The following is a 57671-nucleotide window of genomic DNA, read 5'->3' on the forward strand; positions in this document are numbered from 1 at the left end:
TGGATTACGATCGGTGAAATCGGTAATGACGGCTTTTGAGGTATAGATTAAATCAAACACGTCCTGAATAAGAATACTATTATCCCAAATATCGTCGGCTCGCCTACATTCAATGCCCAGTCTGGCGCATACATTTCGAATGGCGGTATACGTTCCGGTAAATCGAGCTTCAAATGGCATCATTACGGATAGTACCGTTGACTCAACGGGTTTGTCGGGTATTCGGAAAACGTCGGGCGCAAACGTAATTACACGTTCGGGAGCAACGACCTGAACGGTAGAAATATACTCCGGTATTACGCGAACCGAGCGGCTCATTGTTGCTTTTTTAGCCTCCACAAATCGCTCAATTTCGTATAGATTACTGCTACTTTCGCTGAGCAACTTCGACAAGACCTGCAAGCTATTCCCCTCATAATCATCATCTTTGAAGTCAAGGCTGCGCAACAGCCGGGGATGATCCTCAATCAGTTCCAAGCTGTCAGTCAGGTACGCTACCTTGATCCAATCGGATTTTGTAAAGTGATCCTGAATAAATTCATGCAGCGCAAATAGCCGAAGCGTTCGCTGCTTATTTTGTCTTGTCATGTTGTTGACAGAAGTTCAATTATAATACAACTATTATATAATGATGCAATTATATCTAAAATCTATATCACAATAACTAGTTACTCGATATTTTAATATCGCTAGTCCTTCATTTTCATTCACTCAGAAGTAAATCGGTATATTGTATGGTTGCTGCATTGGACCATTCAACTTGTAAGGCTTGTCTCTGGTATGGGGTCGTGTGGTGCCGGTTTCTCAAAACCGACAGTTGGCGTCATCAACCCGTGTCGGTTTTGAGAAACCGACACCACGTAGAGTCTCTATAGCAAGCATAAAAAAGCCCCGTATGAAACGTTTCATACGGGGCAAAAAACTATTGCTATTGTTCTTAATATTTCCAGCGGACGAAAGCTTCCATTGCTTCGTATTCGGCCAGACCAAGACGGTTATACAATTCAGCCGTACCCCGGTTGCGTTCTTCGGCACGTTGCCAGAACTCCCGCGAGTCGGTTCCCTGGTATACCACGCCGTCTTTCTGCGACTGGTGCTTGAAAATACCAAACCGTTTTTTCGTTACCTGGTCAGGCGACATAGGAACAGCCATTTCAATTTCGTGAATGTCCCACTCGGCCCAGGCACCGCGATATAGCCATACCCAGCATTCTTTCATGAAGTCGGCTCCTTTCAGGCGACGAACAGCTTCGAGAACGGCATCCAGACAAACTTTATGCGTACCGTGCGGATCGGCCAGATCACCAGCTGCGTAGATCTGATGCGGCTTAACTTCTTCGATCAGCGCCATCGTAATCTTGATATCTTCCTCGCTGAGCGGTTTCTTGGCGACTTTCCCCGTTTCGTAGAAAGGCATGTTCATGAAGTGAGCCTGCTCGACCGGAACACCAACAAACCGGCAGGTTGCTTTCGCTTCACCCATCCGAATAAGTCCTTTCACGTAGCGCACCTCAATCGTATCCATCTCGCTATCCTTCTTCTCCCGCAGCGATGCAGCCGCATCCTGGAAAATCCGGGTAGCTTCGGGGCTATTGATGCCAAACTTACTGTTGAAATCCACAACGTAATCAGCAAAGCGCAGGGCTTCGTCATCTGCCACAGCGATGTTGCCCGATGTCTGGTAGCCAACGTGTACTTCGTGACCCTGATCAACTAACCGCTGGAACGTGCCCCCCATCGAGATAATGTCATCATCCGGGTGTGGGCTAAAGATCAGGCAGCGTTTTTTGGCAGGTTGCGCCCGTTCGGGACGGTTCGTGTCATCAGCGTTTGGTTTACCACCCGGCCAACCTGTGATTGTGTGCTGAAGCTGGTTGAAAACGTCAATGTTGATATCGTACGACTGACCGTATTGGGCCAGCAGATCGCTCATTCCATTGTCGTTATAATCCCGGTCCGTTAATTTCAGGATCGGTTTATCAAGCGCCAGCGACAGGTACGTGACCGCCTTCTTCTTCATGTTGTTGTCCCACACAACCGAATCCACCAACCAGGGTGTTTTCATGCGGGTCAGCTCAGAAGCAGCCGCCGTGTCAATCACAAACAGCGCGTTCCGATGCGTTTGCAGGTAAGAAGCCGGGTTCAATTCTGTTACTAACCCTTCAACGGCTCCGCGAATAACCGGCGCTTTGCGTTCACCCCAGGCCAGCAGCACAACACGGCGCGCATTCAGGATGCTGGATACCCCCATCGTAATTGCCTTCCGGGGTGTTTTGGGCAGTCCGCCAAAATCAGCCGCTGCGGCAGCACGCGTCGAATTATCGAGCATCATCAGGCGGGTGTGCGAGTTGATGAGCGAACCCGGCTCGTTGAAGCCAATGTGACCGTTACCACCAATACCGAGCAGCTGAAAATCAAGGCCGCCAGCGGCTTCGATCTGGGCTTCGTACTGCTTCGAAAACTCAGCTACTTTATCAACCGACAGTGTTCCATCCGGCACGTGATAGTTTCCCTGTGGAATATCGACGTGATCGAACAGTTGCTCCCGCATAAACCGCCAGTAACTCTGCAACGAATTTGGCTCCATCGGGTAATACTCGTCCAAGTTGAACGAAACGACGTTGCGGAAACTAAGCCCTTCTTCGCGGTGCATCCGAATCAGTTCGGCGTAAACCGTTTTGGGAGACGAGCCGGTTGCCAGCCCAAGAATGCAGGGCTTGCCTTCACTCTGTTTCTGCCGAATCAGGTCAGCAATTTCCTGCGCCACCGCCAACGACGCAGCTTTCGCATCGGCGTAGATGTGGGTAGGAATTTTTTCGTACGTAATAGCCGATTGGATAGGGCCACCGGTAGGTAATACACCCGGCAATTGCCCGTCCAGGTTGTCGAGTAGTTGAGACTCCGAGATCATGCGCTATGCGGAGAGATTAGATAAGATACGGCAAATGTCGCAAAAAATCAGGGAGTTCGTATGACTACTCGGGTTCACGCGGGTATATTTTTAAATTTTTTTATTAATTGTAGCTATTCGTGACTGAACGGTCGTCTACTGACGTGCTAACTGATCCGCTCCAGCCGCTGTTTGCAGTGAATTTAGTCCGTTTTCTTCCCGAATGATGCGGTGCGTTTCCGGATAGTGAATAGCAGAAACCTGATCGCGGAACATCAACCGAAGTAGTTCACTGTAGAGATGCTGCTTCTCCGTCTCGAAGCCGTATCGAATCTCGATTTGCTGGTAGGCGTTGAATTCTTTGTGCCGTCCACGCAGTGGTAAATCCTTACCACCGATGTTGCCCGTTACATTGAGCTGGGCACCGGGAAACAGATCCATCAGCGCGCGTGTCGTTTCTTCGTCAGCCACGCACCGTAGTACGATGCGCGTTGGCACCCACTCAAAAAGCGTAATATCACCCCGTTCGAACAACAACCGCATTTCCTGCCGGTCCATCCGACCCGTCTGCGTAAAGCCGTGGTAAAAGTTGACCAGTTTGCGGCCCGTCTCGTCATCACCGTACTCCACCGTTGCCTGTACCTGATCTTCGATATCGTTGCTATTAGGCCGCTTCACGATCTGGGCCGATTTTACGGTTCCCTCACCGAGCCAACCCGAAAACATATCGAAGAAGTGAACGCCATGCTCGATGAAAATACCACCGCTTTTGCTTCGATCCCAGAACCAGTGTTCGGGTGAAAGCCCTTCATCACCGGCGTAGTTTTCGAAATAACCGTGCAGAAATTCACCCAGCAGCTTTTTATCGATCAGGTGCTTTATCCGGGCAAACATGGGATTGTACCGCTGCATGAGGTTCGTTACCATGAGCAGCCCTTTTTCCCTGGCCTTTTCGATCATTTCACGGCCTTGTTCTGGATTCATGGCCAACGGTTTCTCACAAATGACGTGTTTACCCGCGTTCAGCGCCAGCATGGCTTGCTCGTAGTGCAAAAACGGTGGTGTAGCGATGTAGACAACATCAACCTCCGGGTGGTTTACCAGTTCCTCCAGACTTTCGAGTTGCTCAGCACCGAAACGCTTAGCCGTTCGGATAGCTTCCTCCCGTTTTGATCCGGCAATTGCCACCAGTTTCGTGTGCGGAGTCTGAAGAAACTGCTGAACGGCAAACAAGCCAAAGCCACCCATACCGATCACTCCAATTCCAATTTCGCGGTTTTCCGACGTATTTGTTTCCATAGTAACACGAGTTGTATTCACGGAAACAACCGCCAGCATAAGCTTAATGTTGGATTAAGCTTACTTACCTAACTGATAAACAGCTGCTTTTAAGTAGCTTATTTCAAGCTAGACGAAGCTCAGATTACCATTGCCAAGCGCTTTCTGATAGTTTTCCCGGTCGAACCGGTATAGGAAAGGCGATTTATGCGCTTTACCCGTTCGACGCTCATCAAGCCGGGTCAGGATATGCAGACCCATAATTTTCTTGTGAAAATTGCGAGCGTCCAACGGTTTATCGAGCACAGCCTCGTACAGTCGCTGCAGTTCCGGAATGGTGAATTTTTCAGCCATCAAATTCAGACCGATGGGCTGCCAGTTGAGTTGCGACCGGAGCGTCTGTAAGGCAACGGTTACAATCTGGCGGTGATCGTATAGCAAGGAGGGTAAGTCACTTATATCCCACCAGCGGCACTCGTCCGTCATAAAGTCGGGTGTAGGCGTTACCTGCGTATGATCTACCAACGCGTAATAACCAACGGATAAGGTTCGTTCGGGCCAGCGTTCGCTAAACGACATGGGCATCTTCTGTCTACGCCACATTTCCTCGCGGTCATACCGAACGGCATCGCCAAACAAATGAAATTGCTGTAGAAACAGCTTGTCTAAACCCGTTCGCTCGTACAACACCCGTTCGGCTGCCCGATCAACAGACTCAGTTTTGTAGATGAATCCACCCGGCAAACACCACTCGCTGGTATCTTTCCAGCGCAGTAGCAGGACTTTTAGCCGCGTGTCGTGAAAGCCAAATATTGCACAGTCAAGCGACACGCCGGGTATGCATTCATCAGCTATGAAATTGTGAAAGGAGATTATCTGCTCCGTGTAATCCATTAATCAGTATAAATTTTCTTCTATGTATTTATGACATACTAAGTTTATACCGTATAATTAGTAGCAAATTCTTTATTTATCAACAAACACCAGTTATTCTGTTCGCAATTCGCTGCTGACAGGGGCGAAATCAATCGTCAGACGGCTACTACGCTTTGGCTAATGATACTGTTTTATCAGTAATGCTTACATATTTATAAGATCTGGCTACAACCTGCGTTTATACTATCTTCTTCATTTTTCGCCCGCTGAATCGTTCAGTAAAGGATTCCGGCTGGTTTTGTCTCGAAACCTTGTTCATTAGCGCATAATTTTAAAAAGGACGCAGCGGATAATGTGGGGCTAATTCGTTAATTTTAGTTGCGATTTTCTGTAGTAAAGCAACGTCTTTGTGATTGATTGCTTTTCATTTATCCGTCTAGGCTATGTCTTCCTTGAAATTAACCATTAACAATCAACCACATACCGTTGATGTCGATGCTGATATGCCGCTGTTGTGGGTCATCCGCGATGTCGTTGGGTTAACCGGTACCAAATTTGGCTGCGGCATTGCCCAGTGTGGTGCCTGCACGGTTCACCTCGATGGTACCCCCATTCGTTCCTGTAGCTTCCCGGCATCGGCTGCGGCAGGGCATAAGATTACGACGATTGAAGGTATCTCTAAAAACGGCGACCATCCGATTCAAAAAGCGTGGATCGAGCATCAGGTGCCCCAATGCGGCTACTGTCAGTCGGGGCAGATTATGTCGGCGGTAGCCTTGCTCAAGGAAACACCTAAACCTACCGATGCCGATATTGACGCGGCTATGCAGGGAAATATCTGCCGTTGTGGTACGTACAACCGGATTCGGCAGGCGATTCACACGGCTTCATCCGAGATGGCAGTCGTCCCACCCAAAGCACCCAAGTCTACACCCAAAATCGGCAAACGATGAGCGCAAAACCAAACCAAACTTCCATTGACCGCCGAAGTTTTCTGAAAGCGGCCGGTTTGACCAGCGCGGCATTTGCCTTGGGTCTTTCGGCCACTGAACCCCTCGCCGGTCCTGTACTAAATCTAAGCGACCAAACCGGATTGGCCCTACCCGAATCGGTCGAGTTGACGCCTTTTGTTCTCATCGAAAAATCAGGCCGAATTACACTGATGAACCCCCGACCCGAAATCGGTCAGGGGACGTACCAGTCGGTTCCGGCGCTGATTGCCGAGGAGCTGGAAGTTTCGCTGGACAACGTTACTATCCTGCAAACCGGGGGCGAAAGCAAGTTCGGCGGCTTATGGTCGCAGGCCGTTGGCGGCAGCGGTTCCATCCGGGGCGGCTACACGCAGATGCGGAAAGTGGGGGCATCGGCCCGCGATATGCTTATCAAGGCAGCTAGCCAGCAGTGGAACGTCCCTGCTCAGGAGTGTTACGCCGAAAACGCAAAAATCGTACACCGGCCATCGGGCAGAAAACTGTCTTACGGTGAATTGGCAGAGGTAGCTTCCAAGCTGGACGTTCCGAAAGAGCCTACCTTAAAAGACCCCAACGATTTCAAAATTCTGGGTAAACCCGCCCCTCGCCCCGACACCCCTCTCAAAGCAACGGGGAAAGCGCAGTTCGGCATTGACGCGAAAGTACCCGGTATGTTGTATGCATCAGTCGAGCGGTGCCCGGTGTTGGGCAGTAAGCTGGTGAGCTTTGACGCGACGCAGTCCTTGAAAGTCAAAGGTGTTCGGCAGGTGGTTAAAGTAGAGCGCGTGGTTGGCTACAATCGCTACGAAGGTGTAGCCGTCGTAGCAGACAACTATTGGGCTGCTTTGAAAGGCCGTAAAGCCTTAACCGTAAAATGGGATAACCAGAACCATGAGACGTTCAATACGGTAAGCTTTGAAAATTCGCTGCGTGAACTGGCAAAAACCGATGGTGTTGTCGGCCATAACGCGGGCGAATTCGACAAGGCATTCACCGACGCTCCTGTTAAACTCGAAGCCTTTTACGAAACGCCCATCATAAGCCATTCGACGATGGAGCCGATGAACGCATTGGCTCATTATCAACCCGGCAACAAACTGGAACTGTGGGTTTCGTCGCAGGGTGGCGATTTGGTACGGGACGAAGTAGCTAAAGTACTAGCCATCCCAGCCGACAATATCAAGGTAAATATTCTGTTTAACGGTGGCGGATTTGGCCGACGACTCACGCAAGATTTTGCCACCGAAGCGGCCCTGTTGTCGAAAACGGTTGGTAAACCGATTAAGGTTGTCTGGACGCGCGAGGATGATACGGCACTTGGTCCTTTCCGCCCGATGACGTTTTCGGCCATGCGTGGTGCTTTGTCGAACGAAGGCCAAGCCGTCGCTTTGCAGCATAAAGTCATTTCGCCCTCTATCGACGCGACGATGGGCGAAAAGGGGAAATACGACAAAACGAAGCCCGACGGCACCATGCTGGAAGGCACGAATGAGCAGCAATACGAAATTCCGAATGTAAACACACGCTACGTCCACGCCGAAACGCACATTCCGCTGACGTACTGGCGCTCGGTGACGAGTTCGACGCTGGCCTTCTCGCACGAGTGTTTTCTGGACGAGATGGCCCACAAAGCGGGCCAAGATCCAATGGCGTTCCGCCTGGCGATGCTGACAAAAGAATCGGATACCAAGCGCGTGCTGACAAAACTGAAAGAAGTGTCGGGCTGGGATAAGCCGTTACCTGCTGGAAAAGGCCGGGGTGTTGCGCAATGGAATTTCTTCGCCGGACTGGCGGGTCAGGTTGTCGAGGTTTCCAAAACGGAAAGTGGCGGTGTAAAAGTTGACAAGGTGTACTGCGTAATCGATCTGGGAACGGTTGTCAATCCCGATACCGTCAAAGCACAGGTCGAAGGAGCAATTGCGATGGCGCTGACAGCCGCCACCAAAGACGGCATCACGTTCGAGCAGGGTCGTGCAGTTCAGGACAACTTCGATAAAAACCGGATGCTCCGTATCAACGAGATGCCTCCCGTCGAGGTACACATTTTGGCCGAAGGGGGGCCGACGATCAAAGGCGTTGGCGAACCCGGTTTACCGCCGTTAGCGCCCGCACTGGCTAATGCGGTATTCGCGGCTACGGGCAAACGCATCCGTCGGTTGCCGTTCGATCTGGAGAAAGTTTCCTGATCGCGTTCGGTTGATCTGTTTACGCTCCGAACACAAAACAGATTTTTCTGGCTACCGTTATAGTTTATATAGTCCTTCTGTCAGAAGGACTATGACAGTCAAAACGCAGCATCGTCCATGAAAGAAATAGCCCGCATCGTTGAGGTTTTTGAACAGATAGATTTTTCGAAACGCAAGGCGGCTCTGGCAACCGTTGTCTGGGTGGAAGGTTCTTCGTACCGTCGGCCGGGAGCGCGGATGCTTATCACCGACGATGGCCGCTGGGAAGGAGCGATCAGCGGGGGCTGTCTGGAAGGCGACGCGCTTCGGAAAGCACGTCAGGTAATGCTTGATGGCGATCCCATTGTCGTTACGTACGATACAATGGATGATGGAGCCAACAGCTTTGGTGTTGGTCTGGGCTGTAACGGCATCATCGACATTCTGATCGAACCCATCGACCCGACCGATTCGCATAATCCGGTCGAACTCCTGCGTGAGTTTACTCAGAAACGCGATGTTCGGGTGTTAGCTACCGTCCTTAAAAGCGATGCAACGACTGGCTTGATGCCCAGTAACCGCTTTGTGCTGACCGATCAGTCGGCGAGCCTGATTCCAGATTGGTTGCAAGCCGATATGCAGAACGTGTTTGTTACAGGTAAGCCCTTAACGCAAACCTACGCGGTTGAATCAGGAAGCGCGGAGTTGTTTATCGAGCGAATTGACCCAGGCATCGAGCTAGTAATCTTCGGGGCCGGTTACGATGTTATCCCGGTAGCGAAGCTTGCCCGCGATCTTGGCTGGCAGGTTACGGTAACCGACGACTGCGTGGCCCATTTAGCCCCTAAACGCTTTCCGGTAGCAACCTGTGTTTTGTTTGCCGATCGGCAAGCCGTTCTTGATAAGATTACCATTACCGACCGAACGGCAGCCGTGTTGATGTCGCACAACTTCAATTACGACCGCGCCGTGTTGGAATCGCTGTTAGCCACCGATGTGCCGTATATCGGTATGTTGGGGCCTCGGAAACGGTTTGACAAGATGCAGGACGAGTTTGCCAAATACGGTCTTCATTTTTCTGAAACCACCCTGGAACGCGTTCACGCTCCCATTGGTCTGGACTTAGGGGCCGAAACACCGGACGAAATTGCTTTGTCGATCCTGGCTGAGATCAAAGCGTTCTTCACCAAACGGTCGGGGGCTTTTCTCCGAGACAAATCGGGCCCTATTCACGAACGTTTATCCGGTAATCAGAAAGGACAGAACCAACGGATACCGTTCGACGGTTCAGCAACCGAAGCCATTTGAGGAAGTCAATATTACGTTAAAGGCCATCTTCGGATGGCTTTTTTCATTTGCGAATTAACGGACCTCAAACCTCAATGTTGTACCTTTGCCCCTGTTATGGCGCGACTCTTAGCGATTGATTACGGTGCAAAACGAACTGGCCTTGCCGTTACGGACCCGTTGCAACTTATTGCTTCGGCGCTGGAAACGGTACCGTCTCACGAGCTGTTGAAATTTTTAAAGAGCTATGTCGAACGGGAGCCAGTAGAAGCGTTTGTCGTTGGATTACCCAAACGATTAGACGGAACGGACACCGATAATACGCCCCGTGTCCGGAAGTTTGTGACTCATTTACAGAACGCTTTGCCCGATATTCCCGTTTATTGGCATGACGAACGCTTCACGTCAGTTATGGCATTGCAGGCTATGCTGGCCAATGGAAGCACGAAAAAAGATCGGCGGGAGAAAGGCAACATCGACAAGGTCAGTGCGGCCATCATTCTTCAGTCATACATGGAAAGCTTAAAAAAATAGTTTTTGGAATAGAAAACCCGTTCAACATACAGGGATTTTCGACCGACAACGGACCAATAAAACAATGATTCTCCCAATAATTGCCTACGGCGATCCAGTGCTGAGAAAACGGGCCAAAGATATCGAACCCGGTAGCATCGACGTCAAAACATTAAGCGAAAACATGTTCGAAACCATGTACGCGGCTTCCGGGGTTGGCCTGGCAGCACCGCAGATTGGACAGAGCATTCGCATGTTTGTGGTAGATGGTCAGCCTCTGAACGAGGACGAACCCGAAGAAGATGTTGACCAGAGTGTGGTTGACTTTAAAAAGGTATTTATCAATCCGGAAATTATTGAAGAAGCCGGCGAAGACTGGGGCTTTGAAGAAGGCTGCCTAAGCATTCCTGGCATCCGGGGGGAAGTGTTCAGACCCGAAATTATTGTGATTCGCTACTTCGATACGGACTGGAACGAGCACGAAGAAGAATTCGATGGTATGGCCGCCCGTATCATTCAGCACGAATACGACCACCTGGAAGGCAAACTTTTCACGGATTATCTGCCAACCATTCGTCGTCAGCTTATCAAGAAAAAACTGGCCGACATCACGAAAGGCCGGACGGATGCCGAATACAAAATGAAATTTTCGCGGTAGTCCCGCTTACCGATGCTTAATGTCACGCTCCTTCAGACAAGTCTATACTGGCACGACCCTGTCGCCAACCGGGCTATGCTGGAGGAGCGTGTCTTTTCCCTGCCGGAACCGACCGATCTGATTGTTCTGCCCGAAATGTTTACGACGGGTTTTACGATGAACGCATCGTCCGTGGCTGAGCCAATGAATCTGACGACCTTTCGGTGGATGAAGCAGATGGCGGCTCAAACCAAAGCGGTCGTTACAGGCAGCTATGTCGTGCAGGAAAAAGGCAATTATTTTAACCGGCTGGTCTGGATGCAGCCCGACGGTCAGTTCGATACGTACGACAAACGCCATTTATTTCGTATGGCGGGCGAAGACACCATTTACACCGCCGGTACCCGCCGTATTGTCAAAGAATGGAAAGGCTGGCGAATCTGTCCGCTGATCTGCTATGATCTGCGCTTCCCCGTCTGGAGCCGCAACCAAAGCGAAACCTCCGCTGATTTCGAGTACGATCTGTTGCTTTACGTAGCCAACTGGCCCGCTCCCCGGCGTAATGCCTGGAATACGCTACTGCAAGCCAGGGCCATTGAAAACCTGAGTTATGTCGTCGGCGTCAATCGGGTTGGCGAAGACGGGAATAATCACCCCTACACGGGCGACTCCGCCGTGATTGACTTTAAAGGCGATATCCTGTTTCGGCAAACTGATTCTGAAATCGCCCACCAACAAAATCTTTCGCTGGACGAGCTACAGACGTTTCGCAACAGGTTTCCGGCGAATCTGGACGCTGACCATTTCACGCTACTTCTTTAGCACCCATAATCAGTTCGACCAGCCCACGCGCGCTTTCCAGCGTGACGAATGACTTACCGGCTAACTGCTCCTCTGCCACTCGCTCGTGCTCCCAGGTAATCGCATATGGTATGTGAACCGCTTTCGCACCAATGTGAACGACTGGCAATATATCAGACTTCAGGGAATTGCCGATCATCAGAAATTCGCTCGGCTGCACGTTATACCTTTTAAGGATTGCCTGATACGACTGTTCGTTCTTTTCACTGACAATCTCGATGTGCTTGAAATAATGGCCCAAACCGGAGCGGGCAATTTTACTTTCCTGGTCAAACAGATCGCCCTTGGTCAGCACCATCAAATCGAACTGTTGCGACAGCACATCCAGTACTTCAGGGATTCCGTCGAGCACATCAATCGGAAAGTCTAACAGTTCACGACCAACGTCAATAATTTGCTGAATCTCCGTTCCTGTCACCGCACCGTTCGTCAGCTCGATAACGGTTTCGATCATCGCCAGAATAAAACTCTTCGCACCATAGCCAAACAACCGCAAATTGCGTATCTGTGCCTCATAAAACCGTTGGGACAAGGTTGTCTGATCTACGTGATGGGAAAGCAGCTTACACAATTTCTCTTTAACATTGACGTAGTTTGGCTCGTTTACCCAAAGCGTGTCGTCGGCATCGAAGGCAATTAGTTTCATGTTCATTAACCGTTTTTTTCAAAAGTATTTTGGTAATAAGCTACTTGGCTAAATTCACTGAATAGTCGATAATTTGTCACCAGCCACTCCAGACATTGTTGAATCGACTCTTCATCGTGTTTCCTTAGTCGAGCGCTTTTAAAACAAATAACACTAACATAAAATTGATTTGCGTCACATCAGCTATTTAGCCAATTTGCCGCCCTTTCCTAACGCTATTATTCCGTTCACCTTATGCAATTTACTGAGCAAGATCAGGACCAGATTGTGGCACAGGGTATTTCTCCTGAGCAGATCGATAAGCAAATAAACTATTTCGTCAACGGATTCCCTTATCTCAACGTCATCAAAGCGGCAACCGTTGGTGACGGGATCGTCCGTGTTGACGAGGATCAGCTAGCCGCTTACATTCATCGCTTCGACCAGGCGGCTCACGAACGTCAGTTGGTTAAGTTCGTACCCGCTTCGGGAGCGGCTACCCGTATGTTCAAGTCGTTGTTTGCCGCGCTGGATGGTAAGTCAGACAAAGCAACGGATGAGGTTTTTGCCCGCATGACCGACTTTGCCTTCTACGAAGATCTAAAAGCCGCCATGGCTGCTCAAGGGCAGGATCTGGACAAAGCCGTGGCTGAAAACGACCGCCAGACGGTTTTGAGCTTTTTGCTGACGGACAAAGGTCTGGAATATGGCAACCTGCCGAAGGGCTTGCTGAAGTTTCATAACTATCCGGACGGCCCACGCACGCCTGTCGAAGAACACCTGGTAGAAGGAGCGGCTTACGCTAATTCCGATGGGTTGGTAAAAATTCATTTTACGGTATCGCCCGAACACCGCGACCGCTTTGAGCAGTTGATCGACGCGCAAAGAGCCGATTACGAAGCTTGGTTGGGCGTTACGTTCGACATCAGCTTTTCTGAGCAGAAAAAATCGACCGATACCATTTCGGTTAACCCGGACAATTCGCCGTTCCGCAACCCGGACGGCTCGTTGCTGTTCCGCCCGGCGGGTCACGGTGCACTGATTGAAAACCTCAACGATATCGACGCTGATATTGTGTTCATCAAGAACATCGACAATGTTGTACCCGACGAGATTAAGGAGCCAACAATCACCTACAAGAAAGTGTTGGCATCGGTACTTCTTGACGCGCAGCAGCAAATCGCCCGATTGCAGGGCCTGCTAGAGTCTGACGAAGTAAGCGACGGTTATGTGGCGGAAGCCGACGAACTCCTGCGCCGGACGTTATTTACGCTTCCGCCCGACGGATTTGAGAGCTTAGCGAAGGAAGAAAAACTAGCCTACTTACGCAAAAAACTAAACCGACCGGTTCGTGCCTGCGGTATGGTGAAGAACGTAGGCGAACCCGGTGGAGGACCGTTCTGGGCCAGAAATCAGGATGGCTCAACCTCACTTCAAATTGTCGAGTCGGCCCAGATTGACCTGTCGAACCAAGAACAGAAATCGATTTTCGATGAGGCAACGCACTTCAACCCGGTCGATTTGGTTTGCGGTGTCAAAGATCACAAGGGCAATAAGTTTAACCTGACCGATTACCGCGATCCACAAACCGGATTTATTACGGCTAAATCAAAAGATGGTAAGGACCTGAAAGCACAGGAGTTGCCGGGCCTCTGGAACGGCGCCATGGCCGACTGGAATACTATTTTTGTGGAAGTACCGCTGATTACGTTCAACCCGGTTAAAACGGTAAACGATCTGTTGCGGAAGGAGCACCAGCCTAGCTAACAAAAATCGGGGCGTAGGCCTACAACGTAAGCCTACGCCCCAATACTTTTATAGATCTGCCGGATTAAGCTAATAACCGGTCAGCAGACGATTCCGTCAATTCAGGCGCATTGGCCCCAATTGCAATTTCTTTCGTTTCAATCGAGTCCAGATTCTGGAACGTCAGTAAGGTTGTGTTTTCATAGACGCCTAAATTGGCATCCCGCACCCGCTCCATAATCGGTTTCAGCGCGCACGTCACCTCATCGTTGCAATCGTCGCACTTTACGTAGAAGTTAAAAGACACGCACGGTGTTGGCGCAATAGGCCCGTCAATAACCCGTAGTACTTGTGCCAGATTAACTCGAGCCGGATCTACACGTAACAGATACCCTCCTCCTTTTCCTTTCTGGCTTTGGAGGATTCCGTGGTTACGTAGCTCCAGCAGAATCGCTTCTAAAAACTTTTTAGGAATGTTTTCTTTGGCTGAGATATAGGAAATCAGGACAGGGCCTTTTCCAAACTCTTCAGTCAAAACTTTGAGGGCCTTAATCGCGTACTTGGCTTTTTTTGAAATCATCTGTTACGGTAACTTAGGAGTTGAACAACACTATATACTGAGGCAAAATCGGTCCACAAACTTGCAGCAGCTTGTAAGGAAATAGAAGCTATTGAGCTAGTCGTTACGCTTTTCGAGGCTTAAACAAACGTTATACTGCCTGCACTTCTGTCCCAATGCCAAGCCCTTCTTATAACGCTCAATAAACTTAATTGGGTGTTAGACGCGCTTTTGACCCCTAGGTAACGAAATATGTAGATTATCTATAACTATTCGTCACCTTTTGCCTGCAATGTGCAAAATCTTACTATCATATGAGTATTCCACCCACTAGAAATAGTTGATTAATTTATTTTCCGCGTGATAACCCACTATTTATCAGCAGTATTACCCACTCAACTGATCCGTAACAAGAAAAAAGCCGGTGCAAAGCCCCGGCCCTTTCATGCGACACCAATATGAAATTATATAATGAAGGCTATTGATCGTAGTTCGTATTCTGCGGATCGAAGTTGGTCCAACCCGTCAGCCAGTTCTCGGTGTTGAACGCACCCCGGTAGGGAGCAGAGACGAAGAACGAGTCGGATAGTTTACCACCGGTAATTGCGTTGGCCGATGTCAGCAATGGAGAACCTGAACCAGGAACGAAGTTTGGCGAGGTCAGGCTAAAGCTATTCGCATTGAGTAGTAGCGAAGCCAGATCCGTAGATGCGATAACGTTATTTTTACGAGCGGCTAGTGAGAAATAAGCGCTAGCCTGATCATTGGTGATGTTACCAGCACCCCGAACTGCCGTTAGCGAGTTAGCAACCGTAATTCCCTGTACTTCCAGGCTACCGTTGTTAGCGTTGTTGAGCGTACCGGTTGTGGTTCCGTCCAGACGAAGTCCCTCAGGCCAGCCAACAAACACCGAATTGATAACGCTGATAGCCGTGTTGCGACGCAGGTGCATAGCTGACTGGTATGGACCGCTACCGCCCGAACTCGATGTCGATGCATTGCTTGGCGTACCGCTCGTTACGAAGCTGCTGAAGTTAGCAAAAATAGGCTGTGTAAGCGGCAGACCATTATTTGCTGATAAGGCAACACCACCCGCGTTTTCGCCAGAGTTGAAGTTGTCCGACTCAAAGCAGTTTGAACCCGATTGGTCAGCTACCTGCGGATTGCGCAACGACACGCCAAACTGTACTTTACCGGTGTAACCCCAGTCCGTATCGAAATCATCGTCGAAACCACGGTAAGCAACCAGATATTTTGCGTTAACCGTACCACCGAACCACTCGTAAGAGTCGTCACCACTGTAAGAAACCTGTACGTGATCGATGGTCGTACCTGATCCTACGCCGTACATGGTTAATCCGTTGATCTCGCTGTTTGCTTCATTTGTCAGAGCTATACCACCGAATTCGATACGCACGTACCGGAGCGTACCCGAGTTGTCAGTCGGCTCGTTGAACGCACCTAGCTGAATACCGATACCACCTTCTGCTGCCTGGCTGGCTGGACGGTTGTGTGGCGCTCTACCGATAAGAACGATACCACCCCAGTCACCGTAGTTGCGTGATCCAGCCGCGCGGTTGGATGTGAAAACGATAGGTTGCTGTGCCGTACCCGACGCTTCTACACGGCCACCCTGCTCAACGATGAGCGTACCACCTTTTTTGGAACCGGTTGGATCTTCGTCAACGGTACCGCCTTTAATAATCGTACCGGGCTGGATCGTTACGACCACACCCGATTTTATGTTAACAAAACCTCTGAGCAGATACACATTACCAGCTGTCCAGGTTTCACTGGCCGTGATGCTTCCGGCCTTCGTCACAACGGGTTTTGAGCTAATCGTGAACGCAGGTCCCTGTGCTGATTGACCATTGGCTGTAACCGAAACTGGCGAACCGGCGCTGGCGGGTACAACAACCGATAACTGCGTTGATGAAGCGGCAACAACCGAAGCCGAAACAGCGCCAAACGTTACCGTGTTGCTGGCCGGAGTTGCGTTGAAATTGGTACCGGTAAGTACAACGGTTGTTCCGACAGGTGCCGACGTTGGGCTGATAGACGTAATGCTGAGCACCGGAGCGGGGGAATCGTCGTTCTTACAGGACGAAATAAAGACGATCAGTCCTGCTACTAACGTCAACAGGCTTCCCCACCGAATGAGCTGATTCATAACTAACATTGATTTGGTTTATAAAAGGCAATTGGAAAACATTAGGGAACAATCGTGCGACGGCCGAAGGTGTAAACACCGGTCAGCGTAACGTACTGGCCACGACGGAAGCGACGGAAAACCTGATCGGCACCAACGGTTTGCGACGTAAGGTCTTTGCCGATTTTGCCATCGCCGTTGAAATCCTGAGCGAATCGGGTTGCCTGATTCAGAATATCCTGAACGCCTAGCCGTAATTCAATTTTTTGGTTGAACGTCTTGCTGATGTTCAGGTCAATCGCATGACGGGGAAGTTCATAGATCGTCGGGTTGTTACGCGTACCTACGGCAAAGATGCGTGGGCCGTAAACGTTGTACAGTACGTTCCACTGTAGTCCCGTGTTTGGCTCCTGATAGTATACCCCGGCGTTAATCAGGTATGGCGATTGGCTTGCCAGTGGCCGTTCGCGGTCGGCCAAATCTTTCAGCGGTACATCAACAACGGTCGAGGTTGCATCTGGAGCCCGGACAAAGTCACCCAGCGTTACGCGGCTGTTGATCAGTGATCCGTTGGCAACAACCTGAAGGTTCTGGAGGAATTTGCTCCCTGACTGCTGGAAACCTTTACGAATTTCTACTTCGACACCGTAGTTACGAGCCGTCGGAGCATTGATGAAGGAATAGCTAAAACCGTTACCCGTTGGGAGCAGGAAGCTTTCGATCGGATTGCGGAAATGCTTGTAAAAACCGGTAACCGAAATCAGTTCGTTGGGGCTTGGGTAAAATTCCCACTTCAAATCAACGTTCTGAACCGTAGCAGTCGTCAGTTCGGTATTACCCGTAACAACGGCCAGCAGGTTGAAGTCAAAGTATTGGAAAGGAGCTAACTCGCGTAGTTCGGGTCGGTTCACGGTAGCCGAATAAGCCAGCCGTACGTTATGCCGGTCGTTAAGCTTGTGCGTAATGTTGATCGATGGTAGTGGACTAAAAATCGCCCGGTTTACCAACTGCCGGTCAACACCCATCCGCTGGCTTTGCAATCCCTGCACGTTGTATTCGCCCCGTAAGCCTAGCGTTACATTGGTGCGAGCGCTCAGGTTGATGTCACCACTGACATAAGCAGCACCGTAGGTATTGCTTCCCTGGTATGAATCAAAATCAGACGTACCATCCAGTAACGACAGTCCACCAGGCTGACCGCTTACGTTCGTTGGCGAGAAGATTGAGCCAATCGGTTGCTGCTGCACGATAGCGCCGTCACTGGCTGATCCGGGAATACTGTTGTAGCCGTAAAAACGAGCCGAATAGTCACGAACGCGACGTTCGCCGTAGATACCGGCCCGTATGTGGCTAGGCTCCCGATCCGTTGGATTACCAAACGTATGATCGTAATTACTAATTAACGAAACAGTCTGCTCATTCAGCTTCGAGTAAAACCGACCTACGTCAATCGGGTTCGGTGATAGCGGAGTTACGAGGGTGTATGGTCCATTTTCGCCACTGTTCAACGGAGCCTGGTAGCGAGCGCGTTTCCAGTCAGGTTCCCAACGGCCCGAATAGCCATAACCGGCAATCCAGTTAAGCTTTGTCAGTTCATTTAACTGATGCTCACCCGAAACCTGCGTCGTAGCGATACTACGGTTTTCGAACCGTTGCGAATAACTGCGGATATCGGCGTTTGAATCAAAGTTTTGACCCTGCCGAACAACGGTTTCCTGATTGCCCAGCTGGTTGAAGAGCGTTTTCCATTCGAGCGTGAACGCTGGCGAAAAGCGCAGCGACCAGTTGTGAAGCAGTCCCAACCGCGACTGCCGGGCGAAGCTGGCGTCGTTGTACGATTGGTTGACTGCATTAGCAACCGCTCCGTTTTCGTACACGCGGAAATCAATGTCGGTCGCTTGGTTCGTCATGCTGTAGTTGACGCTGGTCAGGTTACTGATCTGAACATTGCCGACATCAAACCGACGACCTGTGTTAAGCGCAAAACGTACATCGGGCATAACCGTGACGTTCGTTAACCCCCATGAATTAGGAAGCAAACGCGCATAAGCCGCGCGCTGTGGAGCACCCAGCGCGTTAAAATCGCCGGAACGTGTTGGGAAACTCGTTGGTACAGTCTGATTAGCTGACCATAACCCTAATGCACTCAAGCCACCCCGGTCGTGGGATTGTACCTGCTGGCCAGTTGTGCCGGGACGGTAGCCGAACGTTAAGCCAACATCAAAGAAGTTATTGCTTGGACGACGCTTCGTGTAGATTTTTACGATACCGCCCGCAAAATCGCCGGGCAATTCAGCCGAACCCGACTTGTAGACAATCATCCGGTCAAGGATGTTGCTTGGAATAATATCGAAGGAGAAGGAACGGGTTTCTACTTCCGTCGATGGTGCGATTACGTCGTTGATCAGGACGGAGTTGTAGCGAGAGCCCAATCCTCTGATCAGAACGAAACGATTGTCGAGGATACTGACACCCGGTACCCGGCGAATGGCCGCTGCGGCATCGCGGTCCTGCGACTTCTGAATCTGGGCTGCCGAAATACCGACGGCCAGCGCTTTGATTTGCTTGATCTCGGTAATAACGGCTACTTCCGTATTTGTAGCGCGGTTTGCCCGGACAACAACTTCCTGAAGCGATTTTCCTTCTTCGTCCAGTTCGGTTTCAATAGCGGTCGTGTTTCCAGACTCTACCCGAACGTTTGGAATTTCTTTGGTTTGATACGATATGTACGAGATAACTACTTTCTGCGTACCGGCGGGAACATTGGCGATTGAGAAACCTCCTTCTACGTCGGTGGTACCACCCAGTTGGGTTCCGTCAATCCGAATTGTACAGCCAATTAAGGCTTCTTTGGTTTTACTGTCTTTAATGGTACCCCTGACGGTACCTGTCTGCGCCAGAACGGCGGTCGACAAGAGTGATAGTAGAAATAAGAATACGTTACGTTTCATATTGGTTTTTTGGAGTCGCTTATAAGCGTCGCAAAACTACCAGCCCAATATTACGCCAACGTTACGCCAATGTTACGCTTGGGTTACATTTACCCGTCTACGTAACCTGTTAGTAGACAGAATCTTAACCATTCCTTAACACGATTAATATTATTCTGCCGATGCCAGAGGATAGTTCATAATAAAGTGGTTTATTAAATTTTTAGCGCTTGATTATTCGGCTATGCCGTTACACTGTTTGCCTGACTCGTCAATAGTATCGCCCCAGAACCCGTTGACAAACCGGTATATAATCTGATTGTCTTTCAGCAACAGGAAAGTCGGAATCTGGTCAATAGCAAGGGGTTGCGCGGGCAAATCGCCTTCGTATAATAAGTGAACCGGATGTTGAGGGTAACAATCGTCAGGCTTCTGTCTAACCTTGAATACAGAGATCCCCTCGCGTCTAAGCGACGCAACATCAAGCTGTTGCAAGTCGGCAGCAGAGTTTAAGGGTTCGGCGTATACATGAGCTGGAACAAGCGTTAAGCCCGTTGCATCAATTTCATTTAATCCATGAAATGTTGACAGGTCGCCAATGTCGTCGATGACGCTTTTGTAGCGAAATCCACCGTTGCTGGTGTTGATTTCATTGTGAAAAATTCCGACATCTACCGTAACCGCCTGACCCTCCCGAACAACGGTTGCATTGCGAATAAGTACATCAAAGAGTAAGCGTCCGTTTTCGGGAATGCGTTGGTAGTCGGCGGTATCTTCCCGTTTATACGAGCCATCGGCAATCGCTTTCAACGCCGTCAGGATAGCCACAAAATTTAGCCGCCGGATAATCATCTTCTCAACGTCACCTTTATAGCCGCCCGATTCAACCAAAACGAGCGTCGTTCCCCACTTTTGAATGTTATCACCGAAAGCCCTCGGCTCGAACTCATCATCAAAGCGACCTACCTGCCCCGGTACGAATTGCTGCACAACCCGGTTCATACCTACAATGAGTTGCATGGATCGCTCGCGAACTTCGTTGACATTCCGTTCTTCGTCGTAAGCTGTCGCTAGAAATGACATAACAGCCTGCTTTCCCGTCTTTCCTACGCTGTACCGGGGATTTTGATCGTGGAGATTAAACCCAACCAGTGGCTGTAAGGTCTGTTGCAGTTTCTTCAGCAAAGCCCCCTCCGGCGTCTGTAGCCGCAGCGCATCCCGGTTCATATCAATATCCGTTGCAGTACGACGCTGAAACCGTTCGGCTCCGTCGGGATTGAGCATGGGCACAAAATACAGGGTCGTACTGGCTAAGATTGCTTCCCGAAAGTCATCGAACCCATCGTTGCTGGCCTTTAGAAAATTAAAAATATCAAACAAAGCCATTGTCGCCGTTGCTTCATCGCCGTGCATCTGAGACCAAAGCAGCACCTTATTGGAACCCATTCCAGCCTTGACCTGATGAATGGACCGCTTCTCCAAAGATTCGCCAATCTGGCTAACGTCAAACGGTGCCTGACCGCTGAGTGAGTTGAGCAGTGGTACAATGTCTTTGTGTTTGAAGCGACGGTGTAGTAAGGTTTGTTCCTTATACGTATCGTGCGCATCGTGAAGCCGACGCGCTATAGTCTGATCTTGTGAGGCAATTGAATCCATTAGCCGAAAGAAACCCTTGTAAATTTCCGTGTAAGAAAGCTTTTCCTACAGATCGTCTGTAGGCGATCCAGTTCATAATTTCTGACCAACCAATAAACCTCCGGTTGAAGCCAGCAGGCACAATACTACGTTCAAGCCGATATTGAGCAGCGCAACACCCATCCGACCATTTTGCAGCAGCAGAACGGTATCGTTACTAAAACTAGAGAACGTACTCAACCCTCCGCAGAAACCAACACCGATCAGCAAGCGCATATCTTCGCCGGTCGTGCGCCCCATCGCCCAGCCCACTACAGCTCCCAGAACAGCACTTGCCATAATATTAACGAGCAGGATAGCGGTTGGAAACGGTGAACCAGATAACGTTGCCGGAATAAACCGTCCAGCGAGGTAGCGTACCAGACTACCGATTCCGCCACCGGCAAATACCAGCACGTAAGGATGCGTGAGGAGGGTTCTCATGCGGGCAAACTTACAAAAAATCACCCATGCGTTGCGACAAGCGGGCAATCTGTTCATTTCAGCCACTTTTTCGCTATCATTGTAGGATAACCTACCTCGACGAACCGAAACGTTGTTTTCCGCCAACCTATGGCTCAAAACCAATTAAAAAAACTGTTAGGCGTCGGCTTCGGCGTGGCCGTAACCATCGGCGGAACAATTGGCACCGGCATTTTGCGAAAACCAGGTCCTATTGCTCAAGATGTTGGAAATCCTTCCTTGATTATTGCCGTCTGGCTTGTTGTTGGCTTATACGCGCTTATCGGTTCTTTATCCGTCATGGAGTTGGGAACTATGCTGCCCAAAGCCGGAGCCTGGTACGTATACGCCCGCCGGGCGTTTGGCAATTACGCCGGTTTTATCATTGGCATCAGTAGCTGGCTCGGTAGCGTTTCGGCGATGGCCTTCGGTGCAGCGGTTATGAGTGAGTACATCGGCCTGCTTTCTCCTTCGTTGGTCGATCACCAAAAACTAATCGCTGTTAGCATTCTGGTGGCTTTCGTCGCCTTTCACTCCGTTGGTGTTCGTCTGGCGAGTCGGGCGCAGGAGGTTATGAGCGTGCTGAAAGCCGTTGGCTTACTCGCTTTTGTTATCGTTTGTTTCGCCGTGACGCCTGATACGAACACGCCCATCTCAACGGACACGGTTCGACCACTGGCCGGGGGCGGTATCTGGCTGGGTATTTTAGCGGCTTTACAATCAGTTTTCTACACCTACGACGGCTGGCATACGGCGGCTTATTTTACGGAGGAAGATGTAGATCCTAGTCGTAATCTACCCCGGTCTATGATCAGTGGGGTCTTGTTAATAATTGGCATTTACATTCTGGTCAATCTGGCGTTATTGTATGTGCTGCCCATATCGACGCTGGCGGGCTCGAAGCTACCGGCAGCAGATGCGGTTCAGCTATTATTTGGACCGGGGAGCGCGCAGGTTGTGACGTTCCTGCTGATGATTTCTATTATGGGTATTATCAACGCCCAGATTATGTTTAATCCACGCGTCATTTTCGCGATGGGACGCGATGGGTTGTTTTTTCGGTTCGTAACAAAGGTTAATGACGGTGGTACACCCATCAACGCTACCATTCTGACCGCTTTGGCGTCGATCTTGCTGATTCTGACCAATACCTATAGCAAACTATCGGATATAGCGACGTTTTTCTTCGTGCTATGCTACGCGGCAAGCTTTGCCGCACTGATTCGCTTACGGCAAACGGAGCCAGAATTACCGCGACCGGTTCGTGCATGGGGTTACCCGTTTACAACCTGGTCCCTACTGATTGCATCGCTGGCATTTTTGATCGGTGTCGTTATTGGTGATTTTTCCAGCAGCTTGTACGCGATTGGCTTTATCGCCGTGAGCTACCCGATTTACAAACTGGTCATTCGCCAATGAGTGACTTGCTGTGGATTTATAGATCGTACGCCGTGTCTTGGAGATACGGCGTATGAATCTATAAATCCACAGCAAGTCAACTAACCTCAAAACTGATCATGGATTATTCTTAACAATTCGGCTGTCCGGCGTCGCATTTCACTGACGGGCTGCGTAAAATTATTATGCATGATACTGAAATACAGCGTCCGATTTCGTTTTGTCAACACGTAGCCGCTCAGGTTATAAACACCACTCATAGAACCTGACTTCGCGAAAATGTACGGCTTTTCGGTAGTGGCGATAGAACGTAACGTACCCGACTGACCAGCGGACGGCAACAGCGCGAACAGCCGTTTCTGCGGCACTTTGACCACGATTTTTTTCAGCAAATCAACGAGCGTGTTCGGCGTAAAGAGATTATAGCGCGATAATCCCGAACCATCTACCCATTTTGCCGATGGAGCGGGATAACGCAAACTATCAGCAACCCGTCGCAATTCAGTCAGCGGCTCTAGTTGACTGGATTGTCGCTCGGCAGACGCCATGAAAAGCACTTGCTCGGCAAACTGGTTATCGCTTACCTGCAACATTCGTTTGTACAGTGAATCGGTTGATGTACCCCGCACCAGTTGCGCATCCTGCGACACCGGCACGTTAACTACCGTTATCGGACGATGGAGCGTATCTGCCAGCAATTGAGCCGCTAACTGGGGCGACCACCGAAACGGAACGTCCTGCCGACCTGGTCGGACACTTGCGGATCGGATAAACTGGTTGCTAAACTCAGACCGCCGTACGTTCGGACTGGCCTGATCAGTAACCCGAACGCTATCGGCAAACCGGCGAGGACTCACCATACCGTTTTTGAAACGCGCAACGTTGCCAAAAAGAGGTAACGGAGCCAGTTCAGGCGAATAATCATCGTTGTAGTCATCCCAGGCCCAGCCCGCTCCAAAACGCGGTCCGTTGTAGTTAGCCGCCGAAAAATACAATTGTTCCGGTCGGTTCCGCAGAAAAGCCAGTAGCGTTGTATCCGGCAAATCAGGGTGTAGCAAAAGCGGATTACCCGTTCCCCAAAAAATCAGTGAATCGCCTTGGGTCGTACCTTTTCGGATGCTGTAGCGAAACGCTGGTAGCGAATCGGGCAATGACAAAAGCCCGGCGTAGAAGCTAAACAGCTTCGTGTTCGACGCGGGGATAAACGGCTTGTCGGCATTATACTGAATCAACATCCGTTGCTTGCCGGGATCGTACAAGGCAACACCCGTAAAATGATCGGTGTACGCAGACTTGGTACGAAGATCACGCGTGATGCGCCGAGCCGGTGAACAGTTCAGCAGCAAACCAACGCAGAAAAGCAGTAGAGCCGTTTTTTTGATCATACTCATGCGTGCAGGACTCAGCTTATCGTGTTAACAGCGATCAACCGAATTCGGTAAATCGACGGACTAACGCGCAATAATAACTTTCTGCGTCAGTACCGATTCGCCCGTTTGCAGCTTCAGAAAATAGATACCCGTCGGCAACTGGCTCATGTCTACTTGTTCGCTCAGCTTTCTGCCACTTACTTTTAGCCTCAGTTGCCGCAACATCTGCCCGGTGGCACCAGTAATCGACAAGCCTACTTCACTAACAGGCTTGATTAGCTCCGCTTCCAGTTGGACGCTACCGCTACTGATCGGATTCGGGTAAACAGAAAATGTACCCGCGCTAATCGGCTCGTTCGCCAGTACGGGCGGTGCGGGCACCTGAATCTGCAAATTGTCGATGGCCCAGCCCCAGCCGTGCGCCAGTTGATCAGCGAAAAGTCGGAAGCGGATCAACACCTGGTCATTCGCTTTGAAATTGCCGTTGCTCACCAGCGAAAACTCGTGCCGTTTGTAAAGCGCGGGCGTACCAACTGTAGCAGAATTAGTCTCTTGGGCCGTTGCGCCCTTGACAAGATTGTTGTTGTAGGCCGCGTACCAGTCGTACTGATTGTTTGAATTGTAACCCGTCAGGAAAGGCTTCCAGGTACGTCCGTTATCGCTCGATCCTTCTACAACCACGTAATCATAAAAGCCTGACTTGCCGAATTCACTACCCGCGTCGCTTGGCTCGACCAATACGATCTCGTCAAAACGCATTACGGCGCTATCCGGATTGGTCTTGATTCTGACCGGAGCCAGCAGCACGTATTCGTAGTTGCTTTGCGCTTTAAAATCGGACCCATTCTGATACGGGTGCTCCGAATGAACGGCAGGATCAGCGAAACCTGACGGAGTAGCTATACCGAATCGATACCCCGCAAAGTCGGCGGCAGCGCTGGCATCCTGAAAGGTATTGACATAGCGATCAACAGGTGCTTTAGGCGCTACGACGGTTAGTTCATAAAAGCCCGTCTTCGGACTGACGGTCTGATTTTTTGCGCGCGATGCATCACGCGCTACGATTCGATACGTGATTTTATCACCGGCTTTCAGCGAATTTGCTGGAAAAACGATTCGATTGCTGTAGATGCTATCATAGGGTGTACCATCTACCGTAAATGCACCGAGAACCAGTGGAAGTTTTGGCTGATTAACACCATTAACTTGATAATCTATATAAACAGAATCAATATTCGTGTTTACATAGGCTACGCTTCGATCATCCGATATACCAGCGTTAACCGGCAAACTGTCGGCTACGGCAGGGTTGAAAATGAAGTTTTTGGTCGGGCTATAGGCAATGGTAGGTGGTACGTTGTCTGGACCGAAACGTACGTTGTGAAGATCCTGTACATTGTTAGGCAGCTTACCCGGATTGGTGAACGTTCGTCCAGATGCATCCTGCACCCGGAAGTAATACCAGATGTCGCCCTTAGCAACGTTGGCGGGCATTGTGTACGTGTACGTCGATGTACTTCCCGCTACCAGCGTCGGCGTTATGGCAGTGAAGGCCGTGTCCGTGGCGGTAGGTGCCGATTTCCGATAAAGCAACCGCACAGAACCCGGCGTTAGCAGGGTATCGCTGACAACCGTAACCCGGAAAACGGCGTCTTTATCGTCTTCAGTACTAGCCAGCTTTTTGTGCAACAGCGACGTAGTTTTCCATTCGATATCTTCCAGGAAACTCAGAACCAGCGGGCCGGGCGAGTGAATGGCTTCAGCATTCGCAATCTTCGGAGTCATTAATGAATTTATATCGCTTCGAGCATAGTTTGTTTCGTCCAAGTGATACAAACTAGACCCTCTGTCAAAGACGGACGGCGCGTACAACTTGGCACGCGTACCAGTCTTTTTGCGTAGAATCGGGCCGTTCAAAAACAGATTGTCGCCCGTTAGCTGCCGGAATAGCTGGATTGAATTATCGGGAAATGTCGTCGTTTCGGCAACCAGCCGTTGCCCCTGATTAGTTTCGATAAAGTGATCGAACACCGACGAATAAGGACTTGTCAGGTAAGTTCCGCTGGTTCCTTCCGAACCGAAATAACCAATGAAACCAAGGCCATGACCTATCTCGTGTAAAACGACCGTCACCAGATCGCTTTGTCCGGCGGGTGTTCGCTGGTCTATGCCGTAATACCAGTTGTTGTTCTGATTAAAATCGGCTTTGATGTCTGGAACAGTAGGGCTGTTCAGTTCACGACGGGCTATCTTCTCGGCCAGCGCAATCGGGTACAATCCGTAGGCCTTTTGTGCTCCGCCCGAATCTAATTCAAAACCCGCCCGGATCTCAGCCGGACCAGCCGAACCAAGTACACCCCGGCTTTGCGAAACCCAGTTGGCCTGAATACGAATAGGAACGGGCGATGAAATAAGCGTACTCCAGATGTCAACCGCGTATTGAAAGGCTTTTTGCGCTTCGGGCGTAAACCCGTTGTACGTAACGAGGAAGGTTGCGGTAGCCGCTTTCCGTAGGTTTGGATTCTGGCGAGCCCGTAGAAACGCTTCGGGAGGAGCGATCTGCGTAAAGGCGTTCTGTTCGGATTTATAGCAAATGGTTTTGGGGGCAGCATGGTCTATCCGGAGTTTTCGCACAAACTGTTCGTAGACGCCTGATCCCTTCGGTGTTTGCTGGGCCTCCGCCGAATTTGCCAGCAGCGAACCGACCAGCGCTGTACCAATCGCGAGGACGCGTACTGATGTTACCCCTAAACGCATGAGAGCAATAAAATTAAAGTCAATAATTTGCTTTTGGATTGATGAACGATCTGGTCTGTACCTTGGCATAGCGGCCAAAACATAAGACACGTACCGCAGGTGTATATTATTTGATCAATACCTGACGCCTTAAAACAAACGTTCCTACTGTTGTGGTGACTAAAGTAGCCACCACAACAGTAGGAACAAAAATGATCTCTTCCTTTTTCTGCTGAATTTATTCTGTATCGACCGTTCGTTTGAGGACCAGTGATACCGAGTTGAGGCAGTACCGCATACCCGTTGGCGGGGGACCATCGTTAAAGACGTGGCCGAGGTGCGCGTCACAAACGTTGCACAAGACCTCGATGCGGAACATCCCGTAACTGTAGTCTTTTTCCAGCCGAATGCGCTCTTCTTCGATTGGCTCTGTAAAACTAGGCCAGCCGGTTCCCGATTCGAATTTTGTTTTGGATTCGAATAACTCCGTACCACAACAGACACACGCGTACACACCGGGGTCGTGCGCTTCGCAGTACTCACCCGAAAAAGCACGCTCCGTTCCTTTACCACGGGCCACCCGATATTGCTCTGGCGTCAGGATGCGACGCCACTCTTCGTCCGTTTTAATAACCTTCTGAATCATACTAGTTTCTGCGTTTACCTGACCATTTCCTTGCCAACGTAAACCATCATACTAACCGATTTGTCTTTTCTACGCTGTAAATTCGCATACACAATCTTGTTCTATGACTTCTGGCTCGTTCCAAAAGTTGTGAACTGACATTTAGAAACGATTCACCGTGACTGTTCGACAGATTTTACAGCAATTTTGGGGATACACTTCGTTCCGGCCTTTGCAGGAGGAGATCGTCAATACTGTGCTGGAGCGGCAGGATGCGCTGGTTCTGATGCCAACAGGCGGTGGTAAGTCGATCTGCTTTCAGGTGCCGACATTGGCCATGAAGGGCGTCTGTATCGTTGTGACCCCGTTGATTGCCCTGATGAAAGACCAGGTCGAACAGTTACGCAAGCGAGGCATTCCGGCGTCTGCCATTTACTCCGGCATGCATTACCGCGAGATAGACACGGCACTCGACAATTGCATCTACGGCAATACGAAATTTCTCTATGTTTCGCCCGAACGGTTGCGAACCGAAATTGTCATCGAGCGGGTAAAGCAGATGACCGTCTGTCTGCTGGCCGTTGATGAAGCACACTGCATTTCAGCTTGGGGGTATGATTTCCGCCCTCCGTACCTGCAAATCGCGGAATTTCGTGAGCTTATTCCCGATACACCTGTTATCGCCCTGACCGCATCGGCAACGCCCGACGTTCAAGCCGATATTCAGGAAAAACTAGTTCTACACGGCCCCGATGGTGGCCCCCCTGCGGTCTTTCGGCAGACGTTTGCCCGGCCCAACCTGTCTTATTCTGCCGTTCTGGAAGAAAGTAAAGAGTCACGGCTGTTCAAGATCTTGCAGAATGTGCCGGGTTGCGGCATTGTCTACGTACGCAGCCGTCGGCAAACACAGCAGATAGCCCAGACGCTTTACCGGCAGGGCATCTCGGCGGATTTTTACCACGCTGGCCTGAGTACGCAGCAACGCGCTGAAAAGCAGGACGCCTGGATTCAGAACCGCACACGTGTTATGGTAGCCACCAATGCGTTCGGTATGGGAATCGACAAGCCCGACGTGCGGGTTGTGGTGCATCTCGATGTGCCTGACTCGCTCGAAGCCTACTATCAGGAAGCCGGACGAGCAGGACGCGACGGGCAAAAAGCCTACGCGGTTATGCTGTACACCCGGAATGATCTGGAAAACCTGCGCTACCGAACCGAGCAATTGTACCAGCCGGTCGATATGCTGCGTCGCGTGTATCAGGCGCTGGCTAATTACACCGCTGTGCCCGTTGGCGGGGGGCAGTTCAGCAGTTATGACTTCGACCTGCACACGTTTACGCACACATTTAACTTACCCGCTCAGGAAACGCACTACGCGCTCAAGCAACTTCAACTGGAAGGGTTGATTCAGCTCAACGAAAATTATTTTCACCCCTCCCGCATGATCATGGTGCTGGACAATCGTCAGTTGTACGAGTTTCAGGTGCTGAACTCCCGATTTGATTCGTTCCTGAAACTCATTCTGCGCATGTACGGTGGCGAGGTATTCACTGATTTCATTACGATTTCGGAGTCGGCGCTGGCGCGTGCCTATCTGGTCAATCAGGATGAGGTTGTTACTCTGTTGGAACAGCTTCATCAGCGAAACGTGCTGGTTTACGAGAAGCAGAAAGACAAGCCCCAGCTAACGTTCCTAACCCCCCGCTTTGATGCGCCAACGCTTCCGGTCAACACCCAGGAGTTGAACCGACGCAAGGAGTTGGCACTGCGAAAAGTACAGGCCGCAACGATTTATGTTGAGCATCCGACGCAGTGCCGTACCCGACTGCTGCAAGCCTACTTCGGCGAGAAGCCGGGTGAAGCCTGTGGTATCTGCGACAACTGCATTAAAAAGCGTAAGAGTCACGAGGTGGGAGCGTCGGTGGTGCGCAAACAGGTTCGGGAGTACGTTGCGATGGCGAATGGCCCGGGCATATCCCCGAAACAACTGGCTCATTATTTTTCGCAAGCCGACGCTGATGCACTCGCTCAGACGTTGAAACAAATGCTGGCTGAAGAAGAAATCCGGTACACCAAAAGCGGCAATCTGACCTTAAATCAATAGCGCGAGGTACGTTTTTTCTTTGTCAATAGTCCCTGCTGTGCTCCCATCCGTCCCTCAGGTTGTAATTTATCCCAAAAGCGCGCTCTTCGTCCCTTTGATTTGCGATGGGGTTCGACGGCGAATTATGTTTGTCCTGTCGAACAAAAACAAACCTTTATTTATCATATTCCATGAAAAACCTTATCCCTACTCTCGCTTTGTTGATCAGTGTATTATCAAACGCGTTTGCAACAACCACAACTCCTGCCAAACCAACCTCTGAGACGGCCACACATAAACTAACCGTCACGATCACGCAGGTCAACAAGCGGACTGGCAAGCTATACGTAGGGCTGGCAATCGATGAGGCTACCTTCAAAGGAACATCGGCAGAAACCAAAGCGGTTGACGTTCCCCCATCCGGCGAAATCACCGTAACATTCGATAACCTGCCCGAAGGTCGTTATGCCGTGCGCGTTTATCAGGATTTGAACGATAACAAAAAGATGGATTTTTCGGGTCAGATGCCTACTGAGCCATTCGGGTTTTCGAACGTAGCTATGCTCATGGGTCCACCCAGTTTCGATCAAAGCTCCTTCGATCTGAATGAAAGCAAAGCCGTGAAAATTATCCTGATGGAGATGTAATCAACAGGCTTCTATCCGCATCAAATCATTCTTACCCCGTACAATCGAGGGGCGAAAAGTCATCCGGTCATTGGATGACTTTTTTGTTTATCAACAAAATGACACAACAGGCCGTTACCTAACCTTAACTACATGTTACTACAGTAAATTTACTCAACGCTATTATGGAACAAACGGAATTTCGGCCTCAGTCTGAAGAGATTTCAGGCCAGCAACTTCCCTACCCAGCCCGGCAGTCCGACATGGACCCGGCCCCCGACAGCGATCTCTCCAATTATAAGCCCGCTGGCAAGCTTACCGATAAGGTAGCCATCATCACAGGAGCCGATTCTGGCATTGGCCGGGCCGTAGCCATTGCCTTCGCAATGGAAGGTGCCGATGTTGCCGTCGTCTACAACGAAAACACCGACGATGCCAAATACACCCAACGGATTGTCGAAAGCAAGGGCCGGTCGTGCCTACTCATCAAAGCCGACGTGCGGGATTCAGCAGCCTGTCAGAACGCTGTGCAGCAAACCGTTGATCGGTATGGTAAGCTCAACATTCTGATCAACAATGCAGCCTATCAAATGGCGCAGGAGTCGATTGAGGACATCACCGAAGAACAGTTTCGCCGGACCTTCGAGACCAACATTTTCGGGTATTTCTTCATGGCCAAAGCGGCTTTACCTCATCTGCACGAAGGCGACGCTATTGTCAATACGGGTAGTATCGTTGGCATTGTCGGCAACCCAATCCTGCTTGATTATACAGCGACGAAAGGTGCAATTCATGCGTTCACCAAATCGCTGGCGATTCAGCTAGGCAAGCGTAAAATCCGCGTAAACTGCGTTGCACCCGGCCCCGTCTGGACACCCAATATTCCGGCAACAATGCCAGAGGATGAAGTCAAAAACTTTGGGCATGAAGTAGCGCTTGCCCGTCCCGGACAACCCGAAGAGCTGGCTCCCGCCTACGTATTGCTGGCATCCAGCGAGGGTAGTTTTATGACGGGCAGTATTGTGGAAGTTACGGGCGGCAAACTCGGATAAATCCGACACCGGTATGCTTTAGTAGCTTCCAGCGTGCATTCATCTAACACAACTAATCATGCACTTCCATTATCCGCCGGGCACCGTCCGGGCGCTGCTCAATACGAACGAGGTTACCGAAGCGACTCGCCAGGCCTTACTGGAACGGCTCAACGCCCTTCCTCGCCAGCCTACCTTCTTCTCAAACGATGAATTTGTCTTACTCCAGGCGATCTGTGATCGATTGATTCCCCAGGATGATCGCCCGGAGCCTGTTCGCATTGCCGATAGTATCGACGAACGGCTTTCGCAAAACAAGGCCAACGGCTGGCGTTACGATATAATGCCGAACGATGGCGACGCGTACAAGCTCGGTTTGCAGGGTATCAATGAAAGTGCCATGATCCTCCATCAACAGCCTTTTCTTAACCTGTCGGGTGATCAGCAGGATGAGGTTCTGAAGGCGGTGCAGGAGATGGAAGCCCCCGGAAAAACGTGGGAACAGCTACCTGCGGACCGTTTTTTTGAGGAACTGCTGGCCGAAGCGGTCGAACAGTACTACAGTCACCCACTGGCGCAGGAGGAAATTGGCTATGTCGGTATGGCTGATACCCAAACCTGGAAACGAATCGGCCTAAACCAACTGGAAGATCGTGAGCCAAGAGCCGTGAACGGCGAATAACTCAACTACAGAGAACGTATAGCCGTGGTTAATCACGGCTATTTCTTACTATTCATGCAACAATGCCTTACAAAACATCTGATATTGTCGATGCCGTCGTCATCGGGACGGGGGCGGGTGGCGCTCCTTTGCTGGCCCGCCTGGCAAAAGCAGGTCTGAAAGTCGTCGCGCTGGAAGCCGGTAAGCACTGGAACCCGGCCCAGGATTTTCCAACCGACGAGAAAGCCCAGGACAAGCTGTTCTGGAACGACGAACGCTTAAGCGCGGGAAACGACCCACTTCCTTTTGGCAACAACAATTCAGGTACGGGTGTCGGTGGATCAACGCTTCACTACACGGCTTACACACCGCGTGTTCACCCTGATGACCTGCGGATTCGAAGCGAGTTTGGCGTTGGCGCGGACTGGCCCATTGGCTTCGATCAGATCGAATCTTATTACGACGAGATTGAACACTTTATTGGCGTTTCCGGCCCATCGTTTTACCCCTGGGGCCCGGCGCGCAAACGTTCGTATCCGCTGGGACCACTCCCAATCAACGGTGCAGGCCAACTGATGGAGCGCGGCTGTGCAGAAGTAGGCATCAGAACTTCTCCGGCGGCTAACGCAGCGCTGTCGGCAGGTTACTATCAGGAGGGTGTTGGCCACCGGCCCGGCTGCGCCAACCGAGGATTTTGCCAGGCAGGTTGTAACATCGGCGCAAAAGCCAGTATGGATGTGACGTACATCCCCCTGGCCATGCATTACGGAGCCGAAATCCGGCCAGAAAGTTTTGTTACTCAACTCGTTAAAAACGATGCGGGCAAAATCAGTGAGGTCGTCTACATCCGAAACGGGCAGGAAGAGCGGCAACGGTGCCGGTACGTCTTTCTGTGCGCGGGTACCATCGAGACCGCCCGTTTACTGCTCATGAACGGTCTGGCCAACAGCAGCGGTCAGGTTGGCCGTAACGTTATGGCCCATACTGGCCTCCAAATCTGGGGTGAATTTGACGAGGATGTGCGTCCTTACAAAGGCATTCCCGGCGCGTTGATCTCGGAAGATATGCATCGGCCAAAGGATGCTGATTTCGTGGGCGGCTACCTCCTTCAGTCCATTGGTGTTATGCCCGTTACGTATCTCAGCCAGATGGCGCGGGGCCGGGGCCTTTGGGGACAGGAGTTGAAACGGGCCGCGTCGGCTTACAACCACATGGCGGGCATCAATATTTTGGGTGATTGCCTGCCCTATGAGCATAACTACATGGAACTGTCGGACGAGAAAGACAGCCGGGGTTTACCCAAGCCACGCGTTTATTTCTCCAATGGCGAAAGCGAAGAGCGAATGACAGCGCATGCTGACAAAGTTATGCGCGATATATGGGCGGCAGCCGGAGCTAAAAACATGTGGGCTTTTCCGCGTAACGCGCACGTAATTGGCACTTGCCGCATGGGGAATGATCCCGATACCGCCGTTGTAAACGCCGATGGTCAATCCTTCGATATTCCGAATTTATACATCAGTGATAATTCAACCTTTCCGAGTGCTCTAAGCGTCAATCCAGCGTTGACGATCATGGCATTGTCATTGCGGACAGCGGATCGGTTTCTGGCTCAGGGTTAATTCTTCCGGCGTTCCGCTAAGGCGAATCAACCATCGGGTCAAACGCGTACAACAAACTAGTGCACTAAATCTATCAACGTTATGAGTCAAGGAAGTTTTTTAGGAATAATAAAAAAGAAATTTGGCGACGGCAATTATGACGGCGACCAATTTGGGGGGGCTGGCGGCCATGATGGCAGCGGCCTCCCGGTGGACAATCCCAGTAATTTCATGTTTGCAACGGGTATTGAATGTTCGTACCCAACCATTGAACATGGCAAAGTTCGACGCGACCAACTAAGAGAGTGTGGTCATTACGATCGCTGGAAGGAAGATTTAGGGCTTGTCAAAGAGATGGGGTTAAAGGTGCTCCGGTACGGTCTGCCCTATTACAGTATTCATCTGGGTCCGGGTAAGTATGACTGGAGCTTTGCCGATGTGGTCATGGCCGAAATGAAGAAGCTAGGCATAACGCCCATCCTTGATCTTTTACATTTTGGTCTACCAGACTGGATTGGTAATTTTCAGAACCCTGAACTGCCCATTCACTTTGCCGAATACGCCGAGGCTGTTGCTAAACGGTATCCCTGGGTCCGGTATTACACGCCCGTCAATGAGATTTACGTCACCGCCCGCATCAGCGGTAAGGACGGGATCTGGAATGAGCAGTTGAAAACAGACAAGGGCTTTGTTACGGCGCTTAAGCACTGCGCAGCCGCCAGTATCATGGCCAATCAGCAGATTGCCAAACACCGGAATGATGTTGTTATTGTTCAAAGTGAAAGTGCGGAGTACACGCACGAGCTTTGCGCGACACCTTCTCCCCAGACCGATTTAGAAAACGAACTACGCTTTTTGTCGCTTGATCTGCTGTACGCGAATCCACCCTCGGCAACGGTTGCGATGTACATGATGGACAACGGATTGACCCGAAAAGAATATGACTGGTTTATGGCTGGTAAACCGCCGGGCTATCAGATCATGGGCAACGATTATTACGGGCGAAACGAACGCATCAAGCTTCCTGACGGCTCCATCAAAACGTCGATGGATGTTTTGGGTTGGTACGAAATTACCCGAGACTACTACGAACGCTACCGGATGCCGGTCATGCATACGGAAACAAACGTATTTGAAGCGGATCAGGCACCAATCTGGCTTTATAAGCAGTGGGTTGGTATTATGCGCATGCGTCGCGATGGGGTGCCCGTACTCGGCTTTACGTGGTATAGCTTGATTGACCAGATTGACTGGGATATACAATTGGCAGCCGTCAAGAACAATGTCAATGCTTGCGGTCTGTATGATCTTGATCGGAAGCCTCGTCCAGTAGCGGAAGCCTACAAAAACCTGTTGAAGGAGTTCGGCCAGATTACGATTGTTCCTTACGGAGAAATGCTTGAGATGACTGATCAACCCGCCAGACTCAAAACCCAGGTTTAGTATTCCCTCCAGGGTCGGGCTACACCTTGATCTAACTCTATCATCATGCGTATTTCTGTCAACGGTACTCACTTGAATGTACTGGAACAAGGAAGCGGGCCATTGACGCTCGTTTTCATGCATTATTTCGGCGGCTCGGCACTGGAATGGCAGACGGTCATGGACCAGTTAGCCGATCAATACCGTTGCATCGCCGTTGACCTACGAGGTTGCGGAGATTCTGACGCGCCAGAGACGGGTTACTCCGTCGATACAATGGCCGACGACATGGCTGACTTAATTCAGGCGTTACACATAAAAAGTTATGTGTTGATTGGTCATTCGATGAGTGGCAAAGTAGCGCTGGCGCTCGCTGCTCGTCAGCCAGTTGGCTTACGGAAGTTAGTGTTGTCGTCACCGTCTCCCCCTGTGCCGGAGCCTATTCCGGACGATGAGCGGCAAAAATTGCTGCAAGGCTACGGACAACGTTCGTCTGCCCAACAGACGATGAAAAACATTACAGCGGCCAGCGTATCGAAAGCTATTCAGGAGCAGATCATTGCCGACGACCTACGAACATCGAAACCGGCCTGGGATGCTTGGTTGCTGGAAGGCAGCAAGGAAGATATCTCGAAAAGAATGGCTGACGTGTCAATACCCGTTTCGATCATCGTTGGTACCGACGACCGCGCTTTACCGCCCGACGTGCAGGACAAACTGGTGTTGCCTTACGTAAGACACGCAACCGTCGAAGTCGTTGACGGAGCGGGTCATTTACTGCCTTGGGAAGCTCCCGAGACGCTAACCATCTTTATTCAGAAAAAAATAGCGGATGTTTAGCAACGTAAAAACAAAGGTTTTATATTTGTGCTTTCCCTTCGGGGTGTAGCGCAGTATGGTAGCGCGCTACGTTCGGGACGTAGAGGTCGTGGCTGGTGCGCCGGTGCGATTCGAATCCCGCCACCCCGACCACACAAGTGGTTTTGAATCGTTCGCTGTTGACCAACAAATAAACGACGGTGAATACAATTAGAAAGCAATGAATAACTCAGTAAATAACATGATTTGGTGGTGGCACTCTTCTCATTGGGGATGAGGGTTGCCGCTATTGTTATTTGTCAATAGATTTACAAGGCTCACCGTCATCCCGGTGGGCTTTTTTTATGCCCTTGTCCAACCAAACGTGCACCCCTAACAAAATAGATTATGGAAACCCTTACCGCCACTACCTACCGCGTTGTCAGCCGTCATAAACGGATGCTGGCTGACATTATCACGCCCGTTAGCATCTATCTGCGCATCCGGGACCGCTTTCTAAACAGCATCTTACTCGAAAGCTCCGACTATCACGGCAACGATAACAGCTTTTCGTACATCGCTTTTGACCCAATTGCCCGGTTTACCTACGACCGAAATAACGGGCCGCTGGGAAAACTAACGGTCAAAATGCCAGCCGAAGATGAGCTGGTACGTGAACTGTCGGAGCCGAAAGCGATGCTAAACGCGCTTGAGCAGTTTAAAAACAGTTTTCAGCACGAGAAAGCACCGTTTCCGTTCATCACCAACGGCTTGTTTGGCTATTTTGGCTACCCGGCTGTGCAAAGCTTTGAAGATATTAATCTTCACGCCCCCATTCCGACTGAAAACCAGATTCCGGCAGCCGTCTTCTCTGTTTATCGCTACGTGCTGGCAATCAATCATTTTAAAGATGAGTTGTATCTGTTCGAGCACAGCTATCTTCGTGACGGCGAGGCACAGCCAGACAGCACCCTCGATTACATCAGCGATCTGATCACGGGCCGCAACTACCCGACATACTCCTTTAGCCCAGCCGGTCCCGAACAATCGAACTTCACCGACGATGAATTCCGGGCGGTTATCCAGAAAGGCAAAGATCATTGCCAGCGGGGTGATGTGTTTCAGATCGTTTTGTCGCGACGCTTTTCTACACCATTCGTGGGCGACGAATTTAACGTTTACCGGTCGCTGCGATCGCTGAACCCCTCTCCCTATCTGTTCTATTTTGACTACGGCAATTATAAGCTGTTTGGCTCCTCGCCCGAATCGCAAATCGTTGTCAAAGACCGGAAAGCCACTATCTATCCCATTGCTGGCACGTTCCGCCGTACGGGTGACGACCTCCGCGACGCAGAATTAGCCCAGAAGCTGTACGATGATCCAAAAGAATCCGCCGAGCACGTTATGCTGGTCGATCTGGCTCGCAACGATCTTAGCCGTAACTGCGATGTCGTAAAAGTCGAAACCTTTAAAGAGGTTCAGTACTATTCGCACGTTATCCACCTTGTTTCGAAAGTTGTGGGTGATCTGACCGAATCAGCTGATCCGCTGCAAATCGTCGCCGAAACCTTCCCCGCCGGGACCCTGTCAGGTGCGCCAAAACACATGGCAATGCAACTCATTGACCGCTATGAAAACCTCAGCCGTAGTTTTTATTCGGGCAGCATCGGCTACATGGGTTTCGACGGTGAGTTCAATCACTGCATCATGATTCGCACGTTTATGAGCAAAGACAATACGCTGTATTATCAGGCCGGAGCGGGTGTTGTTGCCAAGTCGGTCGTTGAAAGCGAATTGCAGGAAGTGCATAACAAACTGGCCGCCCTGCGTATGGCCATCGAGCAAGCTAAAACCCTGTAACGCGGATACTCTATTCGCATTGACGTGTCAATATTCATTTAACCAGCGGACATCCTGTCCGCGTTACTATGAAACTTCTAGTCTTAGATAACTACGATTCATTCACCTACAACCTCGTTTATATTCTGAGGGAGTTAGGACTTCGGCCCGACGTGATCCGAAATAACAAAATAGCGTTGGATGCGGTCGATCAGTATGATAAAATTCTGCTTTCGCCGGGGCCGGGCATTCCGTCCGAGGCCGGTATTATGCAGGACCTGATCACTGAATACGGGGCTAGCAAAAGCATACTGGGCATCTGCCTGGGCCATCAGGGAATTGGTGAAGCGTACGGCTCCCGATTGGAAAATCTGGGCGATGTGCTACACGGCGTAGCTCACCGCGCAACCGTTACGGACCGCTCAGAAAAACTGTTTGCCGACATTCCCGAAGAACTGACCGTTGGCCGCTATCACTCATGGACGGTTGTACCGGATTCGATGCCTGCCGATTTGCGTGTCACCGCCGTAGATGAGCAGGGCCGCGTTATGGGACTGGCCCATACCCGTTTCGACGTACGGGGCTTACAGTTTCACCCCGAGTCAGTACTAACTGAGAATGGCGTGAAGATGATTCAGAACTGGTTGTCCGCATGAAGCTCGACCATGTCGTTCCCTGGGGCCGTACGCGGAGCGAGTATGTAAACATGTTTACGCTTACGGATGCCGATTTGGCAAAGAAAATTCTCGGCATCGGAGACGGCCCTGCCAGTTTTAATGCAGAAATGACAGCCGACGGTTATTCGGTTACGTCCGTCGACCCAATTTATGCGTTCTCGGCGGAACAGTTGAAAACACGCATCAGCGATACGTATGACGTTGTCATGAAGCAAATGCAAACCAATGCGGAGCACTACAACTGGACTGCTTTCCGGGATGTTGACGAGCTAGGTCGGGAACGGATGCGCGCCATGAACCAATTTCTGGACGATTATGAAGAAGGGAAACAACAGGGCCGTTACCAAACAGGCTCCTTACCGGTGTTACCTTTCCAGAATCGTTCCTTTGGTTTAGCGCTTTGTTCGCATTTGCTTTTTCTGTATTCGGATCAATTGTCCGAGTCGTTTCATCTGGCAGCAATACAGGAACTAATTCGGGTAGCCGACGAGGTTCGCATTTTTCCGCTGGTGTCGTTGAATGGTCAGTTGTCGCCTTATCTGGATCGAGTGTTGGTCTACTGTAAGGCTGCTGGCATCCGGTCCGAAATAGAAAGCGTTAATTACCACTTCCAGAAAGGAGCTTTTCAAGTATTGCGCCTTACGTCTAATTAGTGAACAATGAAAGACATTCTTAATCACCTGTTTGAACACAAATTCCTCACCAAAGATCAGGCTCGGCAGGTATTGCTGGGCATCGGGCGAGGAGAATACAACGCGGCTCAGATTGCTTCCTTCCTGACGGTTTACATGATGCGAAGCATCCGTTTGGAAGAACTCGAAGGCTTCCGGGATGCGATGCTTGAGCTTTGTCTGCCGGTTGATCTGGACGCTTACGACCCAATGGATCTTTGCGGTACGGGGGGCGACGGAAAGGATACGTTTAACATATCAACGTTGTCGTCTTTTGTTGTGGCCGGAGCCGGGCAGTGCGTTGCCAAGCATGGTAACCACGGTGTATCATCGCTCGTTGGCTCTTCGACAGTTATGGAACGACTCGGATACCGGTTTACAAACGATGTTGGGGAGTTACAGCGGAAAATGGAAACCGCCGGAATCTGCTTTTTACATGCGCCCCTGTTCCACCCGGCAATGAAGAATGTAGCCCCCATCCGGAAGGACTTGGGCGTGAAGACATTTTTCAATGTCCTGGGTCCAATGATTAATCCGGCAAAGCCTCAAAAACAGCTCGTTGGCGTATTCAACCTTGAATTGGCGCGATTATATGCGTACCTTTATCAGCAAAGCGACAAACGATTTATGATCCTTCACGCGCTGGATGGTTACGACGAGATTTCGTTGACCGGTGCGTTTAAGGTTATCAGCAATCAAACGGAGCAGGTTCTTGAGCCTGAGCAGCTAGGAATGAGTCTATTAACGGCTGAATCGCTAGCAGGAGGGCAAACACTCGATGAGTCGGCTCAGATTTTTATGAACGTGCTGAACAACGAAGCAACATCCGCTCAGAAACAGGCCGTTCTGGCCAATTCGGCAATGGCGCTGCTAGCGGCTGGACGAGCCACTAGTCGGGAAGAGGCTGTAGCTTTAGCCCGCGAATCGTTGGAAAGCAAAAAGGCATTGGCGTGTTTTAAGAAATTGATCAATTAGAAAAAGTCATTCGTAGTCATCGCTGTTCTGCATTGGTTTAAACAAAGACCGAGTATATCAGACAAAGCATGACACGGCGTAAATGACAACGACGACGCACAGCAGATGACGATTCTTGACGAAATCATTGCACAAAAGCGAATTGAAGTAGAGCAGCGCAAAGCGGCCACGCCAATATCTGCGCTGGAACAAATGCCAGATTTCAAACGGCAGCCTTTATCCGCGCGGGAAGCCATTCAAGGATTAAATTCGACGGGTATTATTGCCGAATTTAAGCGCAAATCCCCGTCAAAAGGTATTATTAATGACCGTGCCGATGTAGCAGCAACCACGCAGGGATATGTGCAGGCTGGAGCCGCTGTGCTGTCGGTGCTGACCGACGAACCTTTTTTTGGCGGAACTCCCGCCGACTTGCAAGCCGCTCGGTTGGCTAACCCATCTACGCCGATCCTTCGTAAAGATTTCGTTATCGATCTGTACCAGCTGATTGAGGCCAAAGCCTGGGGAGCCGATCTGGTCCTGCTGATTGCGTCCTGCCTGACTTCCGCAGAAGTTGCCGAGCTGAGCCAGGAAGCACAGAACCTTGGCCTGCAAGTCCTTCTTGAGGTCCATGACGAAGACGAGTTGGATCAAACACTTACGCACACTGTTGATCTGGTAGGCGTCAATAATCGTAATCTCAAAACGTTTACGACATCCATCGACACGTCATTACGCCTTGTTGAGCGCATTCCCGACACGTTTGCGAAGATAACGGAAAGTGGTCTGCACGACGCCGAAACGATGCACACGTTGTTTCGAGCGGGTTTCGATGGCTTCCTGATTGGCGAAGCTTTCATGAAAACCGCCGATCCAGCCGCAGCTTTACGTTCTATAGTAACCGACTTTACTTCACGTATACCCACCTTTGCAAACTAATTTACGTCATGAAAATTAAAGTGTGCGGTCTGAGAGACGCTGAGAACCTGAAAGAGATTGCCGCCCTTGGTCCTGACTTTGTCGGATTTATTTTCTACGATCAATCACCCCGGTTTGTAGGCGATGAACTAAGCGAGGAAGTAGTAAAAGCACTGCCACGGTCTATTCGGAAAGTAGGTGTGTTTGTCAACGCCAGTCCCGATTTTATTCTGCGCACTGTCAAGAAGTACGATTTTCAATACGTTCAGCTTCATGGCAACGAAACACCGGAATACTGCCGGAGCCTGCGCAACCGGGGAATAAGCCTGATCAAAGCCTTTCGTGTTGACAACTCGTTCAATTTCTCGATGCTTAACAATTACAAAGCACACTGCGATTTCTTTCTGTTCGACGCTAAAGGTGATCAACCGGGTGGTAACGGCATCACCTTCGACTGGAGCATTCTGAGCCGCTACGACAACGAAAAGCCTTTCTTTATCAGCGGAGGCATTGGTCTTGATAATCTCGATCAATTGTCAGCTTTGAAAGGAATGAAGTTGTATGGCGTCGATGTCAACAGCCAAGTGGAGATTGCACCCGGCGTCAAAGACGTGGCAAAAGTCAAAGAGCTGATCAATCGGCTGCGCCCCATCGAAGAAGAAGAGACGGTATAAACACAGGTTGATTGCCCAACTATACTGACACACGCATCCGCCAACGTCCTACCTGCTAAACACTTATTTTTTGTGCTGGCCCCTTAATTCCGGGGGCGGGGTAACCTATTAATTCTTTTTTCTGTTCTCGCTTAAAAAGTAGCAATGGTTGACTGATTCCTGAAGATACTTGCCGACTCGGCGTCCATCTTCGTCTTTGTTCATACCGGTTAATTACTCACTTTATGCAAACCACGCTTGAACCAACTACCTCGTTTGAGGTATCCGATAAAGGCTTTTACGGTCATTTTGGTGGCGCATTCATTCCTGAAATGCTTTACCCAAATGTCGAAGAGCTGCGGCAGAACTATCTTCAGATCATTGCCGACCCTGCTTTTCAGGCCGAATTCTGGCAGTTGCTCGAAGATTATGTCGGGCGTCCAACTCCGCTCTTCTTAGCCAAACGGCTATCCGAGAAACTAGGCGCGACCATTTACCTCAAGCGGGAAGATCTTTGCCACACGGGAGCGCACAAGGTGAATAATACCATTGGGCAAATTCTGGTGGCGCAGCGGCTTGGTAAAAAGCGTATCGTCGCCGAAACCGGGGCAGGTCAGCACGGGGTTGCAACCGCTACTGTTTGCGCGCTGATGGGTCTGGAATGTATCGTCTACATGGGCAGCATCGACATGGAGCGGCAAAAGCCCAACGTTGATCGGATGCGGATGCTGGGTGCTACCGTCATACCGGCCAGATCAGGCAGCCAAACCTTAAAGGATGCGACCAACGAAGCCATGCGCCATTGGATCAATAATCCGGTAGATACCCATTACATCATCGGTTCCGTTGTTGGCCCGCACCCATACCCGGATATGGTCGCGCGGTTTCAATCGGTTATCTCGCAGGAGGTCAAGAAACAATTGCTGGCGAAAACTGGCACCCAAAACCCAGATTACGTAGTAGCCTGCGTGGGTGGCGGTAGCAATGCAGCCGGTGCCTTCTTTCATTATCTGAACGAACCATCGGTTCGGTTGGTCGCAGCCGAAGCAGCTGGCCAGGGCGTTAGCTCGGGGCATTCAGCCGCAACGACAGCACTTGGCAAACCGGGTGTCTTACACGGAAGCCGGACCATTCTGATGCAAACAGAAGACGGCCAGGTCGTTGAGCCTTATTCGATTTCAGCGGGATTGGATTATCCGGGAATTGGCCCTCTTCACGCTCATTTGTTTGATTCAGGACGCGGTGATTTTTACGCCATCACGGACGACGAAGCTTTACAGGCCGGTTTTCAACTCAGTAAACTTGAAGGCATTATTCCCGCGCTGGAATCGGCTCATGCGCTGGCCGCTCTCGAAAAAATGAACCTCAAGTCCGACGATGTCGTCGTCGTTTGTCTGTCGGGGAGAGGTGATAAAGACCTAGCAACCTACTCAAAACATTTATAGCCCATAGCGCGAACAGCTTGTCCGCCTGGTTGTCAGATCAACTAGTATTTCACTACGGACAAGCTGTTCGCGTTACGGCACTACGCTATAAATCACTCCAACTACTGCTATTCCATCCGCGTTACGGTATGATACAGGAATTAACCCAGAACCGCATCACCGACTTGTTCGCGCACAAAAGCGAACGGCTGTTAAACGTTTATTTTACCGCTGGCTTCCCGGAGCTGACCGATACGCGAACCATTCTGCGCGGCCTGGAGGCTGCTGGTGTCGATTTGGTTGAGATCGGTATGCCTTATTCCGATCCCGTTGCCGATGGCGAAACGATTCAGCAGAGTAACGGCAAAGCCCTGGACAACGGCATGTCCATTAAAATGCTATTCGACCAGTTGGCCGGCTGCCGCAGTGAAATCACGGTTCCTATTTTGCTGATGGGTTATGTCAATCCCATTTTGCAGTTCGGCGTAGCTAATTTTTGCAAAAAGTGCCAAGAAGTAGGCGTAGACGGAGTCATTCTCCCGGATTTGCCTCTCGATTTGTATCTGGCCGAATACGCTTCTGTTTTCCGGGAATACGGGATTCTAAACGTCCATTTGATCACTCCGCAGACTTCGGAAAGCCGGATTCGGTACATCGACGAAGAATCGGACGGATTTATTTACATGGTTTCATCGGCCAGCATAACCGGCTCGGTTCAGGGTATCAGTGATCCGATGCGCGCTTATTTTGAGCGTATTCAATCTATGAACCTTCGCAATCCGCGTCTGATTGGATTTGGCATCAACAACCACGAAACGTTCGATACGGCCAGTCAATACGCCAATGGAGCCATTGTTGGTAGCGCGTTTATCCGGCACCTGCAAGAAAAAGGAACCTCCGCCGAGAGCATTCAAGCGTTTGTGCAGACGATTCGCGCTTAGCGGCTTACCTTTGTAGCATGAATGCTGAGATAAACTTTGACAAATCGCCCGACGGTCTAATCCCTGCCGTCATTCAGGATGCCGAAACCGGTAAAGTACTGATGCTGGGCTACATGAATCGTGAAGCCTACGACAAAACGGTTACTGAACAGGTTGTGACTTTTTTTAGTCGGAGCAAGCAGCGGCTGTGGACGAAGGGCGAAACCTCCAATAACTTTCTGCACGTTCGCGAAATGCTGGTTGATTGCGATGGTGACACGTTGCTCATCAAGGCCAATCCAGCCGGTCCAGTCTGCCACACAGGTGCCGACACTTGCTTTGAGGAAGTCAATCAAGGCAAAGGACAGTTTCTGAACTACCTCCAAGGCATTATTCACGACCGAAAAATTAATCCTTCCGAAAAATCATACACGACAACGCTGTTTAATCGGGGAGTTAACAAGATTGCGCAGAAAGTAGGTGAGGAGGCCGTCGAATTGGTTATTGAAGCGAAAGACGATAACGATGATCTTTTCAAAGGTGAAGCGGCTGATCTTCTCTTCCATTTTCTGGTTCTGCTCGAACAGAAAAACATGAGTTTGGACGACATTGTGGCCGTTTTACAGTCTCGTCATCAAAAACAATAGATTCGGGTTTGCGGTTTGCTTTTCGACGTGTTCAGGCATTGTTGTAGTGCCTGAGTGACGTTGCTCACCAAACACAAACTCTATTTATGGGACTGATTATTCGTATTCTTATTAGCGCAGTAGCAGTTTACGTTGCTAGCTTGTTTATTCCAGGGATTTCTGTAACGGGAGGAGCCGGAACGTACTTGGTCATTGCCATTGTCCTGGGCTTGTTGAACGCCTTCGTTAAACCGATCCTGACAGTGTTGACAATTCCCATTACGATTCTGACGCTGGGGCTCTTTTTGATCGTCATTAACGTCCTGATGGTTTACCTGGCTTCTTCTCTAGTCAGCGGTTTTCACGTCTCCGGCTTTATTGCGGCTTTCTTGTTCAGTATTGTCGTATCGTTAGTAACGTCTTTGCTGGACGCCATCGTTTAGCCAGCCGGGTTTTGGAATGTCATATGCCACGCGTATGACATTCTTTTTTTATCCATTCAACTGCCTGCCAATGACTTTCATCGAGACTCCCAACGCGCCTAAACCCGGTGGACATTATTCACAGGCTGTCGTACACGGCGACCTGGTGTTTATATCGGGTATTCTGCCGATCACGCCTTCCGGCGAAAAGCTCACTGAGGCTACTGTTCTGGAACAAATGCAGCAGGTATTGAAAAACCTAGACGCTATTCTGGAAGCGGCTGGTAGCACCCGCGAAAAAGTCCTGAAAGTAACCGTTTTTATAGCCGATATGGAGGCTTGGGGGCTCGTCAATCAACTCTACACCCACTTTTTCGGCGATCATCGCCCAGCCCGATCCATCGTGCCCGTCTTACCGCTGCATTATGGTTTCGGTATCGAGCTGGAAGCCGTTGCCATTGTCTAAGACAAACGGAACCGGCTTGTCACAAGGCTTACTTAGCCTGATCTACGTAAAGACAATAATCACCCGACTCAATAAGCAGTTTACCATCAAACGCGTGGTTATAAAGATAAGCCCAACAGTCAATTGACTTTCCGTTGAACAAAACGGGTACAATAACTCTAAGGTATTCAGTGGGTGGTTCAAAAGCAGGTCCAACTCCTTCGTAGTAATCCAAATACGTCAGAATCGTTTCCTTGTTTTTCTGAATATCAAACACACTTCCCAGCACCTCCGCTGAAGCATTATGCTGAAGCACAGCGCCCGGGTAACTGCCTAAATCGAACAGCCGACCGGGAAACGACCCTTCGCCCACGTATTGAGCACGCTGACGGAGGTATTGGGCAAATGCATTGTCAAAGTTTGGTCGCAACGTACCGTATACAAAGAGGAAATCACAGGTATCAATCATAAAAAGCTAAATAATAGATTTTTAGGCAGTTTTGCGACTATCGGCACCAAATTTGCGTTATTGACGAAACAGGTTGAGGCTATGAAAAAGACGAAATTACTTCTACTAACCTCTGTATCAGTATTGATGCTAGAGATTCCTTTCGAGACAATGGCTTTTTCTGGTAAGAATACAGCCGAAACAACTGCGATTGGTCGTAAACGTAAAGGGTATAAACCCAAGCGGGGTGGCTTATTCAACACGGGTTTATTCCGCAAAAAAAACCCGTGCGGATGTCCAAATCATTAAGCAAACATTAAGAAATTGTATTTATGATATACATAGGCCCCTCTGCGGGCCTTTTTTCGTTTTATTAGTTGTAAAATTCTGTGTTTCAGCGTAAAATTTCGTATCTTTGCAACCAAATTGACTGTCTGAACTGCGATTTGTGTGATTGGGAAATTACGCTGCTTTGGATCAATCCAGTTCATCAGGCAATCAACAGACTCACAGTTTAGAACTGTATGCAATCAATTCGTAACATAGCAATTATCGCCCACGTTGACCACGGCAAAACGACACTGGTTGACAAAATTATTCACGCGTCTAAGCTCTTTAGAGAGAACCAGGAATTTGGTGATCTGATTCTCGACAACAACGACTTGGAGCGCGAGCGGGGTATCACGATCGTTTCCAAGAACGTATCGGTTCGGTACAAAGACGTTAAAATCAACATCATCGATACGCCGGGCCACAGTGACTTCGGCGGTGAGGTAGAGCGCGTACTGAAAATGGCCGACGGCGTTTGCTTGCTGGTCGATGCATTCGAAGGCGCCATGCCGCAAACCCGTTTCGTACTGAGCAAAGCGCTTTCGTTGGGCCTGAAGCCGATCGTAATCGTCAACAAAGTCGACAAGGAAAACTGCCGCCCCGAAGAAGTACACGAAGAGGTTTTTGACCTGATGTTCAACCTTGGCGCAACGGAAGATCAGCTCGACTTCCCAACCGTTTATGGTTCGTCGAAACAGGGCTGGATGGGTCCGGACTGGAAGAATCCAACCGACAACATCACTTACCTGCTCGACACGATCGTCAGTACGATTCCGGCGGCTCCTGTTAACGAAGGAAAGCCGCAGATGCAGATTACGTCGCTTGATTATTCGGCGTTCGTAGGTCGTATTGCGATTGGTCGTGTACACCGGGGAACGCTGAAAGAAGGTGCCAATATGGCGCTTGTAAAAGCGGACGGTTCGATCAAAAAAGTGCGCATTAAAGAGCTGCACACGTTTGAAGGACTTGGTAAAAACAAAGTAACCGAAGTACAGTGCGGTGATATCTGCGCCGTAACGGGTCTGGAAGAATTCGAGATTGGTGATACGCTCACCGACGCTGAAACGCCAGAAGCACTGGAACGGATTGCCGTTGATGAGCCGACGATGAACATGCTGTTCACGATCAACAACTCGCCATTCTTCGGCAAGGAAGGTAAGTTCGTGACCTCGCGTCACCTGCGCGATCGGCTCTACAAAGAAATTGAAAAGAACTTGGCGCTGCGCGTAGAACCTACCGATAGCGAAGACCGCTTCCTTGTCTATGGCCGGGGTATTCTTCACTTGTCTGTACTGATCGAAACGATGCGTCGTGAAGGATACGAATTACAGGTAGGACAGCCACAGGTTCTGTACAAAGAAGACGATAAAGGACAGCGGTTAGAGCCGGTCGAAACACTCGTGGTCGACGTACCTGAAGAGACCGCCGGTAAAGTAATTGAGTTAGCTACGCAACGGAAAGGTGAACTCTTGATCATGGAGCCGAAAGGTGACCTGCAACACCTCGAATTTGAAATTCCGTCGCGGGGCCTGATCGGTCTGCGTTCAAACGTGCTGACAGCAACCTTCGGTGAAGCGGTGATGTCGCACCGGTTTAAAGAGTATCAGCCTTACAAAGGACCAATCCCTGAGCGGATCAACGGCTCACTGATCTCTATGACCAGCGGGGTGGCTACGGCTTATTCGATTGATAAACTTCAGGACCGGGGTATCTTCTTTGTTGAGCCTGGCGATGAGATCTACACGGGTATGGTTATCGGTGAACATAACCGCCAAAATGATATCGTGGTAAACGTAATGACGGCTAAGCAATTGACCAACATGCGGGCATCTGGATCGGACAGCAACGTAAAAATTGCGCCGAAGGTATCGTTCTCGCTTGAAGAGTCTATGGAGTATATTCAGAAAGATGAGTACCTAGAGGTTACACCGAAAGCGATGCGCATCCGGAAAATTTATCTGGACGAAAACGAGCGGAAACGTAACGCCAGCAAATTCGAGATGGCTTAATACAATAGCCTCGTCGGCGTTTCGTCTGACGGTCAACAAAAAAGCCCCGCTGAATTCAGCGGGGCTTTTTTGTTGATCTATCACTCAGGAAGGTTTCACAAGCCGGAATGCTGCCGTTTGCTTGATATCCTCTGAAATGGTGATGGGTGTTGTTGAATAGCCGGGATTTGTTTGCGCTGCTTTTGCTGTGACATACTCTGTCTGCCGGTGAATATGACGATATCCCGCGACAAAAAGTGTCACACCAACTACAACCATAGCCGTTTTTCTCATAATGTATTTTAAATCGCTCCAAGAAGGAATTTTGTTCGAGAACTCGATGGGTTGAGGTATCTCAGTAGCTATTGTATCGACAAACTCTTCGTCCATACTTGCTGACAAAGTAGCTACGGCCTGTGAATTTTGCTTAACGGGAACAACGCTCCAGTTTTCCTGCTGATGTGAATGCCAATATCCAGACTCCATATTTCTCTTGTGCATTAACTCTAAGCTCATTCTTAAACGTCCTCCGCTTCGAGGCAATAAAACGAACCTTGTTCTTCTAACCAATCAGAACTTATTCTTCGGAAAACAAACAGGGTACAAAGTAACCGATTCCTAAAAATAATTTCTTATTAAAGTGGCATTTCGGAATGTATACCGGAACATACAACTTCACAAAGGCGAAAATTGTTAAATCAATTTGCCTCGTGTACCCTCTAAGACGAAGAATATTCATTTGGTCATCATTTAAAATGAAATTCCTAGCCTAAGATTCATTCGGTTGTATGTTCGCGTCTCATGCTTAGCTAGTTCATTCCAGAAAAGTGGTTTTTCTACATCCGCTTCCTGACGCTTATAGCTAAGTGATATGACAAAATTGGTGCTGGTAGGCTTACCTATTCGAAAACCAACTCCCGGCGCAATGACCAATCCGCCAGACGTTTTGTAACCGGAAGGATCTTCATTTAGCCAGGTGAAGCCCCAACCCGAATCTAAACTTGTAAAAACGCGCAGGTTTTTCTGTCCTGGCCGCACCAGGTCATAACGTATTCCTACACAGACAGGTGTAAATAAGGCGGAACTGTACCAGTCGATGCCAACAGTTCCACCAATGGCTAGTTTAGGGCTCAGCTGAACGCCATTAAACGTCTGAGCAGTAAGATTAGCTCGTTTCTTCACGGACTCGTTGAACTGGTTGCCGTATCGAACTTGGCCCAGCGAAATACCTATTTCTGTCATGTTCGTAAAAACAGGCTTGAACGGTTCGGTTTGGCCAAATGCTCCTATGGGCATCAGGCCCAGCAGTAATAATACTGTCTTTCTCATAGCAAAGAGCGGTTTAGTAAGGTCGTTTGACCGCTATTTTGCTAAGCTGACGCAACTGAGACGGATTGGTATAATCGAACTGATAAAGTCCGTCGCGACCAATCATCAACAAGGTTTTTTGAAGCGGAATTACATCATAAGCATTCATATCCGTTAGATGTTTCAGCTGTTTGATATCCGTTGCCGATTGCGCGTTGAACGTTTTCAGACCGTTTGCGCCTTCGCAAATAAAGAGATTCGGAAAATCGACACCCAAACCGTGCGGATTCTGCATAGGATAGCTTTTCAGCAGACGAGGATTTGTCAGGCTACTGATGTCAATCACATCCAACTGATTGGTGAATCCTCCGCATTGTGTCCCGTTTCGCAGCGTTACGTAAGCAATGTTATCGTTGACCACGACAGGGTCACAGACACGAGCGTGCTCGAACGTGGACAAACGAGTAGGGTTCGCTGGATTGGCGTTATCGTAAATATGCATCCCGGTTTGCGAACCGATAAACAATTTGTCTTTGTACGGAAAGATTGTTTCTATACCCCAGCCTAGATTAATACGATTATGTGCCGCAGGTTTGGCCGCATTCTGAATATCGAACAGTTGCAGATCCGACTGGCTTACGGTGTACAGGAAATTATCGTATAGGGCGAAGCGCGCCATCGATCCTGACGTACCGTTTGTATTAGGTGCCGGCGAACTAAGCGAGCCAGCATTCGCAAACCCGTCAAAAAAAACGCAGTTAGGACAGCTACTCCATTGCCCTACGGCATCGCAATCTGTTTTGACAGTCTCAGTTACGTACTCAACCCGTTGATCGCTTAGGGATACGTTCTGCGTATTGACGACCCAGGACCCACCCTCGAATTGTCCGTTCGTAAACACGGATTCGACCCGGCTGACTTCACGCGGTTGGGCCGGATCGCTGATGTCAAAAGCGACCAGATCCATGTAGCTATCGGCGTAGAGAATATTGTTGCGAACAGCCATATCACCATTGCCCGGAATGCGTAAGAACGCTATTTGACGTGGCGATTCGGGATTGCGGTTGTCAATTAAGTGAATACCTTCCTTGACTTCATTAATAAACAGATAGCCGTCTTTGGTATAAATCTTTCCCGGTTTTTGCAGCGTGCGGGCTTCTTCAACACGTACGCCTTCGCGAACCTGACGAAGCGTGAGTGTGATCGGTACGAACCGTTTGACCGTACGCGTTTCTTCGCATTTATCGGTACAACTGGTCAGTAATAAAGCAGGGAGTGCCCATAGGAAGAGTAAAGGGTTAACTTTCATAGGCTTAAGGTGTTTGGATTTACCACTAAGACCCTCAAATCATTGAAAGCGTTGCCAGACAGCAAAAATAAATTGCCCGGCTGTCTTGATTACGGCCGGGCAATATTGGTCTTACACAAAAAGTTGACAAAAAGTACGCAAGATTTGTTGGTCAATAATGCCTTCCGATTTCTAAGCCATAACTGACTAACCAACCTTTAACGACTGTATTCGTAAGTAGACCCGTCGGCGATAACCGCACCCCGGGGACCACGTTCCGAAAGAATTAGTTTACTACCCGCTAATCGAAACGATTGCTGGGTTGAATCGGCGCGAAAATAAATCAGTCCCTCTGAACTGCTGCTGCCTGGATAAACAGCGGAATAGTCACTTGTCTGAACAGGAATTCCATTTCTTGTCTGCCTATACTTACCGTTTAAAAAGGATAATGATTCCGTATAGCCAGCTTCGGCAGGCGTGACCGACTTTTGCGTCAATCCGTACGTGATCCTGGTTAAATTCCAGTCACCAACAAACGGTGATTCGGGCGGAGGCACACAGCCACACGTTCGCTTTTCGCAACTCAATACCAATAAGAATAGACAAACAACAAATGAGACTCTCTGCAAGCGCTTCATACTACTATAGCTTTTTATACACGAGCACGCCAGATTTGGCGCCACCGTGAAAAAGGTGAATTCTGTTTTCCGTCGGCGATTCGAACCGCACTACTGTTTTCAGATTGGCGAGATAGCTTTCCTCAAACTGCATGGCAGCGGCCGATCCTGCTTTTTCGGTACGCACGACTTCGTTGATCTGCATAGTTCCGTCGACGGTGGCGAACATGCGTGCAGTATATGTGTTGACCGAAGACTGACCATTTATAATGAACGGCGTTATGTCGATTGGTGGATTGTTGTTATCGTACGTAAAGGTTAAAGTAACGGCATACGACGAGTCAGGTTCGATCAGCTGCCACGTACCGACCAATTTTGCCAAACTTGGTGGGACAACATGTTCCCGTTTACCGCATCCTGCCAGCATGAGCAGGATCACAAAAGCCATTAATTGTCTACGCTTCATGAATTTGTTTTTGTTGGATCGGCGATTTTTCCAACAAATAACACGGTTCCCGACGATTTTTCGTGAATAACAAATACAAATGGCCGATCACAGAGCTTCGGCATCGGTATCGACGTTGTTGATACACCGCCCGTGGTAACCGCAGCAGCTTCCGTACCTTTCTCGTCAACGGCTACAAACGTATTCTGCTTCACGAAGCTAAGTGTCAATCCACCGGTTGGATTCATTTTTGTAAAGTCAGCCCGGTCGGTGAAGGCGGTAGGCATCCCCATTGCGCTCAACACGTCATTTAAGTTGACTTCGTAAGTCAAGGTAAATTTTGGCAGTCCTAAATCAAGCGAACTAGTCACCATGTCTTTTTGCAACTGACTCCAATCCGAACCGCTAAAGCTCGTCAGAAGTGCGTCGGCAGACGTTGTCTCAGCGGGGAGCAAGACCGTCATGGCAAATTTGTCGGCACCGTACGGTAGCTCAAAGGCTGAATAGGTAGGTCGAAACGCCTGCCGGACAATTGTATTTTGCCGCATCATACGCACCGTTGTCTCACCACCCGACGCCAGTTTGAACGGCGCATCGATTGTCTGTTCGGTCTTGAACTGGCTTTTCCAGTCACCCTTGAAATAAAGCGCATTCAGCAGAAACATGACGTTATCGGGCTGAATCTGATCGATAACCTTCGGGATTCTACCGTTTGTTTTCTCGCTGGCCCAGCCGTTGATTTTACCGACTGTAGCCGGATCGTCGAAATTTTGGGCGGATACTTCGGCTTTAAACGTATTTTTCAGCACATCCCGAAACGAGGTAGCTACCGAGAAGCTGTTCCGATACCAAACTGAATTTGCCAGCGCCAACGTTACTTTGGGGTCTACCAGCGGCAGGTTCTCCATCAGGTTCTGATAAGTCTGGTTCGCTTCGGCCAGTGTCTGAGCATCCAGATTCAAGGCTTTCTGAATCTCCTGAGCGGTTGTTCCATTAGCCCCGTTCAAGATCATGCCGAGCGCGATGTGCAGACTTAACGGAGAAATAAAAACGTTTTTAGCCGATCCTTCCTTTGCATTCACCTGCTTCGCCAGATCAAACGCAAACTGGGTAGTCTGGTTGGCAAACGGAGCCGACACCCGTAATTCACCCGTAGGTGTGGTTTCACCGGGTGAAGGCGACACACTACTGTTCTGACAACTAATAGCCGTCAGTAGAACACTAGCGGTAACGACGGTCAGTGTTGAAAAAAAGTTAGTTTTCATAACGGAGTTAGCGATTTACGTTCAGGCTAATTGCTTGCCTTAAATAGCAATAGCTGTCAGCCTAAACAAGGTTTACGGACATTCTTTGTAGGCGGCTCGCTGTGCTCGTAAAGCCTCAACGAACGATTCAAATCCGGGAATGGTGCCGTTGTATTCGAACGTAACGCGGTGGGACTTGTCACCGGATTGAAGCTCTATGTATTCAGCTCCTCCGTCTGCACAGTCGGGACACCCCAATCGCTCGGGTTGCTTACTGAAGTTTTCAAGATTTGCCAACGCTTTTAACGCGTTCCAGTCCGTCTGGCTGATGGTTGCTTGACACGTTTTTTCGGGATTTTGCGGTGGCTTACGCGATTCCTTTTGGGTAAGCGTAACAACAGTACTCTTAAACGTATAGTCTCTGACACAGTATCCGACACAGAATCCAAACGATGTACCGGTACGGATAATTAAATCGTCGGCTGTAGGTGTATCTTCAGGAGAAACAGTCGTACAACCGATCAGTGCCGCCAGGAGCAGCATATTGATCACACGGAGTTTCATAATCGAGTGGGTTAGAAGTGGTAATCAAGACCAAAACTCATCCCTGCCGAAGTCGGCGAACTCTCTACCTGCGACTCGGAGCGGGTACCTACCCCTAATGAGGGTTGATACATACCTGCCAACGACGCCGACCAACGACGTGATGGACGATACCGGAAACGGGCTCCCATCGTCGCGGCCAAAGCCAACGGACGATATACGCCGTCTTTTCCGGTAATGACCAGCTCATCACCGATTGTGTTACGCACAAAAATATTCGTCAGCAAACCACCTAGCAGAGCCATGCTCAACCGCTTACGGGGCCGAAGCTGATAACCGATCTGAACCGGCACCTGAACGTACTCGTAGTTGTTGGCTATATCCTGCTGATGACGAGCATCGTACGCCTGAAAATTACTGGCGGACACACTGCTGTAATTACCGACAGGTGCACTGTTCATCACATCCGCGGCTACGTTGTTCGCACTATTCCGAACCGCATTTACGTACAGATTACCCGCTGTTGCGTTACGATTCGTACTCTGCAACAGATCGCTTACCATGCTCATACCTACTTGGTTGGGACTTTGCACCGTCGAATGACCAGCCAGATAGCCAACTCCCGACTCAACGGACCATCGTTCGGTCAATTGAACCCCGGCTCCAGCCTGATAAGCGACCGAAAAATTCGCCCGACTGTTGATCGACGGTTGATTGGCGTTAGCCGATGCCGTAAACATAGCTGGCTGAGCCGAGCGAATGGCTACAGACGGATTAAACGAACTCGGCATCATACTGACAGACGCCCAAACCTCCTTGGACTCGTGCTTTGGCTTCACCACATCCGGCTCCGCTGACAGTTCAGCCGGTCGAAACCACACAATGCGGTGTATTTCGTCCAGCGACCGTAACCGCATTGGACGGAAAGCTAATTGCTCAATCTGACTGGCGTACAATGCATCCGTTTCATCATGGACGATAGCAGTAGCCACTGCGGCTCTATTGACAGTGGCGGCAAATGCCCGGTTCTCCGTTGACGAAATAGCAACAGCCCGCGCGGAACCCGTCGGCATTGCCTGTGAACGTAACATCGGCTCAGCCTCCGGTAGATGCTCTTTAACTCGATAACTCATCCGCTGGGTCAATAACTGATCCTCGGTAATTGTTACGGAAGGTTCCGTTGACGGCTTATTTGCTAAGCTTCCCGTTGATGCGGAATGCTTTGGCTGCTTCCCAGCAATAGCAACGGCTTCTGGCGCTACTGACGGCTTTTCATCACTCTCTGTTGCGGACAAACTTTGTTGGTTGTCCGGTGCTGTTAGGTGCTGTTCGTACGGGACCGCTTTCGGCTGATGAGCGATTTGCGAGTTCGTCGATTGCGTTCCGGTTAGCCACCAGCCTACCAGTAGTAAAGCCAGCGCAGCGGCAATACCAGCACCCCAGGTAAAGGACTTTGACGCAAGCAGCCCTGCTCCCCAGAGAGGTAGAATTTTTGGGTTATTTGATTCATCCAACCGGTGTTCAATAGCGTCCCACACACGAGGTGGCGGGGCTTCCGAGGCTTCGTCAAAAGCCTTTCGCCAGAAATCATCCGGTATGTTTTTTTCTAATTCGTCCATCTCATTAGTATTGCTCACAAAGGGCGGTCTACGGTAGGAAGTCCGTCAGCAAACCGCTTGTCCGATTGTAGTTTCTGTTGTAAGAGGCTCCGCGCGCGGGAGTACTGCGATTTCGACGTTCCTTCAGCAATGTCCAGCATTTCGGCAATTTCGGGATGGTTATACCCTTCGATTGCGTACAGGTTGAATACGGTTCTACAACCAGCCGGTAGTTCTTGAATTAATTGTAGTAGATATTGATAATTCAGTGTTGGTAAACTTTCGTCGGGCTGGGGCAGGACCGGAGCTAAATCCTGTATGTCAGCTGTATTTTCCCACGGTTTTAATTTCCGTAAATGTTTAAGCGCTGTATTGATAACAATTCGCTTCAACCAGGCCTCCAATGGACATTCGAATCGGAACGAATCAATGTGTTTGTAAATCTTAACAAACGCATCCTGCAATACATCCTCCGCTTCGTCAGGATCACGAACGTACCGTTTGCAGACGACAAAGAGCTTTCCGGCAAACCGCTCATAGAGCTGTCGCTGCACAATTCGGTCCTGTCGTCGGCATCCTTCGACTAGTGCGTATTCATCCTGCATATCACGTTGACAACCTAAAAGACTCTATTCCTTAAGAAACAGTTGGAAGAGCAGAAAAATTTTTGGGCATTTAGTAAAAAAGCCAGTTAGCGCTATGATAAATACTATTCACCCGTTAAGTTAATAAATGTACCTTTGGAAAAACTTAGTTGTTAAATAAATCGTAAATCTCTGTATAGTAAACAGACTATTACCTCAAGTTACTTGTTTGTAACACTGACCGAGGCCGTAGCGAGTTGGCTTGATTTATGACTGGCGTCTGCAAGTAGTCGATTAACTTGACAGGTGCGACACAATGTTGATTATCCGGGTTAGTTATCAATCGAAGGAGCTGTACCAGAACGAAACCGTATTGTACAGTACCATGAACACGTACATGACCTTTCGATTCTGACCTGCGTAGCGAGTGATTTTATGAGAACAACCTTATCTCTTTCGGCTGGACCATTTGTCCTGACGACAGCTTGTTTGCTTTATCTATTTGGACAGTTTATTCAACGGCCTACGCCTGCATCGCCTTCCTCTGGCAACGAACCTACTCAACAACGCAGTTCTTTCGTTCGTGACGATTCGAGTGCGCTGTATCTTCCCGACGACCTTGAAGCGACGCTGTGGGCTGAAGCACCAATGTTTCATAACCCTACCAACATGGACATCGACGTTAGGGGTAGGGTCTGGGTAACAGAGGCCGTTAATTTTCGCCAATTCAATAACAAATCAGAGAACCGGCTTAGTCATCCCGATGGTGAACGGATCATGATCCTGGAAGACACAAACGGCGATGGCAAGGCTGATGACAGCAAAGTGTTTGTGCAGGACCCGGATCTGGTGTCACCGCTTGGCATCGCTGTTATCGGTAACAAAGTCATTGTTTCCTGTTCACCAAACATCGTCGTTTATACCGACGAGAACGGCGATGACAAACCCGACCATAAAGAGATCTTACTAAAAGGTTTCGGTGGCTTGGATCACGATCACGGTCTTCATGCTCTCGTCGCCGGACCGGATGGCAAGTATTATTTTACCGTAGGCAATGCCGGTCCGCATACCGTAGCCGACAAGGAAGGCTGGACACTTCGTTCGGGTAGTTTGTTTGTCGGTGGATCGCCTTATAACAAGATTAATCACGGCAAGCAGATCAGCGACGATGGACGCGTATGGACGGGTGGCATGACATTGCGTGTCAATCCGGATGGTTCTGGCCTGAAAGTAATGGCGCATAACTTTCGCAATAGCTACGAAACGGCTCTCGATTCCTACGGCAACATGTGGCAGGCTGACAACGACGACGAAGTGATGGCTTGTCGAACGAGTTGGCTTATGGAAGGAGCGAACGCTGGCTTTTTCAGTGCAGACGGCACTCGTTCCTGGCAGGGTGACAAGCGTCCCGGCCAAACGGCATCGACTGCTCACTGGCACCAGGAAGATCCGGGTGTTATGCCTTCAGGTGATATTACCGGAGCAGGATCACCGACGGGCCTGGTTGTGTACGAAGGTGATGAACTGGGCGCGCAATACCGGGGAATGTTGCTAGGTGCCGATGCCGGTCGCAATGCGGTTTTTGCCTACCGATCTGAGCCTTGGGGGGCAGGCTACCGAATACCTCGTACTGATTTTCTTAGCAGCGTTCCCAAAACGGATGATAACTACAAGTGGAACAAAGCCGAGAAAGATCCCCGCAAGTGGTTCCGACCCAGTGATGTAGCCGTTGGGCCAGACGGTGCTATTTACATT

The 57671-nt window shown here is 49.9% G+C and carries 52 protein-coding genes and 1 tRNA gene (2 of these 53 only partly in view); 30 read left to right on the forward strand and 23 right to left on the reverse strand.

Annotated features, from left to right (window positions below; all coding sequences use genetic code 11):
• The 4 genes from M0L20_RS08695 to M0L20_RS08710 form a co-directional block, all read right to left on the reverse strand.
• On the reverse strand, window positions 1-588 hold the 5' portion of the coding sequence (locus tag M0L20_RS08695; RefSeq protein WP_232560415.1) for a hypothetical protein. Its footprint begins 186 nt before the window's first position; the window shows 588 of its 774 coding nt (coding positions 1-588); its start codon is at window positions 586-588; the stop codon falls past the left edge of the window.
• Between the two features lie 349 nt (window positions 589-937).
• A complete protein-coding gene (gene nagB / locus M0L20_RS08700) occupies window positions 938-2911 on the reverse strand; it encodes a glucosamine-6-phosphate deaminase (RefSeq protein WP_248476514.1) in 1974 nt (657 codons plus the stop codon).
• Between the two features lie 135 nt (window positions 2912-3046).
• Window positions 3047-4189 carry a Gfo/Idh/MocA family protein gene (locus M0L20_RS08705; RefSeq protein WP_248476515.1) on the reverse strand — a complete coding sequence of 381 codons (1143 nt, stop codon included), beginning with the start codon at window positions 4187-4189 and terminating at the stop codon, window positions 3047-3049.
• Window positions 4190-4297: 108 nt separating this feature from the next.
• A complete protein-coding gene (locus M0L20_RS08710; protein WP_248476516.1) occupies window positions 4298-5062 on the reverse strand; it encodes an NUDIX hydrolase in 765 nt (254 codons plus the stop codon).
• 425 nt (window positions 5063-5487) lie between these two features.
• Between M0L20_RS08710 and M0L20_RS08715 the strand changes: the two genes are divergently transcribed.
• The 6 genes from M0L20_RS08715 to M0L20_RS08740 all read left to right on the forward strand — a co-directional run bounded on the left by M0L20_RS08715 (window position 5488) and on the right by M0L20_RS08740 (window position 11439).
• Window positions 5488-5997, forward strand: coding sequence for a (2Fe-2S)-binding protein (locus M0L20_RS08715; RefSeq protein ID WP_232560419.1), 510 nt, complete (start codon window positions 5488-5490; stop codon window positions 5995-5997).
• The gene (locus M0L20_RS08720) at window positions 5994-8201 is read left to right on the forward strand and encodes a molybdopterin cofactor-binding domain-containing protein (protein ID WP_248476517.1); all 2208 of its coding nucleotides are present in this window, start codon (window positions 5994-5996) and stop codon (window positions 8199-8201) included. Before M0L20_RS08715 ends, M0L20_RS08720 begins: the two co-directional genes overlap by 4 nt.
• Window positions 8202-8318: 117 nt before the next feature.
• Window positions 8319-9488, forward strand: coding sequence for an XdhC family protein (locus tag M0L20_RS08725; RefSeq protein WP_248476518.1), 1170 nt, complete (start codon window positions 8319-8321; stop codon window positions 9486-9488).
• A gap of 96 nt (window positions 9489-9584) precedes the next feature.
• Complete coding sequence (gene ruvX, locus M0L20_RS08730) at window positions 9585-10001, forward strand: Holliday junction resolvase RuvX (protein WP_232560422.1); 417 nt, start codon at window positions 9585-9587, stop codon at window positions 9999-10001.
• 64 nt (window positions 10002-10065) lie between these two features.
• Entirely contained in the window at window positions 10066-10638 is a 573-nt protein-coding gene (gene def / locus M0L20_RS08735) for a peptide deformylase (protein ID WP_232560423.1), read from the forward strand.
• A gap of 12 nt (window positions 10639-10650) precedes the next feature.
• Complete coding sequence (locus M0L20_RS08740; protein ID WP_248476520.1) at window positions 10651-11439, forward strand: amidohydrolase; 789 nt, start codon at window positions 10651-10653, stop codon at window positions 11437-11439.
• Here M0L20_RS08740 and M0L20_RS08745 read toward each other — a convergent pair.
• Window positions 11423-12124 (reverse strand): HAD family hydrolase, encoded by a 702-nt coding sequence (locus M0L20_RS08745; protein WP_248476522.1) that lies wholly within the window; start codon window positions 12122-12124, stop codon window positions 11423-11425. The genes M0L20_RS08740 and M0L20_RS08745 overlap by 17 nt on opposite strands.
• Window positions 12125-12358: 234 nt before the next feature.
• Between M0L20_RS08745 and M0L20_RS08750 the strand changes: the two genes are divergently transcribed.
• Window positions 12359-13870: a DUF4301 family protein gene (locus tag M0L20_RS08750; protein ID WP_232560426.1), complete on the forward strand. Its 1512-nt coding sequence runs from the start codon at window positions 12359-12361 to the stop codon at window positions 13868-13870.
• A 64-nt stretch (window positions 13871-13934) separates the two neighbouring features.
• Here M0L20_RS08750 and M0L20_RS08755 read toward each other — a convergent pair whose 3' ends face one another.
• From M0L20_RS08755 to crcB, 5 genes are all read right to left on the reverse strand, one after another.
• Window positions 13935-14429: an RrF2 family transcriptional regulator gene (locus M0L20_RS08755; RefSeq protein WP_232560427.1), complete on the reverse strand. Its 495-nt coding sequence runs from the start codon at window positions 14427-14429 to the stop codon at window positions 13935-13937.
• Between the two features lie 457 nt (window positions 14430-14886).
• The gene (locus tag M0L20_RS08760) at window positions 14887-16578 is read right to left on the reverse strand and encodes an IPT/TIG domain-containing protein (protein WP_248476523.1); all 1692 of its coding nucleotides are present in this window, start codon (window positions 16576-16578) and stop codon (window positions 14887-14889) included.
• A gap of 41 nt (window positions 16579-16619) precedes the next feature.
• Entirely contained in the window at window positions 16620-19508 is a 2889-nt protein-coding gene (locus M0L20_RS08765; RefSeq protein WP_248476526.1) for a TonB-dependent receptor, read from the reverse strand.
• A gap of 213 nt (window positions 19509-19721) precedes the next feature.
• Window positions 19722-21143, reverse strand: a complete 1422-nt coding sequence (locus M0L20_RS08770) for a M14 family zinc carboxypeptidase (protein ID WP_248476528.1) — start codon at window positions 21141-21143, stop codon at window positions 19722-19724.
• 72 nt (window positions 21144-21215) lie between these two features.
• Window positions 21216-21605 carry a fluoride efflux transporter CrcB gene (crcB, locus tag M0L20_RS08775; RefSeq protein WP_248476530.1) on the reverse strand — a complete coding sequence of 130 codons (390 nt, stop codon included), beginning with the start codon at window positions 21603-21605 and terminating at the stop codon, window positions 21216-21218.
• A 129-nt stretch (window positions 21606-21734) separates the two neighbouring features.
• Between crcB and M0L20_RS08780 the strand changes: the two genes are divergently transcribed.
• On the forward strand, window positions 21735-23042 hold the full coding sequence (locus M0L20_RS08780; protein ID WP_248476532.1) for an APC family permease: 1308 nt from the start codon (window positions 21735-21737) through the stop codon (window positions 23040-23042).
• Between the two features lie 86 nt (window positions 23043-23128).
• Here the strand turns inward: M0L20_RS08780 and M0L20_RS08785 are convergent, their stop codons facing one another.
• The 3 genes from M0L20_RS08785 to msrB all read right to left on the reverse strand — a co-directional run bounded on the left by M0L20_RS08785 (window position 23129) and on the right by msrB (window position 27773).
• Window positions 23129-24412: a D-alanyl-D-alanine carboxypeptidase/D-alanyl-D-alanine-endopeptidase gene (locus M0L20_RS08785; RefSeq protein WP_248476533.1), complete on the reverse strand. Its 1284-nt coding sequence runs from the start codon at window positions 24410-24412 to the stop codon at window positions 23129-23131.
• A 60-nt stretch (window positions 24413-24472) separates the two neighbouring features.
• A complete protein-coding gene (locus tag M0L20_RS08790) occupies window positions 24473-27148 on the reverse strand; it encodes a T9SS type A sorting domain-containing protein (protein WP_248476534.1) in 2676 nt (891 codons plus the stop codon).
• Window positions 27149-27365: 217 nt separating this feature from the next.
• On the reverse strand, window positions 27366-27773 hold the full coding sequence (msrB, locus tag M0L20_RS08795; RefSeq protein ID WP_232560435.1) for a peptide-methionine (R)-S-oxide reductase MsrB: 408 nt from the start codon (window positions 27771-27773) through the stop codon (window positions 27366-27368).
• A 157-nt stretch (window positions 27774-27930) separates the two neighbouring features.
• Here msrB and M0L20_RS08800 point away from each other — a divergent pair, with 157 nt between their 5' ends.
• The 19 genes from M0L20_RS08800 (at window position 27931) to M0L20_RS08890 (ending at window position 45544) form a co-directional block, all read left to right on the forward strand.
• Window positions 27931-29856, forward strand: a complete 1926-nt coding sequence (locus M0L20_RS08800) for a RecQ family ATP-dependent DNA helicase (RefSeq protein ID WP_232560436.1) — start codon at window positions 27931-27933, stop codon at window positions 29854-29856.
• 170 nt (window positions 29857-30026) lie between these two features.
• Window positions 30027-30482 (forward strand): DUF2141 domain-containing protein, encoded by a 456-nt coding sequence (locus tag M0L20_RS08805; protein ID WP_248476535.1) that lies wholly within the window; start codon window positions 30027-30029, stop codon window positions 30480-30482.
• 164 nt (window positions 30483-30646) lie between these two features.
• Window positions 30647-31513 carry an SDR family oxidoreductase gene (locus tag M0L20_RS08810; RefSeq protein WP_232560438.1) on the forward strand — a complete coding sequence of 289 codons (867 nt, stop codon included), beginning with the start codon at window positions 30647-30649 and terminating at the stop codon, window positions 31511-31513.
• A gap of 58 nt (window positions 31514-31571) precedes the next feature.
• Window positions 31572-32174, forward strand: a complete 603-nt coding sequence (locus M0L20_RS08815) for a gluconate 2-dehydrogenase subunit 3 family protein (RefSeq protein WP_248476536.1) — start codon at window positions 31572-31574, stop codon at window positions 32172-32174.
• A 62-nt stretch (window positions 32175-32236) separates the two neighbouring features.
• Window positions 32237-33775: a GMC family oxidoreductase gene (locus M0L20_RS08820; RefSeq protein ID WP_248476537.1), complete on the forward strand. Its 1539-nt coding sequence runs from the start codon at window positions 32237-32239 to the stop codon at window positions 33773-33775.
• A gap of 81 nt (window positions 33776-33856) precedes the next feature.
• The gene (locus M0L20_RS08825; RefSeq protein WP_232560441.1) at window positions 33857-35197 is read left to right on the forward strand and encodes a family 1 glycosylhydrolase; all 1341 of its coding nucleotides are present in this window, start codon (window positions 33857-33859) and stop codon (window positions 35195-35197) included.
• A 45-nt stretch (window positions 35198-35242) separates the two neighbouring features.
• Complete coding sequence (locus tag M0L20_RS08830) at window positions 35243-36016, forward strand: alpha/beta fold hydrolase (RefSeq protein WP_248476538.1); 774 nt, start codon at window positions 35243-35245, stop codon at window positions 36014-36016.
• A gap of 39 nt (window positions 36017-36055) precedes the next feature.
• A tRNA-Pro gene (locus tag M0L20_RS08835) sits at window positions 36056-36148 on the forward strand.
• Window positions 36149-36382: 234 nt separating this feature from the next.
• Entirely contained in the window at window positions 36383-37834 is a 1452-nt protein-coding gene (locus tag M0L20_RS08840) for an anthranilate synthase component I family protein (protein ID WP_248476539.1), read from the forward strand.
• Between the two features lie 68 nt (window positions 37835-37902).
• Entirely contained in the window at window positions 37903-38469 is a 567-nt protein-coding gene (locus M0L20_RS08845) for an anthranilate synthase component II (protein ID WP_232560444.1), read from the forward strand.
• Window positions 38466-39143: an SAM-dependent methyltransferase gene (locus M0L20_RS08850; RefSeq protein ID WP_248476540.1), complete on the forward strand. Its 678-nt coding sequence runs from the start codon at window positions 38466-38468 to the stop codon at window positions 39141-39143. The genes M0L20_RS08845 and M0L20_RS08850 overlap by 4 nt, the downstream gene beginning before the upstream one ends.
• 6 nt (window positions 39144-39149) lie before the next feature.
• Window positions 39150-40136 (forward strand): anthranilate phosphoribosyltransferase, encoded by a 987-nt coding sequence (trpD, locus tag M0L20_RS08855; protein ID WP_232560446.1) that lies wholly within the window; start codon window positions 39150-39152, stop codon window positions 40134-40136.
• Between the two features lie 105 nt (window positions 40137-40241).
• On the forward strand, window positions 40242-41054 hold the full coding sequence (trpC, locus tag M0L20_RS08860; RefSeq protein WP_232560447.1) for an indole-3-glycerol phosphate synthase TrpC: 813 nt from the start codon (window positions 40242-40244) through the stop codon (window positions 41052-41054).
• Between the two features lie 8 nt (window positions 41055-41062).
• Complete coding sequence (locus M0L20_RS08865; protein ID WP_232560448.1) at window positions 41063-41707, forward strand: phosphoribosylanthranilate isomerase; 645 nt, start codon at window positions 41063-41065, stop codon at window positions 41705-41707.
• 224 nt (window positions 41708-41931) lie between these two features.
• Window positions 41932-43131: a tryptophan synthase subunit beta gene (trpB, locus tag M0L20_RS08870; RefSeq protein WP_232560449.1), complete on the forward strand. Its 1200-nt coding sequence runs from the start codon at window positions 41932-41934 to the stop codon at window positions 43129-43131.
• Window positions 43132-43259: 128 nt separating this feature from the next.
• Window positions 43260-44051, forward strand: a complete 792-nt coding sequence (trpA, locus tag M0L20_RS08875; RefSeq protein WP_248476542.1) for a tryptophan synthase subunit alpha — start codon at window positions 43260-43262, stop codon at window positions 44049-44051.
• A gap of 17 nt (window positions 44052-44068) precedes the next feature.
• Window positions 44069-44677: a bifunctional phosphoribosyl-AMP cyclohydrolase/phosphoribosyl-ATP diphosphatase HisIE gene (hisIE, locus tag M0L20_RS08880; protein ID WP_232560451.1), complete on the forward strand. Its 609-nt coding sequence runs from the start codon at window positions 44069-44071 to the stop codon at window positions 44675-44677.
• 86 nt (window positions 44678-44763) lie between these two features.
• Window positions 44764-45099, forward strand: a complete 336-nt coding sequence (locus tag M0L20_RS08885) for a phage holin family protein (protein ID WP_232560452.1) — start codon at window positions 44764-44766, stop codon at window positions 45097-45099.
• A 70-nt stretch (window positions 45100-45169) separates the two neighbouring features.
• Window positions 45170-45544: a RidA family protein gene (locus M0L20_RS08890; protein ID WP_248476543.1), complete on the forward strand. Its 375-nt coding sequence runs from the start codon at window positions 45170-45172 to the stop codon at window positions 45542-45544.
• Between the two features lie 28 nt (window positions 45545-45572).
• Here M0L20_RS08890 and M0L20_RS08895 read toward each other — a convergent pair whose 3' ends face one another.
• Window positions 45573-45992 (reverse strand): gamma-glutamylcyclotransferase family protein, encoded by a 420-nt coding sequence (locus M0L20_RS08895; RefSeq protein WP_248476544.1) that lies wholly within the window; start codon window positions 45990-45992, stop codon window positions 45573-45575.
• An 81-nt stretch (window positions 45993-46073) separates the two neighbouring features.
• Here M0L20_RS08895 and M0L20_RS08900 point away from each other — a divergent pair, with 81 nt between their 5' ends.
• Together M0L20_RS08900 and typA are read left to right on the forward strand one after the other, a co-directional pair.
• Window positions 46074-46280, forward strand: coding sequence for a hypothetical protein (locus tag M0L20_RS08900; protein ID WP_248476545.1), 207 nt, complete (start codon window positions 46074-46076; stop codon window positions 46278-46280).
• 215 nt (window positions 46281-46495) lie between these two features.
• Complete coding sequence (gene typA, locus M0L20_RS08905; protein WP_232560455.1) at window positions 46496-48310, forward strand: translational GTPase TypA; 1815 nt, start codon at window positions 46496-46498, stop codon at window positions 48308-48310.
• 84 nt (window positions 48311-48394) lie between these two features.
• On the opposite strand, the gene M0L20_RS08910 is transcribed toward typA, so the two are convergent.
• From M0L20_RS08910 to M0L20_RS08950, 9 genes are all read right to left on the reverse strand, one after another.
• On the reverse strand, window positions 48395-48805 hold the full coding sequence (locus tag M0L20_RS08910; protein WP_248476546.1) for a hypothetical protein: 411 nt from the start codon (window positions 48803-48805) through the stop codon (window positions 48395-48397).
• Between the two features lie 234 nt (window positions 48806-49039).
• Window positions 49040-49618, reverse strand: a complete 579-nt coding sequence (locus M0L20_RS08915; protein ID WP_248476547.1) for a hypothetical protein — start codon at window positions 49616-49618, stop codon at window positions 49040-49042.
• Between the two features lie 13 nt (window positions 49619-49631).
• Window positions 49632-50906, reverse strand: a complete 1275-nt coding sequence (locus M0L20_RS08920) for an LVIVD repeat-containing protein (RefSeq protein WP_248476549.1) — start codon at window positions 50904-50906, stop codon at window positions 49632-49634.
• A 197-nt stretch (window positions 50907-51103) separates the two neighbouring features.
• Entirely contained in the window at window positions 51104-51442 is a 339-nt protein-coding gene (locus M0L20_RS08925; protein ID WP_248476551.1) for a hypothetical protein, read from the reverse strand.
• Window positions 51443-51527: 85 nt separating this feature from the next.
• On the reverse strand, window positions 51528-51968 hold the full coding sequence (locus M0L20_RS08930) for an META domain-containing protein (protein ID WP_232560460.1): 441 nt from the start codon (window positions 51966-51968) through the stop codon (window positions 51528-51530).
• Window positions 51965-53212, reverse strand: a complete 1248-nt coding sequence (locus M0L20_RS08935) for a serpin family protein (RefSeq protein WP_248476553.1) — start codon at window positions 53210-53212, stop codon at window positions 51965-51967. The genes M0L20_RS08930 and M0L20_RS08935 overlap by 4 nt, the downstream gene beginning before the upstream one ends.
• Window positions 53213-53284: 72 nt before the next feature.
• Window positions 53285-53755, reverse strand: a complete 471-nt coding sequence (locus M0L20_RS08940) for a hypothetical protein (RefSeq protein WP_248476555.1) — start codon at window positions 53753-53755, stop codon at window positions 53285-53287.
• Window positions 53756-53766: 11 nt separating this feature from the next.
• Window positions 53767-55353: a hypothetical protein gene (locus M0L20_RS08945; protein ID WP_248476557.1), complete on the reverse strand. Its 1587-nt coding sequence runs from the start codon at window positions 55351-55353 to the stop codon at window positions 53767-53769.
• Between the two features lie 14 nt (window positions 55354-55367).
• Window positions 55368-55937 (reverse strand): RNA polymerase sigma factor, encoded by a 570-nt coding sequence (locus M0L20_RS08950; RefSeq protein WP_232560464.1) that lies wholly within the window; start codon window positions 55935-55937, stop codon window positions 55368-55370.
• Window positions 55938-56351: 414 nt separating this feature from the next.
• Between M0L20_RS08950 and M0L20_RS08955 the strand changes: the two genes are divergently transcribed.
• On the forward strand, window positions 56352-57671 hold the 5' portion of the coding sequence (locus tag M0L20_RS08955; protein WP_248476559.1) for a PVC-type heme-binding CxxCH protein. It continues 1974 nt past the right edge of the window; the window shows 1320 of its 3294 coding nt (coding positions 1-1320); its start codon is at window positions 56352-56354; the stop codon falls past the right edge of the window.

Source organism: Spirosoma liriopis, from assembly GCF_023196085.1.
GTDB classification, from domain to species: Bacteria; Bacteroidota; Bacteroidia; order Cytophagales; family Spirosomataceae; genus Spirosoma; species Spirosoma oryzicola.

What these genes read in the sequence shown, in the direction of transcription:
- nagB (WP_248476514.1), bottom strand. Translation starts at nt 2,911, where the DNA reads ATGATCTCGGAGTCTCAACTACTCGACAACCTGGACGGGCAATTGCCG.
- M0L20_RS08705 (WP_248476515.1), bottom strand. Translation starts at nt 4,189, where the DNA reads ATGGAAACAAATACGTCGGAAAACCGCGAAATTGGAATTGGAGTGATC.
- M0L20_RS08710 (WP_248476516.1), bottom strand. Translation starts at nt 5,062, where the DNA reads ATGGATTACACGGAGCAGATAATCTCCTTTCACAATTTCATAGCTGAT.
- M0L20_RS08715 (WP_232560419.1), top strand. Translation starts at nt 5,488, where the DNA reads ATGTCTTCCTTGAAATTAACCATTAACAATCAACCACATACCGTTGAT.
- M0L20_RS08720 (WP_248476517.1), top strand. Translation starts at nt 5,994, where the DNA reads ATGAGCGCAAAACCAAACCAAACTTCCATTGACCGCCGAAGTTTTCTG.
- M0L20_RS08725 (WP_248476518.1), top strand. Translation starts at nt 8,319, where the DNA reads ATGAAAGAAATAGCCCGCATCGTTGAGGTTTTTGAACAGATAGATTTT.
- ruvX (WP_232560422.1), top strand. Translation starts at nt 9,585, where the DNA reads ATGGCGCGACTCTTAGCGATTGATTACGGTGCAAAACGAACTGGCCTT.
- def (WP_232560423.1), top strand. Translation starts at nt 10,066, where the DNA reads ATGATTCTCCCAATAATTGCCTACGGCGATCCAGTGCTGAGAAAACGG.
- M0L20_RS08740 (WP_248476520.1), top strand. Translation starts at nt 10,651, where the DNA reads ATGCTTAATGTCACGCTCCTTCAGACAAGTCTATACTGGCACGACCCT.
- M0L20_RS08745 (WP_248476522.1), bottom strand. Translation starts at nt 12,124, where the DNA reads ATGAAACTAATTGCCTTCGATGCCGACGACACGCTTTGGGTAAACGAG.
- M0L20_RS08750 (WP_232560426.1), top strand. Translation starts at nt 12,359, where the DNA reads ATGCAATTTACTGAGCAAGATCAGGACCAGATTGTGGCACAGGGTATT.
- M0L20_RS08755 (WP_232560427.1), bottom strand. Translation starts at nt 14,429, where the DNA reads ATGATTTCAAAAAAAGCCAAGTACGCGATTAAGGCCCTCAAAGTTTTG.
- M0L20_RS08760 (WP_248476523.1), bottom strand. Translation starts at nt 16,578, where the DNA reads ATGAATCAGCTCATTCGGTGGGGAAGCCTGTTGACGTTAGTAGCAGGA.
- M0L20_RS08765 (WP_248476526.1), bottom strand. Translation starts at nt 19,508, where the DNA reads ATGAAACGTAACGTATTCTTATTTCTACTATCACTCTTGTCGACCGCC.
- M0L20_RS08770 (WP_248476528.1), bottom strand. Translation starts at nt 21,143, where the DNA reads ATGGATTCAATTGCCTCACAAGATCAGACTATAGCGCGTCGGCTTCAC.
- crcB (WP_248476530.1), bottom strand. Translation starts at nt 21,605, where the DNA reads ATGAGAACCCTCCTCACGCATCCTTACGTGCTGGTATTTGCCGGTGGC.
- M0L20_RS08780 (WP_248476532.1), top strand. Translation starts at nt 21,735, where the DNA reads ATGGCTCAAAACCAATTAAAAAAACTGTTAGGCGTCGGCTTCGGCGTG.
- M0L20_RS08785 (WP_248476533.1), bottom strand. Translation starts at nt 24,412, where the DNA reads ATGAGTATGATCAAAAAAACGGCTCTACTGCTTTTCTGCGTTGGTTTG.
- M0L20_RS08790 (WP_248476534.1), bottom strand. Translation starts at nt 27,148, where the DNA reads ATGCGTTTAGGGGTAACATCAGTACGCGTCCTCGCGATTGGTACAGCG.
- msrB (WP_232560435.1), bottom strand. Translation starts at nt 27,773, where the DNA reads ATGATTCAGAAGGTTATTAAAACGGACGAAGAGTGGCGTCGCATCCTG.
- M0L20_RS08805 (WP_248476535.1), top strand. Translation starts at nt 30,027, where the DNA reads ATGAAAAACCTTATCCCTACTCTCGCTTTGTTGATCAGTGTATTATCA.
- M0L20_RS08810 (WP_232560438.1), top strand. Translation starts at nt 30,647, where the DNA reads ATGGAACAAACGGAATTTCGGCCTCAGTCTGAAGAGATTTCAGGCCAG.
- M0L20_RS08815 (WP_248476536.1), top strand. Translation starts at nt 31,572, where the DNA reads ATGCACTTCCATTATCCGCCGGGCACCGTCCGGGCGCTGCTCAATACG.
- M0L20_RS08820 (WP_248476537.1), top strand. Translation starts at nt 32,237, where the DNA reads ATGCCTTACAAAACATCTGATATTGTCGATGCCGTCGTCATCGGGACG.
- M0L20_RS08825 (WP_232560441.1), top strand. Translation starts at nt 33,857, where the DNA reads ATGAGTCAAGGAAGTTTTTTAGGAATAATAAAAAAGAAATTTGGCGAC.
- M0L20_RS08830 (WP_248476538.1), top strand. Translation starts at nt 35,243, where the DNA reads ATGCGTATTTCTGTCAACGGTACTCACTTGAATGTACTGGAACAAGGA.
- M0L20_RS08840 (WP_248476539.1), top strand. Translation starts at nt 36,383, where the DNA reads ATGGAAACCCTTACCGCCACTACCTACCGCGTTGTCAGCCGTCATAAA.
- M0L20_RS08845 (WP_232560444.1), top strand. Translation starts at nt 37,903, where the DNA reads ATGAAACTTCTAGTCTTAGATAACTACGATTCATTCACCTACAACCTC.
- M0L20_RS08850 (WP_248476540.1), top strand. Translation starts at nt 38,466, where the DNA reads ATGAAGCTCGACCATGTCGTTCCCTGGGGCCGTACGCGGAGCGAGTAT.
- trpD (WP_232560446.1), top strand. Translation starts at nt 39,150, where the DNA reads ATGAAAGACATTCTTAATCACCTGTTTGAACACAAATTCCTCACCAAA.
- trpC (WP_232560447.1), top strand. Translation starts at nt 40,242, where the DNA reads ATGACGATTCTTGACGAAATCATTGCACAAAAGCGAATTGAAGTAGAG.
- M0L20_RS08865 (WP_232560448.1), top strand. Translation starts at nt 41,063, where the DNA reads ATGAAAATTAAAGTGTGCGGTCTGAGAGACGCTGAGAACCTGAAAGAG.
- trpB (WP_232560449.1), top strand. Translation starts at nt 41,932, where the DNA reads ATGCAAACCACGCTTGAACCAACTACCTCGTTTGAGGTATCCGATAAA.
- trpA (WP_248476542.1), top strand. Translation starts at nt 43,260, where the DNA reads ATGATACAGGAATTAACCCAGAACCGCATCACCGACTTGTTCGCGCAC.
- hisIE (WP_232560451.1), top strand. Translation starts at nt 44,069, where the DNA reads ATGAATGCTGAGATAAACTTTGACAAATCGCCCGACGGTCTAATCCCT.
- M0L20_RS08885 (WP_232560452.1), top strand. Translation starts at nt 44,764, where the DNA reads ATGGGACTGATTATTCGTATTCTTATTAGCGCAGTAGCAGTTTACGTT.
- M0L20_RS08890 (WP_248476543.1), top strand. Translation starts at nt 45,170, where the DNA reads ATGACTTTCATCGAGACTCCCAACGCGCCTAAACCCGGTGGACATTAT.
- M0L20_RS08895 (WP_248476544.1), bottom strand. Translation starts at nt 45,992, where the DNA reads ATGATTGATACCTGTGATTTCCTCTTTGTATACGGTACGTTGCGACCA.
- M0L20_RS08900 (WP_248476545.1), top strand. Translation starts at nt 46,074, where the DNA reads ATGAAAAAGACGAAATTACTTCTACTAACCTCTGTATCAGTATTGATG.
- typA (WP_232560455.1), top strand. Translation starts at nt 46,496, where the DNA reads ATGCAATCAATTCGTAACATAGCAATTATCGCCCACGTTGACCACGGC.
- M0L20_RS08910 (WP_248476546.1), bottom strand. Translation starts at nt 48,805, where the DNA reads ATGAGCTTAGAGTTAATGCACAAGAGAAATATGGAGTCTGGATATTGG.
- M0L20_RS08915 (WP_248476547.1), bottom strand. Translation starts at nt 49,618, where the DNA reads ATGAGAAAGACAGTATTATTACTGCTGGGCCTGATGCCCATAGGAGCA.
- M0L20_RS08920 (WP_248476549.1), bottom strand. Translation starts at nt 50,906, where the DNA reads ATGAAAGTTAACCCTTTACTCTTCCTATGGGCACTCCCTGCTTTATTA.
- M0L20_RS08930 (WP_232560460.1), bottom strand. Translation starts at nt 51,968, where the DNA reads ATGAAGCGTAGACAATTAATGGCTTTTGTGATCCTGCTCATGCTGGCA.
- M0L20_RS08935 (WP_248476553.1), bottom strand. Translation starts at nt 53,212, where the DNA reads ATGAAAACTAACTTTTTTTCAACACTGACCGTCGTTACCGCTAGTGTT.
- M0L20_RS08940 (WP_248476555.1), bottom strand. Translation starts at nt 53,755, where the DNA reads ATGAAACTCCGTGTGATCAATATGCTGCTCCTGGCGGCACTGATCGGT.
- M0L20_RS08945 (WP_248476557.1), bottom strand. Translation starts at nt 55,353, where the DNA reads ATGGACGAATTAGAAAAAAACATACCGGATGATTTCTGGCGAAAGGCT.
- M0L20_RS08950 (WP_232560464.1), bottom strand. Translation starts at nt 55,937, where the DNA reads ATGCAGGATGAATACGCACTAGTCGAAGGATGCCGACGACAGGACCGA.